Annotated in this window: 55 protein-coding genes (1 of these 55 cut by a window edge); 30 read left to right on the forward strand and 25 right to left on the reverse strand. The window is 67.5% G+C overall.

Going from position 1 to position 55,402, the window contains the following annotated elements; genetic code table 11:
• Positions 1-700 precede the first annotated feature (700 nt).
• The 4 genes from MRBLWH13_RS17645 to MRBLWH13_RS17660 all read right to left on the reverse strand — a co-directional run bounded on the left by MRBLWH13_RS17645 (position 701) and on the right by MRBLWH13_RS17660 (position 5,724).
• Complete coding sequence (locus MRBLWH13_RS17645) at positions 701-2,284, reverse strand: SulP family inorganic anion transporter (RefSeq protein WP_341956208.1); 1,584 nt, start codon at positions 2,282-2,284, stop codon at positions 701-703.
• A 130-nt stretch (positions 2,285-2,414) separates the two neighbouring features.
• On the reverse strand, positions 2,415-2,987 hold the full coding sequence (locus MRBLWH13_RS17650) for a hypothetical protein (RefSeq protein WP_341956209.1): 573 nt from the start codon (positions 2,985-2,987) through the stop codon (positions 2,415-2,417).
• Positions 2,977-4,296 carry a DUF1254 domain-containing protein gene (locus MRBLWH13_RS17655; protein ID WP_341956210.1) on the reverse strand — a complete coding sequence of 440 codons (1,320 nt, stop codon included), beginning with the start codon at positions 4,294-4,296 and terminating at the stop codon, positions 2,977-2,979. Before MRBLWH13_RS17655 ends, MRBLWH13_RS17650 begins: the two co-directional genes overlap by 11 nt.
• Before the next feature lie 102 nt (positions 4,297-4,398).
• On the reverse strand, positions 4,399-5,724 hold the full coding sequence (locus MRBLWH13_RS17660) for a DUF1254 domain-containing protein (RefSeq protein WP_341956211.1): 1,326 nt from the start codon (positions 5,722-5,724) through the stop codon (positions 4,399-4,401).
• Positions 5,725-5,905: 181 nt separating this feature from the next.
• On the opposite strand from MRBLWH13_RS17660, the gene MRBLWH13_RS17665 reads away from it, so the two are divergent.
• The 3 genes from MRBLWH13_RS17665 to MRBLWH13_RS17675 all read left to right on the forward strand — a co-directional run bounded on the left by MRBLWH13_RS17665 (position 5,906) and on the right by MRBLWH13_RS17675 (position 8,268).
• Positions 5,906-6,340 carry a hypothetical protein gene (locus MRBLWH13_RS17665; protein ID WP_341956212.1) on the forward strand — a complete coding sequence of 145 codons (435 nt, stop codon included), beginning with the start codon at positions 5,906-5,908 and terminating at the stop codon, positions 6,338-6,340.
• Between the two features lie 69 nt (positions 6,341-6,409).
• The gene (locus MRBLWH13_RS17670; protein ID WP_341956213.1) at positions 6,410-7,906 is read left to right on the forward strand and encodes a helix-turn-helix transcriptional regulator; all 1,497 of its coding nucleotides are present in this window, start codon (positions 6,410-6,412) and stop codon (positions 7,904-7,906) included.
• The gene (locus MRBLWH13_RS17675) at positions 7,903-8,268 is read left to right on the forward strand and encodes a DUF202 domain-containing protein (protein WP_341956214.1); all 366 of its coding nucleotides are present in this window, start codon (positions 7,903-7,905) and stop codon (positions 8,266-8,268) included. Before MRBLWH13_RS17670 ends, MRBLWH13_RS17675 begins: the two co-directional genes overlap by 4 nt.
• A 4-nt stretch (positions 8,269-8,272) precedes the next feature.
• On the opposite strand, the gene MRBLWH13_RS17680 is transcribed toward MRBLWH13_RS17675, so the two are convergent.
• Entirely contained in the window at positions 8,273-9,358 is a 1,086-nt protein-coding gene (locus MRBLWH13_RS17680; protein WP_341956215.1) for an ATP-binding protein, read from the reverse strand.
• Between the two features lie 170 nt (positions 9,359-9,528).
• On the opposite strand from MRBLWH13_RS17680, the gene MRBLWH13_RS17685 reads away from it, so the two are divergent.
• From MRBLWH13_RS17685 to MRBLWH13_RS17695, 3 genes are all read left to right on the forward strand, one after another.
• A complete protein-coding gene (locus MRBLWH13_RS17685) occupies positions 9,529-9,951 on the forward strand; it encodes an SHOCT domain-containing protein (protein WP_341956216.1) in 423 nt (140 codons plus the stop codon).
• A 434-nt stretch (positions 9,952-10,385) separates the two neighbouring features.
• The gene (locus MRBLWH13_RS17690; RefSeq protein ID WP_341956217.1) at positions 10,386-10,781 is read left to right on the forward strand and encodes a helix-turn-helix domain-containing protein; all 396 of its coding nucleotides are present in this window, start codon (positions 10,386-10,388) and stop codon (positions 10,779-10,781) included.
• 1 nt (position 10,782) lies between these two features.
• Complete coding sequence (locus MRBLWH13_RS17695) at positions 10,783-11,760, forward strand: SRPBCC family protein (RefSeq protein WP_341956218.1); 978 nt, start codon at positions 10,783-10,785, stop codon at positions 11,758-11,760.
• A gap of 99 nt (positions 11,761-11,859) precedes the next feature.
• Here MRBLWH13_RS17695 and MRBLWH13_RS17700 read toward each other — a convergent pair whose 3' ends face one another.
• The 6 genes from MRBLWH13_RS17700 to MRBLWH13_RS17725 all read right to left on the reverse strand — a co-directional run bounded on the left by MRBLWH13_RS17700 (position 11,860) and on the right by MRBLWH13_RS17725 (position 15,170).
• Positions 11,860-12,279 carry a DoxX family membrane protein gene (locus tag MRBLWH13_RS17700; protein WP_341956219.1) on the reverse strand — a complete coding sequence of 140 codons (420 nt, stop codon included), beginning with the start codon at positions 12,277-12,279 and terminating at the stop codon, positions 11,860-11,862.
• 38 nt (positions 12,280-12,317) lie between these two features.
• Entirely contained in the window at positions 12,318-13,055 is a 738-nt protein-coding gene (locus tag MRBLWH13_RS17705) for a ribonuclease H (protein ID WP_341956220.1), read from the reverse strand.
• Between the two features lie 58 nt (positions 13,056-13,113).
• Positions 13,114-13,347 (reverse strand): hypothetical protein, encoded by a 234-nt coding sequence (locus MRBLWH13_RS17710; RefSeq protein ID WP_341956221.1) that lies wholly within the window; start codon positions 13,345-13,347, stop codon positions 13,114-13,116.
• Positions 13,348-13,407: 60 nt separating this feature from the next.
• Entirely contained in the window at positions 13,408-13,746 is a 339-nt protein-coding gene (locus MRBLWH13_RS17715) for a hypothetical protein (RefSeq protein WP_341956222.1), read from the reverse strand.
• A 79-nt stretch (positions 13,747-13,825) separates the two neighbouring features.
• The gene (locus MRBLWH13_RS17720; RefSeq protein WP_341956223.1) at positions 13,826-14,131 is read right to left on the reverse strand and encodes a protealysin inhibitor emfourin; all 306 of its coding nucleotides are present in this window, start codon (positions 14,129-14,131) and stop codon (positions 13,826-13,828) included.
• On the reverse strand, positions 14,106-15,170 hold the full coding sequence (locus MRBLWH13_RS17725; protein ID WP_341956224.1) for a M4 family metallopeptidase: 1,065 nt from the start codon (positions 15,168-15,170) through the stop codon (positions 14,106-14,108). Before MRBLWH13_RS17725 ends, MRBLWH13_RS17720 begins: the two co-directional genes overlap by 26 nt.
• Positions 15,171-15,379: 209 nt before the next feature.
• On the opposite strand from MRBLWH13_RS17725, the gene MRBLWH13_RS17730 reads away from it, so the two are divergent.
• Positions 15,380-16,897, forward strand: coding sequence for an SDR family NAD(P)-dependent oxidoreductase (locus tag MRBLWH13_RS17730; RefSeq protein WP_341956225.1), 1,518 nt, complete (start codon positions 15,380-15,382; stop codon positions 16,895-16,897).
• A gap of 29 nt (positions 16,898-16,926) precedes the next feature.
• Here MRBLWH13_RS17730 and MRBLWH13_RS17735 read toward each other — a convergent pair whose 3' ends face one another.
• Together MRBLWH13_RS17735 and MRBLWH13_RS17740 are read right to left on the reverse strand one after the other, a co-directional pair.
• Entirely contained in the window at positions 16,927-17,424 is a 498-nt protein-coding gene (locus MRBLWH13_RS17735; protein WP_341956226.1) for a hypothetical protein, read from the reverse strand.
• A complete protein-coding gene (locus MRBLWH13_RS17740; protein ID WP_341956227.1) occupies positions 17,421-17,759 on the reverse strand; it encodes a helix-turn-helix domain-containing protein in 339 nt (112 codons plus the stop codon). Before MRBLWH13_RS17740 ends, MRBLWH13_RS17735 begins: the two co-directional genes overlap by 4 nt.
• Before the next feature lie 77 nt (positions 17,760-17,836).
• On the opposite strand from MRBLWH13_RS17740, the gene MRBLWH13_RS17745 reads away from it, so the two are divergent.
• The gene (locus MRBLWH13_RS17745) at positions 17,837-18,493 is read left to right on the forward strand and encodes an NAD(P)H-dependent oxidoreductase (protein WP_341956228.1); all 657 of its coding nucleotides are present in this window, start codon (positions 17,837-17,839) and stop codon (positions 18,491-18,493) included.
• Between the two features lie 7 nt (positions 18,494-18,500).
• On the opposite strand, the gene MRBLWH13_RS17750 is transcribed toward MRBLWH13_RS17745, so the two are convergent.
• Positions 18,501-19,577, reverse strand: coding sequence for a HAMP domain-containing sensor histidine kinase (locus MRBLWH13_RS17750; protein ID WP_341958346.1), 1,077 nt, complete (start codon positions 19,575-19,577; stop codon positions 18,501-18,503).
• Positions 19,578-19,605: 28 nt separating this feature from the next.
• Positions 19,606-20,277 (reverse strand): response regulator transcription factor, encoded by a 672-nt coding sequence (locus MRBLWH13_RS17755; protein ID WP_341956229.1) that lies wholly within the window; start codon positions 20,275-20,277, stop codon positions 19,606-19,608.
• Positions 20,278-20,379: 102 nt separating this feature from the next.
• On the opposite strand from MRBLWH13_RS17755, the gene MRBLWH13_RS17760 reads away from it, so the two are divergent.
• From MRBLWH13_RS17760 to MRBLWH13_RS17775, 4 genes are read left to right on the forward strand one after another with little or no spacing between them, the layout of a single operon-like run.
• Entirely contained in the window at positions 20,380-20,988 is a 609-nt protein-coding gene (locus MRBLWH13_RS17760) for a M15 family metallopeptidase (protein ID WP_341956230.1), read from the forward strand.
• The gene (gene alr / locus MRBLWH13_RS17765) at positions 20,985-22,121 is read left to right on the forward strand and encodes an alanine racemase (RefSeq protein WP_341956231.1); all 1,137 of its coding nucleotides are present in this window, start codon (positions 20,985-20,987) and stop codon (positions 22,119-22,121) included. The genes MRBLWH13_RS17760 and alr overlap by 4 nt, the downstream gene beginning before the upstream one ends.
• Entirely contained in the window at positions 22,118-23,074 is a 957-nt protein-coding gene (locus tag MRBLWH13_RS17770; RefSeq protein ID WP_341956232.1) for a D-alanine--D-alanine ligase, read from the forward strand. Before alr ends, MRBLWH13_RS17770 begins: the two co-directional genes overlap by 4 nt.
• Positions 23,071-24,105 (forward strand): acyltransferase family protein, encoded by a 1,035-nt coding sequence (locus MRBLWH13_RS17775; protein ID WP_341956233.1) that lies wholly within the window; start codon positions 23,071-23,073, stop codon positions 24,103-24,105. The genes MRBLWH13_RS17770 and MRBLWH13_RS17775 overlap by 4 nt, the downstream gene beginning before the upstream one ends.
• A 134-nt stretch (positions 24,106-24,239) precedes the next feature.
• On the opposite strand, the gene MRBLWH13_RS17780 is transcribed toward MRBLWH13_RS17775, so the two are convergent.
• From MRBLWH13_RS17780 to MRBLWH13_RS17790, 3 genes are all read right to left on the reverse strand, one after another.
• The gene (locus MRBLWH13_RS17780) at positions 24,240-26,753 is read right to left on the reverse strand and encodes a DUF3516 domain-containing protein (RefSeq protein WP_341956234.1); all 2,514 of its coding nucleotides are present in this window, start codon (positions 26,751-26,753) and stop codon (positions 24,240-24,242) included.
• Between the two features lie 127 nt (positions 26,754-26,880).
• A complete protein-coding gene (gene deoD, locus MRBLWH13_RS17785; protein WP_341956235.1) occupies positions 26,881-27,594 on the reverse strand; it encodes a purine-nucleoside phosphorylase in 714 nt (237 codons plus the stop codon).
• Positions 27,595-27,628: 34 nt separating this feature from the next.
• Positions 27,629-28,297, reverse strand: coding sequence for a DNA alkylation repair protein (locus MRBLWH13_RS17790; protein ID WP_341956236.1), 669 nt, complete (start codon positions 28,295-28,297; stop codon positions 27,629-27,631).
• Positions 28,298-28,404: 107 nt separating this feature from the next.
• Between MRBLWH13_RS17790 and MRBLWH13_RS17795 the strand changes: the two genes are divergently transcribed.
• Entirely contained in the window at positions 28,405-28,572 is a 168-nt protein-coding gene (locus MRBLWH13_RS17795) for a hypothetical protein (RefSeq protein ID WP_341956237.1), read from the forward strand.
• A gap of 109 nt (positions 28,573-28,681) precedes the next feature.
• Here MRBLWH13_RS17795 and MRBLWH13_RS17800 read toward each other — a convergent pair whose 3' ends face one another.
• A complete protein-coding gene (locus MRBLWH13_RS17800; RefSeq protein WP_341956238.1) occupies positions 28,682-29,716 on the reverse strand; it encodes an FUSC family protein in 1,035 nt (344 codons plus the stop codon).
• A gap of 122 nt (positions 29,717-29,838) precedes the next feature.
• Between MRBLWH13_RS17800 and MRBLWH13_RS17805 the strand changes: the two genes are divergently transcribed.
• The 4 genes from MRBLWH13_RS17805 (at position 29,839) to MRBLWH13_RS17820 (ending at position 33,940) form a co-directional block, all read left to right on the forward strand.
• Entirely contained in the window at positions 29,839-30,294 is a 456-nt protein-coding gene (locus MRBLWH13_RS17805; protein ID WP_056510662.1) for an SRPBCC family protein, read from the forward strand.
• 159 nt (positions 30,295-30,453) lie between these two features.
• The gene (locus MRBLWH13_RS17810) at positions 30,454-30,705 is read left to right on the forward strand and encodes a hypothetical protein (RefSeq protein ID WP_341956239.1); all 252 of its coding nucleotides are present in this window, start codon (positions 30,454-30,456) and stop codon (positions 30,703-30,705) included.
• A 68-nt stretch (positions 30,706-30,773) separates the two neighbouring features.
• Positions 30,774-33,659 (forward strand): AAA family ATPase, encoded by a 2,886-nt coding sequence (locus MRBLWH13_RS17815; RefSeq protein WP_341956240.1) that lies wholly within the window; start codon positions 30,774-30,776, stop codon positions 33,657-33,659.
• A gap of 77 nt (positions 33,660-33,736) precedes the next feature.
• On the forward strand, positions 33,737-33,940 hold the full coding sequence (locus tag MRBLWH13_RS17820; protein ID WP_056310329.1) for a cold-shock protein: 204 nt from the start codon (positions 33,737-33,739) through the stop codon (positions 33,938-33,940).
• Positions 33,941-34,161: 221 nt separating this feature from the next.
• Here the strand turns inward: MRBLWH13_RS17820 and MRBLWH13_RS17825 are convergent, their stop codons facing one another.
• Positions 34,162-34,941 (reverse strand): hypothetical protein, encoded by a 780-nt coding sequence (locus MRBLWH13_RS17825; protein WP_341956241.1) that lies wholly within the window; start codon positions 34,939-34,941, stop codon positions 34,162-34,164.
• Positions 34,942-35,166: 225 nt separating this feature from the next.
• On the opposite strand from MRBLWH13_RS17825, the gene MRBLWH13_RS17830 reads away from it, so the two are divergent.
• From MRBLWH13_RS17830 to MRBLWH13_RS17850, 5 genes are read left to right on the forward strand one after another with little or no spacing between them, the layout of a single operon-like run.
• A complete protein-coding gene (locus tag MRBLWH13_RS17830) occupies positions 35,167-36,195 on the forward strand; it encodes an iron-siderophore ABC transporter substrate-binding protein (protein WP_341956242.1) in 1,029 nt (342 codons plus the stop codon).
• 32 nt (positions 36,196-36,227) lie between these two features.
• Positions 36,228-37,271 (forward strand): iron ABC transporter permease, encoded by a 1,044-nt coding sequence (locus MRBLWH13_RS17835; RefSeq protein WP_341956243.1) that lies wholly within the window; start codon positions 36,228-36,230, stop codon positions 37,269-37,271.
• A 5-nt stretch (positions 37,272-37,276) separates the two neighbouring features.
• Entirely contained in the window at positions 37,277-38,350 is a 1,074-nt protein-coding gene (locus MRBLWH13_RS17840) for an iron chelate uptake ABC transporter family permease subunit (RefSeq protein WP_341958348.1), read from the forward strand.
• A complete protein-coding gene (locus MRBLWH13_RS17845) occupies positions 38,347-39,147 on the forward strand; it encodes an ABC transporter ATP-binding protein (RefSeq protein ID WP_042538187.1) in 801 nt (266 codons plus the stop codon). Before MRBLWH13_RS17840 ends, MRBLWH13_RS17845 begins: the two co-directional genes overlap by 4 nt.
• Positions 39,137-40,093 (forward strand): siderophore-interacting protein, encoded by a 957-nt coding sequence (locus MRBLWH13_RS17850; RefSeq protein WP_341956244.1) that lies wholly within the window; start codon positions 39,137-39,139, stop codon positions 40,091-40,093. Before MRBLWH13_RS17845 ends, MRBLWH13_RS17850 begins: the two co-directional genes overlap by 11 nt.
• Before the next feature lie 11 nt (positions 40,094-40,104).
• On the opposite strand, the gene MRBLWH13_RS17855 is transcribed toward MRBLWH13_RS17850, so the two are convergent.
• From MRBLWH13_RS17855 to MRBLWH13_RS17865, 3 genes are all read right to left on the reverse strand, one after another.
• Positions 40,105-40,506 (reverse strand): hypothetical protein, encoded by a 402-nt coding sequence (locus MRBLWH13_RS17855; RefSeq protein ID WP_341956245.1) that lies wholly within the window; start codon positions 40,504-40,506, stop codon positions 40,105-40,107.
• A 186-nt stretch (positions 40,507-40,692) separates the two neighbouring features.
• Positions 40,693-41,661 carry a hypothetical protein gene (locus tag MRBLWH13_RS17860; protein ID WP_341956246.1) on the reverse strand — a complete coding sequence of 323 codons (969 nt, stop codon included), beginning with the start codon at positions 41,659-41,661 and terminating at the stop codon, positions 40,693-40,695.
• 136 nt (positions 41,662-41,797) lie between these two features.
• A complete protein-coding gene (locus tag MRBLWH13_RS17865; RefSeq protein ID WP_341956247.1) occupies positions 41,798-42,805 on the reverse strand; it encodes a LacI family DNA-binding transcriptional regulator in 1,008 nt (335 codons plus the stop codon).
• A 216-nt stretch (positions 42,806-43,021) separates the two neighbouring features.
• Here MRBLWH13_RS17865 and MRBLWH13_RS17870 point away from each other — a divergent pair, with 216 nt between their 5' ends.
• The 5 genes from MRBLWH13_RS17870 to MRBLWH13_RS17890 all read left to right on the forward strand — a co-directional run bounded on the left by MRBLWH13_RS17870 (position 43,022) and on the right by MRBLWH13_RS17890 (position 51,771).
• A complete protein-coding gene (locus tag MRBLWH13_RS17870) occupies positions 43,022-45,028 on the forward strand; it encodes a beta-galactosidase (RefSeq protein ID WP_341956248.1) in 2,007 nt (668 codons plus the stop codon).
• Between the two features lie 118 nt (positions 45,029-45,146).
• Positions 45,147-46,373: an extracellular solute-binding protein gene (locus MRBLWH13_RS17875; protein ID WP_341956249.1), complete on the forward strand. Its 1,227-nt coding sequence runs from the start codon at positions 45,147-45,149 to the stop codon at positions 46,371-46,373.
• Between the two features lie 64 nt (positions 46,374-46,437).
• Positions 46,438-48,060, forward strand: coding sequence for an ABC transporter permease subunit (locus tag MRBLWH13_RS17880; RefSeq protein ID WP_341956250.1), 1,623 nt, complete (start codon positions 46,438-46,440; stop codon positions 48,058-48,060).
• Positions 48,060-48,971 carry an ABC transporter permease subunit gene (locus MRBLWH13_RS17885; protein ID WP_140035885.1) on the forward strand — a complete coding sequence of 304 codons (912 nt, stop codon included), beginning with the start codon at positions 48,060-48,062 and terminating at the stop codon, positions 48,969-48,971. Before MRBLWH13_RS17880 ends, MRBLWH13_RS17885 begins: the two co-directional genes overlap by 1 nt.
• Before the next feature lie 31 nt (positions 48,972-49,002).
• Entirely contained in the window at positions 49,003-51,771 is a 2,769-nt protein-coding gene (locus MRBLWH13_RS17890) for a glycosyl hydrolase 53 family protein (RefSeq protein ID WP_341956251.1), read from the forward strand.
• A 152-nt stretch (positions 51,772-51,923) separates the two neighbouring features.
• On the opposite strand, the gene MRBLWH13_RS17895 is transcribed toward MRBLWH13_RS17890, so the two are convergent.
• A complete protein-coding gene (locus MRBLWH13_RS17895; RefSeq protein WP_341956252.1) occupies positions 51,924-52,766 on the reverse strand; it encodes an alpha/beta hydrolase in 843 nt (280 codons plus the stop codon).
• Positions 52,767-52,862: 96 nt separating this feature from the next.
• On the opposite strand from MRBLWH13_RS17895, the gene MRBLWH13_RS17900 reads away from it, so the two are divergent.
• The 3 genes from MRBLWH13_RS17900 to MRBLWH13_RS17910 all read left to right on the forward strand — a co-directional run bounded on the left by MRBLWH13_RS17900 (position 52,863) and on the right by MRBLWH13_RS17910 (position 54,626).
• Positions 52,863-53,426: a TetR/AcrR family transcriptional regulator gene (locus tag MRBLWH13_RS17900; RefSeq protein WP_341956253.1), complete on the forward strand. Its 564-nt coding sequence runs from the start codon at positions 52,863-52,865 to the stop codon at positions 53,424-53,426.
• A gap of 101 nt (positions 53,427-53,527) precedes the next feature.
• Entirely contained in the window at positions 53,528-54,322 is a 795-nt protein-coding gene (locus tag MRBLWH13_RS17905) for a TspO/MBR family protein (RefSeq protein WP_341956254.1), read from the forward strand.
• A gap of 31 nt (positions 54,323-54,353) precedes the next feature.
• Entirely contained in the window at positions 54,354-54,626 is a 273-nt protein-coding gene (locus MRBLWH13_RS17910; RefSeq protein WP_042538163.1) for a DUF1905 domain-containing protein, read from the forward strand.
• Positions 54,627-54,742: 116 nt separating this feature from the next.
• Here the strand turns inward: MRBLWH13_RS17910 and MRBLWH13_RS17915 are convergent, their stop codons facing one another.
• On the reverse strand, positions 54,743-55,402 hold the 3' portion of the coding sequence (locus MRBLWH13_RS17915; protein ID WP_341956255.1) for a response regulator. Its footprint extends 12 nt past the window's final position; the window shows 660 of its 672 coding nt (coding positions 13-672); its start codon lies beyond the right edge, outside the window; it ends in the stop codon at positions 54,743-54,745.

A 55,402-nucleotide genomic window follows, 5' to 3' on the forward strand; every position in this document is an offset into this window, starting at 1 on the left:
TTTTCTTGCGGCTTTCGCTAGGTAGATGTTTGCACTCGAGGAGTCCAGGCGAGTGTGCACCAACGGAAGTAGAGGAGGGGCGGCTCCGGTTCCGGGGGAAGTGCTTCCGGTTCGGTGCGAGAGACGTGAAGGCCCATGACAACGAGTCCCTGTGGGAGAGGCGGCGCTCGTCGCCGTCAGCGTGAGCATCCTGCGGCGTTCCATTGTGTTACTCCAGTTGAGATGACGGAGTGATGCGTGTGGCGCGGGGTCAACGAGTACTGGCGTTAGTGCACGTCGATTAGCCTGTGGTTGGTGGGAAGTGGGGTGGGTTGGTGCCGGCTTCGCGTGATACCGCAAGGGCACGCCGGAGTGGGCTCCGGAGGCTGGGCGGTGGACGCTCCGTTGGCGACCATTCTCAGGGCGTCCGCGGACCGTTTGCCCGGTTCCGCGGCGTAGCTCTGCACGGTGACCCCGCTCGGCGGGACGCTCGAGTGCCTCGTAGCTCGGTTCAAGATCGCCGACGACGGGGCGGTGACGTCGCTTGACAATCTTGAGGTGGAAGCGGACCCGGGGTGCCCACAGAAACCGACCGAAAGCGATCGTTTTCGGCGCACGCCAGTCGCGCGCGCTGATGAGGCTGCCAGTAACGTGCTTCGGAACGCAAATACCGCGGGGGCTTTCGGCACGGCCGTCATCGGGGATCATCTGACGAGATCAGCTACTCGGCTGGGCGCGTAAGGGCGCGCAGTGCTGCCCGGTTCGTTGGGTATAGACGATCGGCAGTGACTATGTCGAACTTGTTGAGCCGTCGCACGATTTCCGGCCGGGGGCGACTGTAGGAGAGAACTATGCTTCTGTCTTCGAGCCATCGCACGAGCGCAGTCAGGAACTCGGCGCCGGTGACGTCGATATCCGTCACGGCTTCGAGGTCCAAGACGACGTGTCGTACGTCTGGGGTTGTCGTCACAGCGCGCTTGACGGCCTCGGAGAACACAGCTCCGTTAGCGAAGAACAGCGGAGCCGCGAGGCGGATGACCACGACGCCTGGCGCGGTGTCCTGCCCAGGCGGTGCCGCAGCGAGCAGAGAGGAATCCGGATTGTCGTTTCCGCTGAGCACGTCGATCGCGGGGTAGGACGCTCGTTTGGCGAGGTTGACGAGCGCGAGCACGAAGGCGACCACTATGCCAGCGATAGCGCCCGCTAGGACCGTGACTAGGAAGCAACTGACGCCGATCAGAAACTCGAATCGGTCCTGTTGCCAGAGTGCCCGGAACTCGCGAAGTCCGAGGAGCGGCACGACGGCGACTGCGACGATAGCCCCGATGGCCGGCGAGGGGATCTGCTCGAGCAATGCGGTGCCGAACAGCAGGAGAGCGAGAGTGCCGATAGCCGTGACCATGGTTGGCAGCTGCGTACGGGAACCAGCTTGATCCATCGCGGCAGTCCTCGATGTGGAGGAACCGATCGAGAAGCCGCCGCTGGCGCCGGCAGCGATGTTTCCCAGGCCGAAGGCTAGGAGGTCTCGGTTGGGGCGCGTTTCATAGCCGTTCTTCTCGCCATAGCTGCGGGCGATCAGCAGCCCCTCCGCCATCGCGACCATGGTCAACGCGATCCCGGACGGGATCAACGCCAGCCAGGTCACCCAATCCAGAACGGGCCAGGTCAGCTCGGGAGGACCGGCTTCTACGCGCCCCAGGACCGCGACTCCCAGCTTCTCGAGCCCGCTGGTCGAAACGGCGATTGTTGAGGCGACGAGCACTACCAGCGCCCAGGGGGCGGCCCGAGCGGCACGTCTTCCGATAAGCAGAAGGGCGACGGAGGAGCCGGAGATCAGGAGGGACCATCCGTTCGATGCCGGAAGACCGGTGATGAGGCCGAGAAGCTTGTCGACGAATTCTCCACCGGAGTCGATCTTCACCCCGAGCATCTTGGCAAGTTGGCTGATGAGAATGTCCAACGCCAGTCCGCCGACGAACCCGATGAGGATGGGTTTCGACAGGAAGTTCGCAAGGAAGCCGAGCTTCAGGAACGAAGCGAGTACGAAGAGTACGCCGCAGATGATTGCTTGAGCGAGAGCCATGGAGATGTAACTCGCGGAGCCGGCGACGGCGAGGCCGCCGATCGAGGATGCCACCAGAGCGGCTGCGGCTGCGTCTGGCGAGGCGACGACTTGTCGGGAGGACACCGTCAGCGCATAGATGATCGCTGGAAGGATGAGCGCGTACAGCCCTGCCGTCGGGGGGAGCCCCGCAATCTGGGCGTAACCGATGTTGAGTGGGACGGCGATGGCCAAAAGAGTCACGCCTGCCAGTGCTTCGGAGGGTGCGTTTCGCCAGGTGAGGCCGCGCAGCGGTCGCCACATCGACGGTTCCCTTTCGTTCGAGCCAAACACGTCGGCGAGGAAGTGTGTGGCGGGTGTTGTGAGGAATGCCCTAGTGGAGGAGCGCCTTCAAGATGACGAACACGACGCCGAAGGATGCGGTGCCCAGGGCGCCCAGGATTCTGACGAGCTGGGAGCTCCCGCGGTGAAGGAAGGCGACATAGCCCAGGAACGCCAGGATCGCGACGCCGGACCACAGCGCAGCATCGTTGGCTACGTCGTCGGAGATGGCTCGTGTTGTACCCGCAAGAAGAATAGCCGCGGGGACGGCCGCAGAACTTAACATGCCCATTGAGTGCCTCACGGATGCCGTGAACGCGGCCTTGATACCCACCCGGTGTCCTTGCCGCGGGGCGATGTGATCAGAGAGACGCGCGACGGTTCCGGCGTACACATGTGCTCCCCAGAAGACCAGCACCGTCACCGCTACGGTCGCCAGCACGACGAGTGATGTCTCTCCGTGCGCGGAGGATACGGCCACGAGGCCACTCACCAGGATCGTGCCGTAGACCGCCGCTTCCGTGCCGAACCCGGACCGCAGAGCCTGATGGACGCGAAGGATGTTGCGATCCGCAGGATTTGCGCCTCCGTTCAAGACGGCGCGGGCGTTGGAGTTACCGGGCATGCCCCGCTTTGACGACCGCAGGCGGGAACCACCGGCCATCGAGAGCTTCCGGGGCTGGGGCGTACAGCCGCATATTGATCCCGAGCGGACCCAGCGGCGCGGGGAGCCAGTTGGCTTGCCGGTCAGGGCCGGGATTGGTGTGCTGGATGTACAGATCGAGCGAACCGTCGCTGTTGTAGTTGAGAGTGTCGCGGTCGCCGATCGCGAACCGATTCAGCTCGTTCGCTGTCTGGAAGCCTTCGGCGTCGTACATCGTCACCGACCAGAAGGCGGCAACGGGTGGCAGCTGATCGGCGGCGAAATGGAGGATGTAGTCCGTCTCTCCCACGACCGGATCGCCATCGGCGTCGTGCACCAGGAGCGGGTATATCGCGTCCTCTGGCGGGTTAGCCCCGAGTCCGGCAAGCGTTACCCCGGCACGGTGAAGGTAGTCGTTGCCGTAGACGCCGATGGTGTCGGAGAAGTTCGTCCAGCCGTTGGTCTCGGTGCCCAGGACAGGAACTGAGGCGACTAGTTGGGCCAGTGCTTCGCTCGCGCCGCCTTCGATGTCGGCCAGCTGGTCGCCGCTGAATCGACCGGCGTCGAACTGTTCGCCGGGCACTATGCCCAGCTGAGCGATACGGGCGAGGATCGAGAAGTCCGTTGCATGTGGCGGAACGAACTGCAGAGTTCTGGCGGCGTAGTTGAAGAACTCGATCGCGCTCATTCGATTGACGATGATGAGCGCCTCGGTGTCCGTGTCGACGGCAGGGTCGATGCGCGGCAGCGGGCGCGGTATGAGCGGCGTGATGGACATGCCGTCCTGCACCTCGGCGACTGCGTCGTAGTCGGCGGGGCCGTTGGTCTGAATTCGACCGATGATCCAGACGATGGGAGTCGGTGCGTGAATGACGGGCACTCCTGAGGGGAGGTCTCCTGAATACCCTGGCCCGACGATGACGTGGTCTTGAGCAGCGGTCCCCGTGGTGCGCTTACCGACCGTGGCGAACACGTCGGTCCACATGTCGAGCATCGGAAGCATGTAGTACCGGTCCTGCGTGTCGGGAGCGTGCAGCAGCACAGGGCCGTCGGTGAGGTCGAGCCAGGCGTTGGCATAGAGAGTGTCGAAGTTAGGTCGCACCACTGCGCGGTAATCGGCGGGCGGGAACGTGCGCAGATGGTGGAACGCGTTCGCGGGTCCGAAGCCCGGACGGGCATCGGCTTCAAGATTCGTAGCCTGCTGATGGCTGACCTCCATCGTCACCAGGGGATAGAGGTAGATGTACGCCTCGCGGCTCAGGGTGCGAAGGTCATTCGCCAGTACTGACATGTTCAGATCCGATCCTCGCGGACATGCTCCGCGAAACGTTGACCGTGCTGTCGACTCAGGCTGCCGGTCGCAGACGGGTGCTGCTTCTCTGAGGGGCGCGGATCACGCGATCCGCTTGATGGGCGGTAGAACCACGCCTCGGCGAAGTGCTTCAGGCTTGGGTGAGTAGATCCTGAGCATCGGCTGGAACTCTCCTGCGGGTGCAGGGAGCCAGTTCGACTCCCGTTCACTGCCCGGGGAATCATGCTGAATCAGGATCTCCAGCGAGCCGTCCTCTGCGTAGACGAGCGGGTCACGGTCCCCGATCGCGAACCGATCGATGGGGTTCGGTACCTGGAAACCCTCGGCGTCGTACATGGTCAAAGACCAGAAGGCATCGGCTGCCGGGATCTCATCTGCCGCAAAATGAAGTACGTAGTCACGTCGCCCGGTCAAGAGTTCGCCGGATTCGTCGGTGGCGGTGCCTGGATAGAGGGCATCCTCCGGAAGGTTGCACCCCAGGCCCCCGAGCGCGACCATCGCCCGACGGCGGTAGTCAGTGCCATAGGTGCCGCCTTGGATCGTCATCCACCCGCCTCGCCAGACGCCGAGAGATCCGTCACTGGTGGCCGCGAGAATATCGTGCAGTGCTTCCGTGCCGGCGGCATCGATCGCTTCACGCGAGGCTTCGTCGTCAGGAGAGAAGCTCTGTCCGACGACCAGACCGATGCTGCGCATCCGTTCCAGGATGGGCCCGTCATTGGGGTGCGGAGGGTGTACCTTCAGCAGCTCGGCGCCGTATGCGAGCAGTTCGGAGCCACTCATCGCATTCACCTGATGCAGCGGCGGCGTCGCGTCATCCACCGACGGATCAACGGCAGAATCGTTCGGCCACGAGAACGATGAACCCCACCGACTCAGGGGGATTGTGCTCAATCCGTCCTGGATCGAGTGCACCGTCGGCAGGTCATCGACGCCGTTGCACTGTATGCGGCCCATCACCCAGACGATCGGTGTCGGCGCGATCAACAGGTCTACTCCTGGGGGCAGTGCGCCGGACCAGCCCGGGGCCGCGATAGCAAAGGAACGTTCCGCTCCGTAGGTGGTGCGCGTTCCAGGAACAGCGAACACATCGGTCCACATGTCGAGGATGGGGGTCAAGTAGAAGCGGCCACGGGAGTCGGGGACCGTGAGAACGATTGGCTCGTCTCGAAGATCGAGCCATGCGAAGGAGTAGAGAGTGTCGAAATTGAAGCGGACCACGTCTCGTGCGTCCGCATCCGGATACGCGCGGAAGTGTGCGAACTGGTTCGTCGGCGCCCTCATGGGCTCGACATCCGCGGCAGTCACGTTGGTTGCCTGCCGGAAGGTGGCATCCATCGTCACCAGCGGGTAGAGGTACTGATAGGCGTCGAATGCGATGGCCTGGACATGAGGTCGGGCGGTCATGGTTCGAGAATGCTCTTCTTGCCTCACGACGTCTAGTGCTCTCATCCGCGGCGAATGAGGACGGGGCGTGATGACTGCTCGACTCACAGGCCTCATCCGCCCCGAATGAATGTCGGGCCGTCATCTTCCGGAGCGTCGAACGCGAGGGCATAGTCAGTCACGTCAGTCCGCACTCACCTACGTGAAAGGCACTCTGTTGCGTACACGCTCCATCACCTCGGTCCTCCTTTGCGCTCTCGCCATCGCTTCTTTGACCGGGTGCGCGCCGGACGCCGCACCGGAAGAGAACACCGCCTCCGCCTGCGCTGCCCTCGAGCAGCTCAACTCGGCCGTGGAAGCAGCGAAATCAGAACTCAGCTCCGCCGAGACGATGGGAGATCTGCGCGATATCCGTGAGAGTGTGTCCGAGGCCTACACCGAGGCTGAGAGTGCTCTCGACCGCGTCGCGGCCGATCGCGCTGACCAGCTCGCGGAATCGTGGTCGGCGCTGTCGGAAGACGTCGAAGGTGTCTCCGACGATGCGGCTATTGCGGACGCGCGTGAGTCTCTCATCGAAGAGTTCCGAGAACTCGGTGAGGCGCGACAAGTCGCACAGTCAGACTTGGAATGCGACTGAACAGGTGACAGCAATCGGGGGAAGGGCTCCGTCGAGTTCGAGTTACGTCGGAGCCAATAGCATGTCCTCATGGCAGAGGTCACGACGTCCGGCGACATCCTCGCCGAGGCGCGAACTCACTATGAGAACGGTGAGTCCGCCAAAGCTCAGGAACTCGTCCTGTCAGCCTGGATCGAGCTCCTCATCGACGGGTATGTCTCCCAGACGGACACGCTGCTTGCGCAGCTGCCTGATGCCCTCTCAGACGATGTTGACGTTCTCTCGGTTCGCGCATGCTGCGCGCGTCTTCGTGGAGACCGGGACGGGGCTCTGCTACTCGTAGCGCGAGCGCGAGCTCGCCGATCAGATACGGATGAATCGCCCCTGTTCTCGTTGTTTCTCGAAGACGACGAGAACTTGCTCTACACCGCCGTAACTCGAAGCCTCGAAGTGATCATGGCGGGGACCGTTCGGGGAAGATCGCACGCGTACGCCGTATATCTGGTGGGTTGGACCCTGCTTCGGCTCCGAAAAGACCCGATGAAAGCGCATCAACTGCTCGAAGCCGCGCGTGCAGATGCCGAACTCCGTGGCCTCAAGACGCTGTCGTCCCGTGCGGCCACAAACAGAGCGTTTGCTCTGGCGTTCGCCGGTCGATTCGGAGACGCGCTACAGATCCTTCGATCTACGCCTATCCTGCACGGCGAGTGGCGGATGTACGACGGCGGTATTGAAGGGCTCACCAGCGCATTCGTCCACTACTGGCGCGGCGAGCTCGACGCCGCACAGATCACACTGGACGCTGTCATCGCCGAGAACAGCGAAACACCCTATGGGCATCTCGCTCGGGTGTTCAACGCTTTCGTTACCGCACGAATCGGCGGACCGCATGCTCAAGCCATCGCGCACCTCGAGCTGCGGCGTCTCCCGGAGCACACGTCCCTCGGCGTGCCGTGGCGTGTGTGGAGAGCGACGGCCGAATGCGTCCTGGCGGAGGCTCATGGCCGGACCGATACTGCGGTACGACTGGCCAAGTTCGTACTCGCTGCTGATGACGTCCCTGTTGCGCGTATGATCGCCGCGAACGTCATCAGGTCGTCAGGCGATAGCCACGGCGCGCAGAACGCGCTGGAAGGATTCGACCCCCAGCGCACTCCCGGCTACCTCACCGCGTTCGTCGAGATGACGCGTGCCCTGATGGCGAACGACGCCGGGCTCGATAACGCAGCTCACCTCCGCCTCGAGAGGGCGCTCGACGCGGCCGCGGCCGAGTCTGCTTACCTCCCTTTCCTCATCGACTCGCCCGGTGCCCGAGAGCTTCTGGCCCAGCATGCGTCGTGGGGGTCAAGCCACGAAGCGGTGATCGGCTCCCTCCTCGCCCGACGCTCCGATTCCGTCTCTGCTCGTGACCGAGAACTCTCCCCGCGCGAACAGCAGGTGCTCGAGTACATGCGCACGTCCCTGCCTGCATCGGAGATCGCAGAAGCCCTCTTCGTGTCAGTGAACACAGTGAAGACCCATCAACGTGCCATCTATCGCAAGCTCGGAGTCGCCAACCGACGTGAAGCCGTAAAGTACCGGCTATGACCGGAAACGCGGCTCCCGGGCCAGAACGCGAAGACACCGATCCACGCTTCATCTTGGCGAACGAACGCACACTCCTCGCGTGGGCACGGACCATCATCGGCCTGCTCGCGGGAGGAGTCGCACTGCAAGTGGTCGACTTGCGGATGAACGACGCTCTGACCTTCCTCGCATCCGTCGTGCTCATCATCACCGGGTTTCTCGCGGCGCCCGCCGCCATCCTGCACTCCCGGAGCGTTGATCGCGCCATCCGTGACGGACAACCAGCGCCACGCGATCACGCCGCGCTCGTCCTGACCGTGATACTCGCCTTTGTCGGAGTCGTCGTGCTGGCGGCAGTCCTCGCCGCCCGGTTACCTGCCTGACTCGTCAGTCCCGCATCGGCACATCGACGTCCGATCCGCCCTCGACCGTGATTCTGGCTCCCATCTGCACGCGCTGCGGCTGCGGAGAGAAGCCGCCCGCGAAGATGGCTTGGCCCTGCCCGAAGTCGGTTGCTTGCGCGAGCAGCTCGGAAGGAATGAATCCGAACGCCTCAGCCAGGGCCGCGAGATCGTTCGGGGCATTCATCCGCATGATCGCGACGTTGTCGCATTGCGACAGAGCGTTCGGATGAATTTTGGAAGGGCGCTGCGTGGAGAGGACAAGCCACAAACCAAACTTCCGGCCTTCTGCAGCGATCTGAACGATACGTTCCGTGAGAAGACGGTCCACTGGCGTCGAGGGTTCGGGACTGCACAAGTTATGCGCCTCGTCGATCACGATAAGCCGCGGACGGCGCTTGTCGCGCTGCTCCCACAGATGGTCCAATACCGCGAGAGCGGCAGCCTTGAGTTCGCCCGGCTCGCGGAAGGCACCCAGGTCGAGCACCGTCGCGTCGTGCTCCTCGTCGATGACGTCGCAGGCGTCGCGGTCGCCCCACGCCCACAGGTCCCATTCCGCCGTGCCGAGGTTCTCCAGCCGCATCGCGAACCGACGGCGGTCGGGATCGTCGTCCCGGCGCAACCATTCGTCGAACTGTTCCCGAACGGGGGCATACTCCTGAAGTTGCTTGCTGACACGTAGCGCCGCGTTGAAGGACTCCGGCTCTGAGACGGGGTCGAGCTGCATGATCGCCGCCCGGCTACGCATGGGGAGATCAATGAACCGCACAGTCAACGGCTCGTGTCCTGTCGGACCCAATACCCGCACCGAACGCTGGGCCCATAGGTTCGCAACTTCGGTAGCGGTGTCGGCGCGAGCCTCGTGGAAGCGAACGAAGTCTGAGTTGGGGTCCAGAATCACCACCGGCAAGCGTGTCGCCGCGATCAGCTGCTCCAGCACGACCCCCAATGCGTATGTCTTCCCCGAACCACTCTGCCCGCACCAGAAAGTGTGCCGATTGAACTTCGCCGGGAGGAGTTCTGCTGGCTCGCGCGCATTTACCTGAGCGCCAATGACGAGTCGTGAGTTCACGCTCCGTACGCTAGCGAAACTCACGTCCCCGATCCGAGCGACGCTCCAAGCCTCATCCGTGACGGATGAGAAAGTGTGCCGTCAGCTAGCACCCAACGCGGCACATGCCAGCATCGAAGCGCTGCACTCTCCCCAAGAACACCCAACACTGATCAACGAAGGACACCACCGTGCGTATCGCCGAAGCAACCGCTGCCTACGAGTACCAGGGATTCTGGGGCTCATTCTGGGACATCATCTGGTGGTTCCTGTTGGTCTTCGTCCTCATCTCTTACCTGTTCGCCCTTTTTGCTGTCATCGGCGATCTGTTCCGCGACCGCAAGCTCAACGGATGGTGGAAGGCGCTCTGGATCGTCCTTCTGATGTTCGTCCCGGTTCTCACGATGCTGGTCTATCTGATCGTTCGCGGCGACGGGATGGGCCACCGCCTCGTCGACGAGACGACTCGCTTCCAAGAGGAGCAGGACAACTACATCAGGTCGGTGGCGTCAACGGGTCCCGCCGCTGAGATCGCCCACGCAAAGTCCCTGCTCACCGACGGCGCGATCACTCAGGCGGAGTACGAAACGCTCAAGACGAAGGCGCTCAGCTGACATAAGGCGCGCTCGCCTGCGGACTGCCGATATCGATCGTTTGCGGCCGGGTAACTGTGGTGGTGCTTGGGAAGCGCGACACGCCGAGCGTCGCCCCGCCGTAACCCCCTGTCGAAACCATAGGGCACCGAAACGGGTGGTGTATGGGTTTCGGCGTACGTTCTGCCAACCACCATCCCACCCGTATCCGGGTCCAGAGATTGCCCTTTCGACCGTCGTCGTGCATGAGTCCGCCTGACGATCTGAGTTTCCCCGCGATCCCAGCTGGCGTCATTGCCGATTCGAGCTGAGGCTGCCCCAGCGCTCTGCTTTAGATCGGACTCAGTCCGGTTCAACGTCGTGTAGTCCGATGTAAAGCGTCTAGTCCGATCCAAAGACGCGATTCACACGAAATCTCTTGACATCCATCTCACTCAGGCATAACGTACAACCAAATGGTTGCACAAAGAGAACTGAGCGAAGCGGAGGTCGACCGTGTGTTCCACGCACTGGCGACGTCGACCCGGCGAGACATCCTGCGCCGGACGATCGAGCGGGAGCAGTCGGTCTCGACCCTCGCCTCCGAGTACGAGATGTCGTTCGCCGCGGTGCAGAAGCACGTGGCCGTGCTCGAAGCGGCGGATCTCATCGTCAAGCGCGCCGAGGGACGCGAGCGGCTCGTCCGCGCGAACCCCGAGATGATCGCCCGCGCCAGCGCGCTCCTCGCCCGATACGAAGAGCTGTGGCGGTCGCGCATCGCACGGCTCGATGACCTGCTGGCCGAGAAGCCGGCGGATCGCACCAGCAACACCGACACCACCGAAGATCCACGAACCGAAGAAGGAGACTGACATGCCCGTCACGGATGTCACCACCGATGCCGACAACCTCACCATGACCGTCGTCGCCGATTTCGCGGCGCCGATCGAGCGGGTCTGGGCCGCGTACAGCGACCCGCGCCAGCTCGAGCGCTTCTGGGGTCCTCCCGGATGGCCGGCCACCTTCACGAAGTGGGACCACACGGTGGGCGGCAAGGCCAACTACACGATGAACGGCCCCCGCGGCGAGAAGGCCTCGGGCACGTGGGAGTTCCTGCGCATCGATGCCCCGCGCGGCTTCGAGGTGCTCGACGCGTTCGCCGACGAACAGGGCACGCCCGACCCCGACCTGCCCTCGATGAGGATGGTCTTCTCGTTCGAATCGACCGCCGAGGGCACGCGCATGGTCACCACGAGCCACTTCGCGTCTGCCGATGCGCTGGAGCAGGTCGTGTCGATGGGCGCGGTCGAAGGCACGAAGCTCGCGATGAGCCAGATCGACGCCGTGCTGCAGGACCTTCGCGACTACGCACAGGGCAGGGGCACGCAGGTCGAACTGCTCGACGACACCCACGTGCGCATCACCCGGCTCGTCGAGGGTCCGCGCGAGCTGGTCTGGCGTGCCCACAACGAGCCCGAGCTCATGAAGCAGTGGCTGCTCGGCCCCGACGGGTGGGAGATGACCGAGTGCATCGTCGCCGCCGAGGTCGGCCAGACGTACCGCAACTCGTGGGCGCCGGTGGGCGACACCGAGGGGCAGCCGTTCGGCTTCGAGGGGGAGGCGCTGCTGATCGACGCACCTCGCCGGTCGGTGCAGACCGAGCGGATGATCGGGATGCCGGTCGAGACGTTGAACGACCTCAACCTCTACGAAGAGGACGGCGCGACGCTGATCACCCTGCTGATCGAGTACCCCGACAAGGAGACGCGCGACATGATCCTCGCCACCGGCATGGCCGACGGCATGGAGACGTCGTACGAGCGCCTCGAGCGGGAGCTGCTCGCAGTCTGACGTTCACAATTCAGCAAGAGGAGGCGGTTCTCTCGAGAACCGCCTCCTCTTCTGCCGTTCTGCTCACGTTCATGCTGAATTGTGAACGAGAGGCCGCTGCTACGAGTCGGAAGAACCGGCGGATGTGCGCCGCCGAGTGCGCGTCGACCAGAGCGCGAGGGCGATGAGCACCGGCTGGAAGAACAGTCGCACGAAGCGCTTGGCGTCGGTGTCGAGCCCGAAGGCGTCGCGGTGTTCCAGCCACTGGGCGATGTTGCCGGGGAAGACCGCGACGAAGAACAGCGCCGCGAGCACACCGACCAGCCCCCGACGCTTGCGTGCGACGAGGAGTGCGGCGCCGAGGCCGACCTCGACGACTCCGGATGCGAGCACGGTCACGTCGGGGTCGAGCGGCACCCAGTCGGGCACCTGCGCTTGGAACTCCTCGCGCGCGAACGTCAGATGCGAGACGCCGGCGAAGACGAGGAAGGAACCGAGGAAGATCCGACCGACGGTGCGTGCGACATTCTTCTTCGACATGGTGCGAGTGTACGCGGGCGCACTGAGGTCGAGACTCGTCAGATCAGGCGGCGGAGCGCTTCTTCGAGCGTGACGCCCTGCGCCTCGGCGCGGTCGCGCAGTCGCGCATGCTCGTCGCTCGAGAGCGCGAGTCGCACCTCGATCGGGTCGTCGATCGGAGCGTAGAGGCTGTCGAGCAGATCGGACGGCTCGGCCCACAGCGGCTCGGCGATCGCCGTCGCGACGGTCGGCGACGCAGCGGGTGCATCGTCTGCGCGCGTGGCCGCGGCGGCGATCGGAGCGGATGCTGCCGCGGCTGCGCCGGCATCCGTCGCCAGCGTGAATCCGGGCCCTCGGCGCGGCTCCTGCTTCGCCTGGTAGGCCTTGGCCGCGGCATTCGCACGTTCGTCGGCCGCCTCGTTCAGCGGATGGCCGGCGTGGCCCTTGACCCAGGAGAACTCGACGTCTCGTCCGCGGATCGCCTCGTCGATACCCTCGAGCAGGTCGCGGTTGAGCACCGGTCCGCCGTCGGACTTGCGCCAGCCCTTGCGCTTCCACCCCGGCATCCACTTGGTCACCGAATCGATCACATAGCGGCTGTCGCACTCGATCATGAGCTTCTCGGAGATGCCCGCCGTCGCCTGCAGCAGCTCGAGCACAGCCCGAAGCTCACCCTGGTTGTTGGTGCCGTGCGGGGATCCGCCCGCGGCCCAGTTGTCGTCGTCGATGTACCAGGCCCAGCCGTTGGGGCCGGGATTGCCCAGGGCGGAGCCGTCTGCGGCGGCGGTGATCGTCATCTCTCAACCGTAGCCGCGACGGGCGACATCGCCCGTGCCGCAGCCGGTCGGTTCGGCGTCAGTCGTCGTTCTCGGGTTCGCGGTTCTCGATCGAGAACGCCTCCGGTGCGGGCGGTGCCACGGGGAAGGCGACGGAGCTCACCGAGGCGTCGGGGCCCAGCCCCAGGCCGATCGACAGGGGGTCCACAGAAGGAGCCTCGTCGAGCACCTCGGACTCCGAGCGTTCGAGCGGCTCAGAGGGCAGAGTCCACTGGTTCTCTTCTTCGTCGGATCGCTGCTGGAAAAGTCCCATGGGTCCCATTCTGATCCCGCCCGTCAGCGGGATCGCCGGATTCACACCGGATTGCTCGGTTCAGGCCGACGGCGTGATGCGACGGAACGTGAAGTAGCCCGCGACGTGGCCATGATTGACGACGCCGGTTCCGGTGCTCAGCATGCGCGCCGAGGTCGTCGCGCCCGACTCCACGAAGGTGTATCCGGTCTGCTCGAGGCGCCAGCCGATGCGTTCGACTTCGCTCAGGAAGTACCCGACGTGGTCGTCGCTCACGAAGTCGTTCTCTGACGAGCCCCATGACGATGGCTGTCCGGTGAGGCGACTGACCTCGACCTGCAGATGCAGTACCGAATCGCCCCGGTCGAACGCGTCGCGTGACAGCTGCAGCAGTCGCGTGGCCTCTTCGCTCGTCGGCATGGTGTTCTCCCTCGTGTCGTCGCTCCATCCTGCGCGATGGCGGCGGATTCTCGCGGTCGCCTCGCCTGAGGACGGCTTTCTAGCCGGATGCCGCGCGGACGGCGTCGACGAGCTGCCGCCACGGGCCGTCGAGCGCGGAGTCGGGCAGTTCTCGCTCGCGCTTCTCCGACGGTGTGCGCACCCGGATCAGCCACACGAACCGGTCGGCTCCCGTGGTGGCATCCGCGTCGGCATCCCACGGGCAGCTATCGATCATGGCGATCCAGTCGTGGGATTCGGCAGGATCCGCTTCCACCCGCCATTGACGACGGATGCCGGCGATGCCGCCCGTGCGCACCACCGCGATGACGACCGGTGCGTCAGTCGGTGGAGGGGACTCGCTCATCTTCATAGACTCCCACGGTCGTCCACGCACGTCGAGCGGCTGCGCCTGTGGCCTCGTCGATCGCGGATGCCGCGGCGACCGTCGCGTCGGCGAACTCGGTGAAGTTCGCGGTGCTCGACAACCCTCCGGTGAGCGCCCGGTACCAGACGGTGCCCGCGGTCTCCCAGGCGTTGCCGCCGAGGTCGATCGCGAACAGGGCGAACGCGCGATTCGGGATGCCGGAGTTGATGTGCACTCCGCCGTTGTCCTCGGTCGTGCGCACGAACCCGCTCATGTGGGCGGGCTGCGGATCCTTGCCGAGCTCGTCGTCGTCGTAGGCGGTGCCCGGCTCGATCATCGACCGCAGCGCCTTGCCCTGCACCGCATCGGTGAAGATCTCGGCACCGATGAGCCACGTCGCATCGGCCGCGCTCTGCTCGAGGAGGAACTGCTCGGTGAGTGCGCCGAAGACGTCGGCGATCGACTCGTTCAACGCGCCGGGCTGGCCTTGATACTCGAGGTTCGCGGTGTACTGCACGACGCCGTGCGCGAGCTCGTGACCGATGACCGTGGTCGAGGAGGTGAAGCCGACGAACACCTCGCCGTCGCCGTCGCCGAAGACCATGCGCTCGCCGTCCCAGAAGGCGTTGTCGTAGTCGACGCCGTAGTGCACCGTGGCGTCGAGCGGAGCCCCGGCGTCGTTCAGCGAGTTGCGGCCGAAGGCCGAGAGCAGCATCTCGAACGTGGCCCCGAGCCCGTCGAACGCCTCGTTGACGGAGGCGTCGGCGACGGGCTCATCGTCTTCGCTGCGGACGATCGCACCGGGGAGGGTCTGCGTGTTGCCCGCGTCGCTGATCGTGCGGTTGGGCGCGTCGGAGAGCTCGGCCACCAGGTCGCCGTTCTCGTCGATCGACAGGTCTATGCGCGCACGGAACGGCGGTCTGCCCGCCGTCAGCGTCTGCCTCGCGGCGGCGGCGGCGCGAGGGTAGCGGCCCGACTCCGCCAGGCGCGCGAGCAGGTAGGACGGGACGACTCCAGGGGTTTCGGTGTGGCTGCTCATGTTCAGACCCTACGCCGAGGGTGCGACGTTACAGCCCTTCGTCGTTCACGACTCAGCATGATCCTGAGGCACGGGGTTCGTCGATCCCGCCGTTCCAAGGCGCTGGTGATCGAGCGCACGACCTCCTGCTGAGTCATGAACGGCGACCGGCGGCGCCACCCCCGGGGCTCCCAGGAAATGACCCCGAGAACTCGCGTAAAATCGGCACAATGACCGACGCACCCGACGCCACCTCCGACCTGGGTGCCGGCATCGACCCCGAAGACCTGGCCACCACGCTGCGGGTGCTCTCGGAGCTGCACCAGATCGACAACGAGCACCCCGACTTCGTCGCCGTGCGTCACGCGACCGCCGCGATGTTCAAGGCTGTCAAGCGCGTGCGCCGCAAGGAGATCCGCGATGCGATCGCCGAGGCCGACAAGGCCGTCGTCGCCCGCACCGCCACCGGCGCCCCCGACCGCATCGACGACGAGACCCGCGGCCACGACCTGGCGACCAGCGTCGTCGACGCCCCGATCGCGGGCGAGCTGCTGAAGCCCCGCAACTGCTACATCTGCAAGCAGCCGTACACGGTGGTCGACGCGTTCTACCACCAGCTCTGTCCCGACTGCGCGCGCTTCAGCCACGGCAAGCGCAACGCCCGCACCGACCTCACCGGCAAGCGCGCGCTGCTCACCGGAGGCCGCGCCAAGATCGGCATGCACATCGCTCTGCGGCTGCTGCGCGACGGTGCCCACACGACGATCACGACGCGCTTCCCCCGCGACGCCGTGCGTCGGTTCTCGGCTCTGCCCGATTCGGCAGACTGGCTGCACCGCCTGCGCGTGGTCGGCATCGACCTGCGCGACCCGGCCCAGGTCATCGGGCTCGCCGATTCCGTCGCGGCGCAGGGCCCGCTCGACATCCTGATCAACAACGCCGCACAGACCGTGCGCCGCTCGCCCGGGTCGTACTCGCTGCTGGCGGATGCCGAGCTGCAGCCCCTTCCTGACGGACCGCTGCCCGAGATGGAGACGTTCGGGCACACCGCCGATCCGCATCCGCAGGCGCTGCAGGCATCCGTCGATGCGCACCCGCTGCTGTCGGTCGCGGCCCTCGGCGGCACCGTCGCCGAGCAGGGCGGTCAGGCGCTCACCGCCGAAGACCTCGCGCGGCTCGCAATGGCCCCCGGGTCGTCGTCACTCGAGAAGCACGCCGACGGCACCGCGATCGACGCCGGCGGCCTCGTGCCCGACGTCAACCGCACCAACAGCTGGGTGCAGTCGATCGATCAGGTCGACCCGCTCGAGATGCTCGAGGTGCAGCTCGCCAACACGACCGCGCCGTTCCTGCTCATCAGTCGCCTCCGTGCGTCGATGGCCGCATCCTCGGCTCGTCGCAAGTACGTGGTGAACGTCTCGGCCATGGAGGGTCAGTTCTCGCGCCGGTACAAGGGTCCCGGCCACCCGCACACCAACATGGCGAAGGCTGCCCTGAACATGCTCACGCGCACGAGTGCGGGCGAGATGCTCGAGACCGACGGCATCCTGATGACCGCCGTCGACACCGGATGGATCACCGACGAGCGCCCGCACTACACGAAGGTGCGCCTCGCGGAGGAGGGCTTCCATGCCCCGCTCGACCTCGTGGACGGTGCGGCCCGCGTGTACGACCCGATCGTGCGCGGCGAGGCGGGCGACGACATCCACGGCGTCTTCCTGAAGGACTACGAGCCCAGCCCCTGGTGAGTCCGGGAGCGTGAGTTCGGCGGTCTGATCTACGGACGCCGAGACTGCACGGCTCCGACGACCACGCCGGCGATCACGAGCAGGATGCCGGGGATGGCGAGGAGCACGGCGCCGACGACCGTGAAGAAGGTCATCACCGGGCCGACCGTGAACCGACCGTCGGCGACAGGCCCGTCGCACGTGATCGTGCCGGGGGAGGCGACGCCCAGCGAGAAGCTCCCTTGTGCATCCCACTGCTCGGGGATCACGATCGCCTGCTGCAACATGTCGGGTCGCAGCTTCAGCACGCCGCCGGCGGGGAACGTGCCGGTGCACTCGATCTCGCTCCACTGGTCCGACGGGGTCACATAGATCGCGTGATCCCCTTCGGTGAGATCGATCGTGAGCTCCTCGCCGAAGGCGACGGGCGGTTCGAGGCGGAACCCGGGGCTGAACGCGAGTGCGGCGGCGCCGGCCAAGACGAGCGCGCCGAGCAGCAGCAGGATCCACCAGGCGCGGCGGGGTCGTCGTGCCTGGGGCGTCGTCATCGGGCTCGGATCTCGAGATTCGCAGATGCCCAGGCGCCGAGCTGGTCGAGGATCGGCAGAAGCCCGCGGCCGCTGTCGGTGAGGGCGTAGGAGACGGCGACGGGCGGCCCGGGGTCGACGGCGCGGGAGACGAGGCCGGCGTCGGCGAGTTCGGCGAGGCGGTCGGAGAGCACGGTGTCGCTGATGCCGGCGACCGCGCGGCGCAGCGCGACGAATGTCGACGGGCCTCCACCCAGTGACGAGACGATCATGCCGTTCCAGCGCTTTCCGAGCACGCTGAAAGCCAGTGTGACGGCGGCGTCGCACACGTGACTCTCTTCGTCGATCTCGGCCATGCGCCCATCATACCTGTGCTACGTTAACGCGAGTCGCTAAGAAAAACAGAGTGACACGTAAACGAAAGGCACTTCTCATGTCCCTGTTCCGCCTGGATGCCAGCATCCTTCCCGCGTCGTCCGCCAGCCGCTCGCTCGCCGATCTGGTCGAAGCCGAGTGGACTGCATCCCACCCCGACTCCACGGTCACGCGTCGCGATCTGGCCGCTGACCCCGTGCCCGCCACGGCCTGGGCGGATGCCGTCACCGGAGGCTTCGTCGACGAGGCGCAGCGCACCGACGCCCAGCGCGCCGCGCGCGCCCTCGCCACCAGCTTCGCCGACGAGCTGATCGGCGCCGATGCGCTGCTGTTCGCCGTGCCGCTCTACAACTACGGTGTCTCGCAGCACTTCAAGACCTGGTTCGATCTGGCCTACACCGACCCGCGCATCGACCCGCAGGGCACGGCGCTTCGCGGCAAGCCGGCGACCCTCGTCACCGTGCTCGGCGGCAACTACGCTCCGGGAACCCCCAAGGAGGGCTGGGACCACTCGACCGCATGGCTGCGCCGCGTGCTCGAGGATGTCTGGGGCCTCGACCTGCGCATCGTCGAGCGTCCGTTCACCCTCGTGGGAGTGAACCCGGCACTGGATGCCTTCGCCGACACCGCCCGCGAGCTCAAGGAGAACGCCGAGCAGTCGGCCCGCACGTACGGCCGCGAGCTCGCCGCTCTCCGGGGCGAGCAGGTCGCCTGACCAGCATTCAGGCGAGGGGGCGGGGGAACGGATGCGGCAGCCACACCGTCACGTTCAACCCGCCGCCTCTGCGGGGCGTGAGCACGAGCGATCCGTCGTGCGTCTGGGCGATGCGCTGCACGATGGCGAGCCCGAGGCCCACGCCCGCGTGGTCATCGTCTCGCGTGCGGTCGGTGCCCCTCTGGAACGGTTCGGCCAGGGTCGCGACCCTATCCGCGGGCAGCGCCGCACCGGTGTTCTCGACCACGAGCGCGACCGCCTCGGGGAGCATATGAGTGCGGACGGTCACAGTGCCATCCGCGGGCAGATTGTGCACGATCGCGTTGTGCACGAGGTTGGTGATCAGCTGCTGCAGCAATGCGGGGGATCCGAGGACGTTCGCCGTGTCGCCGCCCACATCGAGGGTCACGCCGCGGCGCTCGGCGAGGGGCAGCAGTGTCTCGGCGGATTCCTCGGCCAGCAGCGAGAGATCGATCGGCTCGCGCGTGAACGTGCGGCGCTCGGCGCGGCTGAGCATCAGCAGCGCCTCGGTCAGCTCGATGGCCCGTGCATTGACCTCGTGCAGTCGGGCGATCAGGGCATCGACGTCGCGGTCGGGGTCGTTGCGGGCGACCTCGAGCATGGTCTGCGAGATCGCGAGCGGGGTGCGCAGCTCGTGCGAGGCGTTGGCGGCGAACCGCTGCTGCTCGGAGATGTGCGCCTCGAGCTGCTCGAGCATCGAGTCGAACACGTCGGCCAGGTCGCGGAACTCGTCGCGAGGTCCTTCGAGGGCGACGCGGTGCGACAGCGACCCTTGGGCTGCGAGCTGGGCCGCGCGCCCGATGCGGTCGAGGGGCGCCAGCATGCGCCCTGCGATGAGCCATCCGCCGCCCAGCCCCAGAGCGAGCAGCACCAGCATCATCACGATCGCGACCGGGACGAATGCGCGGATGAGGTCGGAGCGGTTCGGCACGAAGAAGTCGCTGATGATGTTCACGTCGGGCACATACCGCAGCAGGTAGAAGGCGACCGCGGCGAGCAGCCCGATTCCGGACACGACGACGACGCCCGCATAGCTCAGAGTGAGCTTCCAGCGGGCGCTCATGCCGCGGCGCCTGGTCGGGCGGATCCGGTCAGTCATCGGCATCCGTGCCGATGCGATAGCCGACGCCCGGCACGGTGAGGATCAGCCACGGCTCCCCGAGCCGCTTGCGCAGCGACGAGACGGTGATGCGCACGGCGTTCGTGAACGGGTCGGCGTTCTCGTCCCACGCGCGCTCGAGCAGCTGCTCGGCGCTCACGACACCGCCGCCCGCATCGACGAGCACTTCGAGCACGGCGAACTGCTTGCGGGTGAGGGCGACGTACCGTCCGTCGCGATAGACCTCGCGGCGGAACGGATCGAGCCGCAGCCCGTCGATCTCGAGCACGGGCGGACGCACGCGCTGACGACGGCGGTCGAGGGCACGCAGGCGCAGCACGAGCTCTCGCAGCTCGAACGGCTTGGTCAGGTAGTCGTCGGCCCCGATCTCGAAGCCCGTCTCCTTGTCGTCGAGCCGGTCGGCCGCGGTGAGCATGAGGATCGGGATGCCGCTGCCAGACGCCACGATCGAGCGGGCGACGTCGTCACCGGAGGGGCCGGGGATGTCGCGGTCGAGGACGGCCAGATCGTAGGAGTTGACGCTCAGGAGTTCGAGCGCCGTGTCGCCGTCTCCTGCGATGTCGGCGGCGATCGCCTCGAGGCGCAATCCGTCGCGCACGGCCTCGGCCAGGTACGGCTCGTCCTCGACGATCAGCACACGCACGGCACAGCTCTCATGTGCTCAGAGCTTACGCACCCGGGCATATCGGGAGCGTATGCAAAAGCGCATACGCCGTGGCAACAGGACTCTGAATTGACTGAGGGCATGAACACACGCACTGCCCTCAGTCGGCGCCGCCTCACCGCGATCATCGGTGTCGCGCTGCTCGCCGCCGCCATCGCCGGATCGGCCGTCATTATCGGCCAGCAGTCGCTGGCGTCGGCATCCGTCGCTCCTCAGCTCTCGGCTGCCTCTCTCACCGAGTCCGACGGCGTCATCCGCGAGGAGGGCGCGGTGTCGGTGTTCGACGAGGTGCCTGCCGTCACGAACCTCGACCCCGATCTGCTCGCGGCGGTGCGCTCCGCCGCGACCGCCGCCGAGCTCGATGGGGTGCGGGTGCACGTGAACAGCGGCTGGCGATCGGCGGCGTATCAGCAGGTGCTGCGGCAGGATGCCGTGATCGAATACGGCTCCGCGGAGGAGGCGGCCCGCTGGGTCGCGACCCCCGAGAACTCCGAGCACGTGTCGGGAGACGCGGTCGACCTCGGACCGGTCGCTGCGCAGGACTGGCTGTCGCGCCACGGCGCCGAGTTCGGGCTCTGCCAGATCTACGCGAACGAGCGCTGGCACTTCGAGCTGCGCCCGGCTGCGGTCGCCAACGGCTGCCCCCTCATGTACGACGACCCGACCGCCGACCCGAGGACCCAGCGATGAGCACGACACTGACGACCCCGCCCCTCACTCTCTCGCGCATGCATGCGCCCACTCTGCACACGATCCCCGCAGCCGTCGCGGCGAACATCGAGCGGATGCGGTCTGCGACCGACGCGCGCATCATGGCGGTCGTGAAAGCCGACGGCTACGGCCTCGGAGCCGTCACGGTCGCCCGCGCGGCGATCGACGCGGGCGCAGAGTGGCTGGGCGTGACGGATGCGGAGGATGCGGCCGAGCTGCGCCGGGCGGGCATCGAGGTGCCGATCCTCGCGTGGCTGAATCCCTCCGGCGTCGATGCGGCACGGGCGATCGCCGATCGCGTCGACATCGCCGTCGGATCGGTCGAGGAGCTGCGACAGCTCATCGCCGACGCCGCACCGCTCGCCGCGGGCCGCGTGCGAGTGCACCTGCATATGGACACCGGCATGACGCGGGGCGGAGTGCCCCTGGCGGACTGGGCGGAGCTGCTGCAGGTGGCGCGTACGGGCCGAGGGTGCGTGGAGGTCGTCGGGGTCATGGGACACCTGCCGCGCGCCGACGACGCCGACCCCGCTCTCAACGCCCCCGCGGTGCTGCGGATGCGTCAGGCCCGGGATGCCGTGCTGCGCGCCGGGTTCGGTCCGCTCCTTGTACACCTCGCCGCGACATCCGGCACGCTGACCGACGCGGCGACGCACTTCGACCTCGTGCGGGTCGGCGCGGGTCTCGTGGGCATCGATCCGTCCGAGACCGTGTCGTTGCACGGGGCGGCGCGATTGACGGCGTCCGTCGTGCACAGCAGCGTCGTGCCCGCAGGTACGGCGGTGGGCTACAGCGGCGCGTTCGTGACGGAGCGCACCAGCCGTCTGAGCGTGATCGGGGTCGGGTATGCCGACGGCATTCCGCGCGAGCTTCTGGCGGGGGCGAGCGTGGCGATCGACGGCACCCGCTGCCCGATCGTCGGACGGGTGTCGATGGATCAGATCGTCGTCGACACGGGCGATGCCATCGTGCCGCGGGGCGCCACCGCGGTCGTGTTCGGCCCCGAGGGCGGAGCGGTGCCGAGCGTGCAGGAGTGGGCGCGGTGGGCGGGGAGCATCCCCCACACGATCGTCACGGGTGTCGGCGCTCGGGTCGAGAGGGCGATCGCGTGAGGGTGCTCGTCATCGGAGGAGGGCAGAACGCCGAGCACGACGTCTCACTCGCCTCTGCCGCGGCGGTCGCCGAGGCATTGGGCGTCGGCGGATACGAGGTCGACACGGTGACGATCTCGCGCGACGGGATCTGGGAGGTGGCGGGCGTCTCGGAGGGTGCCACCGCCGCCTTCTCCCTGGCTCTCGCGATGCGGCTGCTCGCGGAGGCCGACGTCGTATTCCCCGCAGTGCATGGAGCACTCGGGGAAGACGGCGTGCTCGCGGCGCTGTGTGCGCTGGCGGGAGTTCGAGTGGTCGGATCGGGGCCTCGGGTCGGGGCTATCGGCATGGACAAGTGGGCGACGAAGCTCGTCGCCGAGGCAGCGGGGCTGCGCACTGCCCGCGGACGCCTGATCGATGCGGCGGACTGCGGGGACGCCGAGTTCGACGGCCCGGTGGTCGTCAAACCGGTGTCGGCGGGCTCGAGCTATGGCGTCTCGCTGGTGCGCGACGCGGATGAGCTCGGAGCTGCGCTGCAGGAGGCGGCGCGGTTCGACCGCCGCATCCTCGTCGAGGAGGTCGTGCAGGGACGCGAGATCGACGTCGCGGTGATCCGGGAGCCCAGCGGGGTGCGGTGGGCGGCTCCGCCGCTGGAGATCCACGCGTCAGGGCTCTTCGACACCGCCATGAAATACGACGGCAGCGCACGGTTCACGGTGCCGGCTCGGCTCTCGGAGGACGATGCGACCGCGCTCCGTCGGGCCGCCCTGACGATGTTCGATGCGCTCGGCTGCGCCGGCGTCGCCAGGATGGACTTCTTCCTCACGGCGGAGGGGCCGGTGCTGAACGAGATCAACACGATGCCGGGGCTGACCGCGGCATCGCAGGTCCCGCGCATGTTCGCGGCGGCCGACGTGTCATACGTCGACCTGGTGTCGCGCCTCGTGCGCGCCGCCGAGGTGCCGGGGCGGTGACCGCGCGCGTCGGCTGGCCTGATGTCGCGAAGGGCGTCTGCATCATCCTGGTGGTGCTGTGGCATGTGGTCACCAAACACGCGATCGAGGTCGAGGGGGCGGGGCCGATCACCGACGCCTGGGCGACGCTCAACGCCCAGCTGCTCCCATTGCGGATGCCGCTGTTCTTCCTGATCTCGGGGATGTTCGCCGGGAGCGCCGTGAATGCGCCGGCCGGGGTCTCGTGGCGTCGCCGCGCAGGGCGTCTCGCCGCGGTCTACGTCATCTGGGTCGTGATCCAGACGTTCGTGCTCGCGTGGACGCCGGACTTTGACACGGCGAGGGCCGAAAACGGATGGCAGCTGCTCGCGCAGCTCACCATCAGCCCGACGAACCTCTGGTACCTGCTGGCGCTCGCGGTGTATCTCCTGATCGCGCGCGTGGTTCGTCACGTGCCGACCGCGGTGGTGCTGCCCGTCGCGTTCGCGATCGCCGCGATCGCCGCCGCGGGACTCATCCCGGATCTGGGCAACCTGTGGCAGCTCGTGCAGAACCTTCTCTTCTTCCTTGCGGGCCTTCGGCTGAGGTCGAGCATCGAGCGCTTCGCCGCGGCATCCGGGCCCCTCCGCACTGTCATGCTCGGAGCGGCATATGTCGGCGCGGTCGGTGCCGTGGGGGTGCTGGGCATGCGGCAGTGGCCGGGCGTCTGGCCGATGCTCGCGATCGTCGCGGTCGCGTTCGGCGTCGCGGCGTGCTCTCTGCTCGACCGTCATGCGGGGGTGATCGCCCGCCCGCTGCGCCGGATCGGCCGGCGGACGCTGCCGATCTATGTGATCCATATGATCCCGCTGGCGCTGATCGACGGTGCCCTCCGAGGCTCGGGCTGGGTCGCGACCCCGGCGGTGGAGGTCGCCTGGCCGATCGTGCTCACGGCCGTCGTGATCGCGATCTGCCTCGCGGTGCACGCGGGGCTCGTGCGTGTGGGGCTCGGGGTGCTGTTCGATCCGCTGCTTCTCGTCGACCGCGTGGCTGCTGCCCGGACGGCTGGCTGATACCCCTGGCGGTTGAGGTCCGGGCGGCTGCGGTCGGGGCGGTTGAGGTCCGGACGGCTGGCTGAGCCCCGCCCGGCTGACTCCGCAGGCGGCAACGGTCAGCCAATCGGGCGAAAGTCAGCCATCCGAGCGAGTCAGAGTCGATCGACGCCCGTCACCGTGACGACAGCGGCGCCCTCCTCGTCGGAGGCGGCGAGGTCGACCGTGGCCGAGATGCCCCAGTCGTGGTCGCCGGCCGGGTCGTCGAGGATCTGACGCACGGTCCACTCGGTGGCGCCTTCTGTGAGGAGCAGCAGCTGCGAGCTGCGGGCGTTCGCGCCGGTGAGGATCTCGTCGTGATCCGCGAAGTATCCGTCGAGCGCGTCAGACCACGCATCCGCGCCGAACGACGGATCGAGCTCGGCGAGGGCGGTGACATCCTCGCGAGCCGCGAGCTGCACCCGGCGGAACAGCTCGTTGCGTACGAGGGTGCGGAACGCCCGCACGTTCGAGGTGAGGCGCTTGGGGGCCGGCGGGACGATCGGCTCCTCGTCGGGATCCTGCAGCACCCCGTTCACGAGCTCCTCCCACTCGTCGAGCAGACTCGAGTCGACCTGGCGCACGAGTTCGCCGAGCCATTCGATGAGGTCGCGCAGATCCTCGTCTTTCGCCTCTTCGGGAATCGTCTGCGAGGCCGCCCGATACGCGTCCGAGAGATAGCGCAGCACCACACCCTCGGAGCGCGCGATCTTGTAGAACGCGACATATTCTCCGAACGACATGGCTCGCTCGTACATGTCGCGCACGACGGACTTCGGATGCAGTTCGAAGTCGCGGATCCACGGCTGGGCCGCACTGAACGTCTCGAACGCGGCGCTCAGCAGCTCGTCGAGCGGCTTCGGATAGGTGATCTCCTCGAGCAGCTCCATACGCTCGTCGTACTCGATGCCCTCGCGCTTCATGACGGCGACGGCTTCGCCGCGCGCCTGGAACTCCTGCTGGCCGAGGATGGCGCGGGGGTCGTCGAGCGTCGATTCGACGATCGAGATCATGTCGAGGGCGTACGAGCCTGTGCCCGTGCCGGCCGAGGGATCGGGGTCGAGCAGGTCGAACGCCGCGAGGGCGAACGGCGACAGCGGCTGGTTCAGGGCGAAGTTCGGCTGCAGATCGACCGTGAGGCGGATCTCGCCGTCATCCGTCTGCTCGACGACGCCCGACTCGAGCAGTGTCCGGTAGATGCCGATGGCGCGCAGCGCGAGCTCACGCTGCCTCTTGCGAGGCTCGTGGTTGTCGTAGACGAGGGCCCGCATATTGCCGAAGACGTCGCCGCCGCGGCCGATCACGTTGAGCATCATGGCGCTCGTGATCTGCATGTGCGAGGTCAGCGTCTCGGGTTCGGCGTCGATCAGCTTGCGGAACGACGGCTCTCCCCACGAGACGAAGCCGTCGGGCGCTTTCTTGCGGACGATCTTGCGCTTCTTCTTCGGATCGTCGCCGGCCTTCTTGATCGCGGCGACGTTCTCGCTCTCGTGCTCGGGCGCCTGCGCGACGACCGTGCCGGCGGTGTCGAACCCCGCGCGTCCTGCACGCCCCGCGATCTGGTGGAACTCGCGGGCGCTGAGCTGCCGCATCCGGGTGCCGTCGAACTTGGTCAGGGCCGTCAGCAGCACCGTGCGGATGGGCACGTTGATGCCGACGCCGAGGGTGTCGGTGCCGCAGATCACGCGCAGCAGGCCGCGCTGGGCCAGCTGCTCGACGAGGCGCCGGTACTTCGGCAGCATCCCGGCATGGTGAACGCCGATGCCGGCCCGGAGGAACCTCGAGAGGGTCTTGCCGAAGGCTGTGGTGAATCGGAATCCGCCGATCAGGGCCGCGATCTCGTCGCGCTGCTCGCGCGTGGCGACCTTGGTGCTCGACAGCGCCTGCGCCCGTTCCATCGCCGCCGCCTGCGAGAAGTGCACGACGTAGATCGGGGCCTGGCCGGTGCCGAGCAGATCGTCGATCGTCTCGTGGATCGGCGTGGTCTCGTAGAAGTAGTGCAGCGGCACGGGACGCTCGACGCCCGTGACGGATGCCGTGTCGCGGCCTGTCCTGCGGGTGAGGTCGCTCGACAGCTGCGAGACATCGCCGAGCGTCGCGGACATCAGGATGAACTGCGCCTGTGGCAGCTCGAGCAGCGGCACCTGCCACGCCCACCCGCGGTCCGGGTCGGCGTAGAAGTGGAACTCGTCCATGACGACCTGGTGCACCGCGGCATCCGTGCCCTGGCGCAGTGCGAGGTTCGCGAGGATCTCCGCCGTGCAGCAGATGATCGGCGCATCGGGGTTGACCGACGAGTCGCCCGTGATCATGCCGACGTTCGAGGCGCCGAAGACGTCGACGAGCGCGAAGAACTTCTCACTCACCAGGGCCTTGATCGGAGCCGTGTAGAACGAGCGGCGGCCCTCGACGAGCGCGGCGAAGTGCGCCCCGACCGCGACGAGCGACTTGCCGGTGCCGGTGGGCGTCGAGAGGATCAGGTTGTTGCCCGAGACGATCTCGATGACAGCCTCGTCCTGCGCGGGGTAGAGACTGATGCCGGTCGACTCCGCCCACTCGACGAATGCCGTGTAGACGGCATCCGCATCGGATCCGTCGGTCAGCGTGGTGTGGTCGAGGATCGCAGGCATGGTCTGTCGATCATCCCACCTCCGGCACGGGCGAACCTCGTGCAGTACTCGGCAGGGAATCGTCCGATGCGGCCGAGACCACCGGATTCGAGCGGTCAGCACGATCTCATGCTGAATTGTGAACGCCTCAGACCGAGGTCGCGGCGCGCAGCGCGATGCGGATCATGTCGCCGAACGTCTGCTCGCGCTCCTGGGCGGTGGTCTGCTCGCCCGTGACGATGTGATCCGACACCGTGCAGATGGCCAGGGCGCGGCGCCCGTGGAACGCCGCGAGGGTGTACAGCCCTGCGGCCTCCATCTCGACGCCGAGTGCGCCGTGCTGCACGAACGGCTCGGTGAGCTCGGGGCGCGTGCTGTAGAACTGGTCGCTCGAGAACAGCAGGCCCACGTGCACGGCGGCGTCGAGGGGCTCGGCCTCGCTCGCCTCGACCGCGGCACGCAGCAGGCCGAAGTCCGCCACGGGCGCGTAGTCGAGACCGTGGAACCGCACCCGGTTGATCCCCGAATCGGTGCAGGCGCCGTTGGCGATGATGATGTCGCGCACCTTCAGCTTCTCGGTCAGAGCGCCGCACGAGCCGACGCGCACGATGGTCTGCACGTCGTACTCCTCGAACAGCTCGTTCGCGTAGATCGCCATCGACGGCTGGCCCATGCCCGAACCCTGTACAGACACGCGGTGGCCCTCCCAGGTGCCGGTGTAGCCCAGCATCCCGCGGGTCTCGGAGTACAGCTCGGCATCGTCGAGGAAGGTCTCGGCGATCCACTTCGCCCGCAGCGGGTCGCCCGGGAACAGGACGATGGGGGCGATCTGACCGGGCTCTGCGGCGATGTGCGTGCTCATGGATTCAGCGTACTGACGCCGCTGATGAGGACGCTCAGCCCTCGCGCCGCCGCACGATCTCGCCGATCCAGATCGGCGCGAACGGCGAGGTGCAGCCCGGTGCCGTCGGGTAGTCGGCGAGCACCTGCAGGCGCTCGCCGATCTCGAGCGCCCTCGCGCGCAGCTCGGGGTGGAAGATGCCGATGTTCGCGAGCGTCTCGTTCATCGACCACTGCAGGCGCTTCGGAGCATCCTGCAGATCGCGCTCGATCAAGTCGAGCAGGTGCTCGAGGTCGAGGCCGTCGGCGTCCTTCGCGACGCGCACGGTCGTGAGCGACCACGCCGCGGCGGCGACCGTCGGGTCGGAGTCGCCGAACCAGCGCAGGCGCAGCTCTTCGGCGAGCGGCGTCTTCTTGGCGACGTAGTTGACGAACCAGTCGTTGACCTTGGGCGCGTGCGTCTGCCGCAGCATCGCGTCGAGCTCGTCGGCGGTGAACTCGCGGGGCTTGCAGACGAGCAGGGCGAGCAGACGTGCACCGGTGTCGCCCGTCGCCCACAGCTCCTTCGCGAGGGGCTGATCGGTCTTGATGCGCTTGGCCACCCCGCGGAGCCGGCTGAGGTTCATGCCGTGGTCGTCGCCCCGCTTCTCGTTCGCGGCGCGCATCTTCGGATCCTCGATCGCGGCCAGCTCGGCCAGTGCTTCGGCGACGGTCATGTCGGACATGCCTCCAGGGTAGGCCTCGAGCCGCCGTGTCAAGGCCCGGGTCTGAGCGAGAGATCTCGACGTAGCCTCGCCCCCACGCAGCCCGAACGCCGACGAGAGGAACGCGCATGAGCAACGACAGCAACGACATCAGCACCGAGCAGTCGCCCGGACCCGAGGAGAACGACAATCTCGGAGCCGAGGACAACAAGGGCGAGCCGCCCACGGTGGTCCCGTCAGCGCCGGCTTCCGACGACGACGGCGACGTTCTTGCCGACGACCCCGACGACGACTGACACCGCGGTCGCGTTCACAACTCAGCATGAGTTCCGCGAAGGGCTCGAAATAGGGCCGAAACGGCACACCGACGTCAGTCTGTGCTGAGTTGTGAACGCGCGCTCGCGCTCACTCCTCCTCGACGAGCTCCCCGCGGATGCGCCGGAGGTCTTCCATCAGCGACCCGATCAGGATCCAGTGGGTCGACGACGGCGGCCGGATGACGAGCGGCGCCGTGAGCGCGGGGATCGCCGAGGTCAGGGTCTCGGGTTCGGGTGACACGTCCGCGATCTGCACGGCCAGCCGCACGTCGTGCCCCGCACGCCGCAGCTGCTCGGCGATCGCCGTGACGGCGGGCTCCTGGCCGATCGAGTCGTCGTAGTGGTCGAAGTACGCGCGGGTCATCCCGATGGTCTGCGTCACGATCGGCGACAGTCGTTCGAGCAGCGCCCGCATCTCGCGGAGCTCATCGCGGTGCGTCGAGCGACGCGGATTCAGGGTGAGCGACTCCTCGCCCGCCGCGATGGAGGCCTCAGCGGCATCCTTCATCGGGCGCAGCAGTCGGGCCTCGAGCATGAGCTCCTGCAGCTTCGCGGGCGTCTGCGGTTCGGGCAGCGAGTCGGCCAGGCGGTCGAGGCTCGCGGCGAGCTCTGCGCCGAGCAGTCCGAGGTCGCGGCGGGCGGGGGCGACCAGCACCGGCGGCACGATCAGCGCGTTCACGACGATGCCGATGACCACGCCGATCAGGGTCTCGAAGATGCGCGCGATCGCATAGTCGGGTGTCGAACCGAGGGCGAGCACGAGCATCGCCGAGATCGCGACCTGGTTGCCGGTGCCAGGGGTGGCACGGAACGCCCATGCGACGAGCATGGCCACGACGATCGCGAGCAGCACGATCCAGCTGGGCGAACCGAGCAGAAGGCCGAGCGCGACGGCGATCACGACGCCGACGATCACGCCGATGCTGCGCTCCAGCGCCTTCGACAGCGACTGGTTGACGCTGGGCTGCACGACCAGCAGTGCGGCGATCGCGGCGAACACGGGCAGCTGCCCCGGAACGACCCAGCCCGCGAGCAGCCACGCGGCGATCGTCGCTGCGGCGGACTTCACCACCTGCAGCAGGGGCGAGCGCTTCGAGGCGCGGATCGCGGCATGGATGCGCATGTACTCAAAGCTACTCGCGCGCATGCTCGGTCGCGGCGCCCTCGATGTCAACCCCATCGCGCATCCCAGGCGCATGCAGCGGAATGGGATCACAACGAACGACGAGCAGTGAGGAGCATCACATGGTGCAGATCATCGAGACCATCGACGTCCACGTTCCGATCGACGTCGCCTACAACCAGTGGACCCAGTTCGAGAGCTTCCCCGAGTTCCTCGACGAGGTCGAGTCCATCGTCCAGATCGACGACACCCACAACCGCTGGACCGTGAAGGTGGGCGGCGCGACGCGTGAGTTCGACGCCGAGATCACCGAGCAGCATCCTGATGAGCGGGTGGCGTGGAAGAGCGTCGGCGGCGACACGGAGCATGCCGGTGTCGTGACGTTCCACAAGATCGAGGACCTCACGACCCGCGTGACCGTGCAGATCGACTGGGAGCCCGAAGGCTTCCTCGAGAAGGTCGGCTCCCTCGTGGGCGCAGGCTCGCACGCGGTGAAGAAGGACCTGAAGAACTTCAAGGAGTTCATGGAGAAGCGCGGTGCCGAGACCGGTGCGTGGCGCGGTGACGTAGACGCCTGACACACCCAGGTGAGAGGCCCGAACGGCGGTAGTCCCCGCTGTCGTTCGGGCCTCGTGCTGTGCGCCGGGGCGGTCGGGGGCGCAAAGATAGGGCATCCTCCCGATGTCGGCGGGGCACCTCAGAGCGGAGCGTAGGGACATCCCAACCGAGGAGATGTCATGTACGAGCACCCCTATCTCGCCTACACGGTGACCGAGTACGAGCAGGAGCGGATCCAGCAGGCGGCCGAGCGCCGTCGCTTCATCGCCGAGCACGCCGACCAGATCGTCCCCCGCGCCGCAGGCCCGGTCCGACGAGCAGGACAGCGGATGCTGCGCGCCATCACCGGTGCCCGCACCGCCACGACGGATGCCTCCGCACCCGCCGACCGCCGGGCCGCCGCAGGGTGCGAACCGGTCGCAGCCCGGTGAGCGCTGCTCTGCCGACGGCAGACGCGTGGAGCGCCCTGAATGTCGGACGGGGGTGGGACGATGAATCCATGCCCCCGTCCGCTCCCAGCGCCGCGATGGTCGGCCGCGACGCCGAGCTCGCGATCGTGCGCGGGTTCTTCGACCAGGTGGTCGAGGGAGTCCCGGTCGCCGTTCTGGTCGAGGGCGAGGCGGGCATCGGCAAGTCGCGCCTGCTGCGCGAGTTCGGAGCCGAGGTGGCGAACCGCGCCGACGTCCACGTCGGCTGGTGCCTCGACCTCGGGGCATCGCGCACGCCGTTCGGACCGCTGACCGGCATCCTTCGCTCGATCGTCGCGCTCATGGGCGCCGATCGCGTGCGCGACCAGCTCGGCGTCGGTGTCGAGGCGCTGGGCATGCTGCTGCCCGAGCTCAATCCGACCGACCGGTCGCAGACCAGCCCCGATCGCCTGCGCGACGCGATCGCGTCGCTCATCGAGGCCGCCGCAGAGCTCGCTCCGCAGGTGCTGGTCGTCGAAGACCTGCACTGGGCCGACGAGTCGACCCTCGCGCTCCTCTCCTTCCTGCTCCGCACGCTGGCACGGGGCCGCATCCTGCTCGTCCTCACCTGCCGCACCGACGACGTGCGCCGGGGCGATGCCGTGAGCCGGTTCATCGGCGAGTCCACCCGTGCGCGCCTTCTCGAGCGGGTCACGGTCGAGAGGCTCGACACGGAATCCGTGCGACAGCTCGCCGAGTCGATCACCGGAGAGCCGCTCAGCGACACCGCGCTCGAGCGCATCCAGGAGCGGGCAGAGGGCGTGCCGTTCTTCGTCGAGGAGATCGCCGGCTGCTCGACAGGTCCTCTCCCCGGCAGCCTCCGAGACCTCCTGCTCGCCCGATTCGACCGGCTCGGCGACGATGCGAGGCGCGTCGTGCACGTCGTGTCGGGCGCCGAGCGTCCGCTCACGCATCCGCTCGTCACTCGGCTCGCCGGCCTTCCGGAGGCGCGACTCGACGAGGGGATCCGCGAGGCGACGCTCAGCGGCATCCTCGTCGTGGTCGACGACGACTACCGATTCCGGCATGCGCTGCTGCGCGAAGCCGTGCACGACGACCTGCTTCCCGGTGAGCGCGCTCGCCTGCACAGGGCGTACGCCGAGACGCTCGAAGAGAACGGCACCGGCACCGACAGCGGAGATCCCGCCGCGCTCGCCTACCACTGGCAGCTCGCGCAAGACGACCGTCGTGCGCTCGCCGCAGCCGTCACCGCGATGCTCGACGCCAAGTCGCGATTCGCCTTCGCGAGCGCCGCCCGATTCGGCGAGCTCGCCCTCGATCTGTGGATCCAGGTTCCCGACGCCGAGAGCGTCGTCGACATCGAGCGCTTCGAGCTGCTGCGCACCCTCGGCTCGGTGCTGCGCAACGCCGGAGACGGCGAGAGGGCGCTGGCCGTGGTCAACGTCGCCCTCGACGAGGTCGATCCCGCGACGGTCGATCCGCGCACGTACGCGAGGCTCCTGCGCGACAAGGCGTACTACCTGATGAATCTCGGGCGCGAAGGCTCGATCGCGCTGCTTCATGAGTCGCTCGAGGTGCTCGACGGCAGGGTCGACGACGATCGGCTCCGCGCATCGATCCTCAATCAGCTGGCGAGCAGATACATGATCGCGGGGCATCTCGATCAGGCGATCATGCTGGCGACCGAGGCCGGAGAGTGTGCGGTTCGCGCCGGGTCAGATGACGAGGCGTCGATCGCCGCGAACGTCCGGGGCGGCGCCCGCGCTCACCTCGGCGATCTCGAGGCCGGGCACCGCGAGTACGCACTCGCCCTGCGGCTGGCGAAGGGCACGAACGCCGAGATGCGGTATCGGGTGAACTACTCCGATCTGCTGGGGCTGCTCGGGCGCTACCGCGACGCGGTGCAGGTCGCTGAAGACGGCCTCGCCCCGGCGCGGGCGTTCGGCGTCGAGCGCACGACCGGTGCGCTGATGACGCAGAACATGGCGGTGCCCCTTCTCGAGATGGGTGAGATCGACCGCGTCGAGGGGATGCTGGCGCGCGAGCTCGCGCAGCGGACGCTGCGCATCTCACACATGTACTCCACGATGACGCGGGTCCGCGTGCTGTCGTGGCGAGGTCGGCATGAGCAGGCGGCCGAGATACTGCGCGAATGGCATCCGTCGTTCGAAGAGACCGGACGCGTCGAACGGCAGATCTGGTACGACGAGGTCATGATGCGCGTCGCCGTCGCCGAAGGGCGGGGCGATCACGCGCGAGCGCTCGCCGAAGTGAGAGCGATGCTGGCGGACGCCGGCCCCGTGTTCCTCCACCAGCGCCGTCTTCTCCTTGAAGCCTCGTGGTTGATCGCCGAGCTCCGGGCATCGGGCGTCGATGTCGCAGAGGCCATCGGCGACGTGCGGGGAGCGTGGCTCGCGCAGCCCGCCCCGTTGCAGGGCGACCGGTGGGGGATGATCCTCGAAGCGCTGCTCTCGACGTCGACCCCGTCGATGCGGGCTGCCGTCGACCTCGCCGACGACGACGACGTGCCCGTGACGTTCCGGGTGACGACACGACTCGAGCTCGCTCGGCTGCTCGTCGACGCGGGCGAGCGCGCCGAGGCCGCCGCCGTGCTCGCCCACGCCCTCGGTGAAGCCGAACGGCTCGGGCATGTTCCGCTCATGCAGACCGTCGGGGCGTTCGCCTCCGCGTCTGGCCTCGCTGCAGCATCCGATTCGTCCCGTGCTGTCGCGGAATCCGATCCGCTCACCGCTCGGGAGAGACAGGTTCTCGAACTGATCGTCGAGGGTCTCAGCAACCGACAGATCGGTGAGCGGCTCTTCATCAGCGTGAAGACCGTGAGCGTCCACGTATCGGCCGTACTGCGAAAGCTCGGTGTCAGCACGCGCACAGAAGCGGCCGTCCTGCAGCAGAAGTCGGGGTTCGGAGCCAGCGGTCAGCCTGCCGTGGTACGTTGAGGACGCGCGTATGTCGGACGTTCCGTCACGGCGCGGGCCGCGCAAGCGGCCGTTTGAAAACAGAAAGTAGAAAACACATGGCCACTGGCACTGTGAAATGGTTCAACGCGGAAAAGGGCTTCGGCTTCATCGCTCCCGATGACGGCACGGACGACCTTTTCGCCCACTACTCGGCAATCGCCGGCTCCGGTTTCAAGGAGCTCCGCGAGAACCAGAAGGTCGAATTCGACGCTGAGCGTGGCCCCAAGGGCATGCAGGCGGCGAACATCCGCGCTCTCTGAGCGCGCGCTGACTTCCTGAAGCCGGTCGGATCCTCACGGATCCGGCCGGCTTTCTGCATTCCCGGGGGCCTCGCGCGGATGCCGGTTCGAGGGCCGGTGCGGGGTCAGTTCCGCATCCGGATGCTGTGCGGGGTCGATTCCGCATCCGATTCGCCCGTCCGCGATGCGTAATTGACCCCGCTCGCCCGTCCATGTCCGGAGGCGGAGGCGGCGGCGAGGGCTCACCGCTCAGCGGGCGCGGTTCCATTCGGTTCACTGGGCTCCGTGCCGTCGGGCGCCGCATCGAGCAGGAGGTCGCCCAGGATCGTGTCGCCGATGCGCTCGCGAGCCGCGGGAAAAGCGCTGCACCGATCGATCAGGGCACGCAGCACTCGAGGATCTGTGGCCTGGCTCCTGAACGGGAACGACGGCTCGGTGCCGTCGGAGAGCACGAGTACGAGGTGCGATTCGGTGCCGGTCGTCAGCATGATGTCGTCCCACTCGATCAGGCGTGCCCTGCGCACCGGCGAGGAGATGTGCACGCCCTCGGCGTCGAGTCGGAGGTCGCTCGAGGTCACGGCGCCGATCAGACGCCACGCGGCGTAGACGAAGCAGCCGATGGCGATGAGGAGGAATCCGGCGGAGCGACTGCCCGGAACCCCTCCCGGGAAGTCGAGGGCGAGAAAGTACGCGGCGCCGGTCGCCGCGGTGACGAGCAGTAGGGCGAGGCACCAGATCATGACGCGTCGCCGGGAGCGGGCGATGATCGTGCCGGTCGAGGTGAGCACATCCACGCCGCCGGGGCGGTGCGAGGGGCGCGCGATGCCGACGACCAGCGCCGCTGTCGCGATCAACCCGATCACGAGTGCTGCGCCGAACGGGTTGTCGCCGGCCGCGATGATCAGGGCGGCCCCGGCGAAGAGGAGTACCAGGATCGACAGCTTCACGACGTCGATCGCCCGGCGGCGGGCAACGCCTGCGTACTGACTCAGCGTGGTCCGACGCCGTCGACGGTCAGCCACTGTGGCTCTGACGCGCAGAGGCCGCGTATTCCATGAGTTCCCCCTCAGGCTCGGATCGAGGGTAGCGCCACATTCGTCGGCGTCGCGACCTCGGGGCGATATGCCGCCCTCAGGGGCTCCTCGAGATGAGGCTCACCTAACTTTCTGTTAGATTAGGCCAGGCTTACCAAAGCCTGGCGCCTCTCTGCGCCGCACCCCCCTCATCCCAACCCGAAGGGAACGCCTGTGCGCACCTCTCGTCTCATCGCCGCCGGTGTCGCCGCGGCCCTCGCCGTCGGCCTCACGGCCTGCGCGACTCCGTCGACCGGCTCCGACTCCGCCGGCGGCAACCCCGCCGATGACAGCGCCTTCCCCGTCACGATCGAGCACGCGTACGGCGAGACCACCATCGAGTCCAAGCCCGAGCGCGTCGCGACGATCGCCTGGGCGAACCACGAGGTTCCCCTCGCGCTCGGCATCGTTCCCGTCGGCATGAGCAAGGCCACGTGGGGAGACGACGACGACAACGGCATCCTGCCCTGGGTCGAGGAGAAGCTCGACGAACTCGGCGGCGAAGAGCCCGTGCTGTTCGACGAGTCCGACGGCATCGACTACGAGGCCGTCGCCGACACGGAGCCCGACGTGATCCTCGCGTCCTACTCCGGCCTGACGCAGGAGGAGTACGACACCCTCTCGAAGATCGCTCCGGTCGTCGCGTACCCCGAGGTCAAGTGGGGAACGCCGGTCGACGAGATGATCGAGATGAATTCGAAGGCGCTCGGTCTCGAGGCCGAGGGCGAGGCATTGATCGAGGACCTGCACGCAGACGCCGAGGCCGCTCTCGAAGCGAACAGCGCGCTCAAGGACAAGAAGGTCCTCTTCGCCTACATCGACCCGAGCGACCTGAGCCAGGTCGGCTACTACACCGCGATCGACACGCGCCCCGGTTACCTGCACGACGACCTGGGGCTTCCGCTCCCGTCCGTCGTCGAGGAGAACGCCGACAGCGACCAGTTCTATCTGACCGTGAGCTCCGAAGAGGCCGACAAGTTCAATGACGTCGACGTCTTCGTGACCTACGGCGACGAGTCGCTCATCGCGACGCTGCAGGCCGACCCGCTGCTGTCGAAGATCCCGGCCATCGCCGAGGGCCGCATCGCGATCCTTCCGGATGCCACTCCGATCGCCGCCTCCGCGAACCCCTCGCCGCTGTCGATCCCGTGGGGTCTCTCCGACTACCTCGCACTGCTGGCGGCACCGCTCGCCGCGAAGTGACCTTCAGCGTCATTCTCGCGCACTGAATTCCCGTGACCGCCGTCACCATTCCCACGCCGGGCACCGCAGACCTGCGGCGCCCGGCGTGGGCGCGCTCGCTCTGGCTGCTCGTCGGCCTCGGAGTGCTGCTCGTGCTCTGCATCCTGTCGATCTGCTTCGGAGTGCGCGCCGTCAGCATCGACGACATCTTCGCCGCCCTTGCGGGGCAGGATGACACTCTGGCCCAGGCCGCGATCATCAAGCGCCTCCCGCGCACGGTGCTCGCTCTCCTCGTCGGGGCCGCTCTCGCGCTCTCGGGCGCCACGATGCAGGCGGTCACCCGCAACCCGATCGCCGATCCCGGCATCCTCGGCGTCTCGAACGGCGCCTCGCTCGCCGTCGTCTTCGGCCTCGCCTTCCTCGGCCTCACCGACGCCTACAGCCAGATGGCGTTCGCGATCATCGGGGCCGCCCTCGCGGCGGCTTTCGTCTACACCGTCGGCTCGCTCGGACGCGGTGGCGCGACACCCCTCAAGCTCGCTCTCGCGGGAGCCGCCACGTCGGCGGCCTTCGCCTCGCTCATCAGCGCCGTCATGCTGCCGCGCGTCGATCTGCTGCAGGCGTTCCAGTCCTGGCAGATCGGCGGGGTCGGCGGCGCCGAGTGGCCGCGCATCGCGATCACCGCTCCCGTGCTCGCCCTCGGCGCGCTGATCTGCTTCGCGAGCGCCCGCGGCATGAACTCCCTCGCGCTCGGCGACGACATGGCCAAGGGTCTCGGCGAGCACGTCTTCCGCACACGTCTCATGTCGGCGCTCGGCGCTGTGATCCTCGCCGGCGCGGCCACCGCGATAGCCGGCCCCATCGGCTTCGTCGGTCTCGTCATTCCGCACGTCTGCCGGATGCTGGTCGGCACCGACCACCGCTGGCTGCTGCCGTTCTCGGCCACGGCCGGTGCCGCACTGCTGCTCGCGAGCGACATCGTCGGCCGCGTGATCGCTCCCTCGTCGGAGGAGATCCAGGTCGGCATCATCACCGCGATCATCGGCGCCCCGTTCTTCATCTGGATCGTCCGCCGTCAGAAGGTGCGTGAACTGTGAGCACCATCGACCGGGCTGCGGCCCAGACTCCTGCGGCATCCGAGCGCACTCACGACGCCGTCGCCGCGATCATCGCTGGGCGCCGTTCGCGCCACCGTCGCCACGCTGTCGCAACCATCGTGCTCGGCGTGATGCTCGTGGTGCTGTTCGCCGTCGCCCTGATGATCGGCAACACGTTCTATCCGCTCGACGAGGTGATCCGCGTCATCCTCGGCGAGACCGTGCCGGGCGCCTCGTTCACGGTGGGCGAGCTGCGGCTTCCTCGGGCGGTACTCGCGATCCTCGCCGGCTTCGCGTTCGGCATCGCGGGCGTCTCGTTCCAGACGCTGCTCCGCAACCCGCTCGCGTCTCCCGACATCATCGGCATCTCGAACGGCGCCGGCGCCGCTGCGGTGTTCGGCATCGTGGTGCTGTCGCTGAACGGCCCGGTGGTCTCGCTCCTGGCTCTCGTCGGCGCGATCGCGACCGCGGGCATCATCTACCTGCTGTCGATCAAGAACGGCTTCGCGGGCACGAGACTGATCCTGATCGGCATCGGCGTCGCGGCGATGCTGCAGAGCGTCATCTCGTACATGCTGTCGCGCGCAGCGAGCTGGGACATCCAGACCGCGATGCAGTGGCTCACCGGAAGCCTGAACAATGCCTCGTGGGAGCGCGTCATGCCCCTTGCGATCGCCGCGGCCGTCATCATGCCGCTGCTGCTCTCGCAGGGGCGCGCGCTCGGTGCGATGCAGCTCGGCGACGATTCGGCGTCCGGTCTCGGCGTGCGGGTCAACACCACCCGCCTGCTGTTCATCCTGGGTGCCGTCGCCCTGCTCGCCTTCGCGACCGCCGCGTGCGGCCCCATCGCGTTCGTCGCGTTCATGGCCGGTCCCATCGCGGCCCGCATCACCGGCCCGGGTGCGAACCTGCTGCTTCCGAGCGCGTTCGTCGGTGCCGTGCTGGTGCTCGGCGGCGATCTGCTCGGTCAGTTCGCGTTCGGGGATCGCTACCCGGTCGGCGTGATCACCGGTGTGCTCGGCGCTCCCTATCTCATCTTCCTGCTCATCCGCACCAACCGCTCGGGAGGCTCACTGTGACCGAGGCGCACACTCTGACGGCCGAGTCCGTCACGCTCGCCTACGGCGACCGCACGATCATCGACGGCCTCGATCTCGCGATCGCCCCCGGCAAGATCACGACGATCGTCGGAGCCAACGGATGCGGCAAGTCGACGCTGCTGCGCTCGCTCGCGCGTCTGCTCTCGCCGACCGCAGGCCAGATCGTGCTCGACGGGAAGTCGGTGCATGCGCGCCCCACCAAGGAGGTCGCGCGCATCCTCGGCCTGCTGCCGCAGTCGCCGGTCGCGCCCGAGGGCATCGCCGTCGCCGACCTCGTGGGTCGTGGCCGGCATCCGCACCAGAAGATGCTCGCCCGCTGGAGCGCCCACGACTACGAGATCGTGGCGGACGCCCTCGAGGCGACCGGAACCACCGACCTCGCCGACCGCAGCGTCGACGAGCTCTCGGGTGGCCAGCGTCAGCGCGTGTGGATCGCGATGGCACTCGCGCAGGAGACCGACATCCTGCTGCTCGACGAGCCGACCACGTTCCTCGACGTCGCGCACCAGGTCGAGGTGCTCGACCTGCTCACCGACCTGAGCGTCTCGCGCGGCACCACGATCGTCATGGTGCTGCACGACCTCAACCTCGCCGCGCGGTATTCCGACGAGCTCGTCGCGATGAAGGAGGGCAGGGTGCACGCCACCGGCGCTCCGCAGGATGTCGTGACCGCCCAGCTCGTCGAAGAGGTCTTCGACCTCGCGAACCAGATCACCATCGACCCGGTATCGGGAAAGCCGATGGTCACCCCGATCGGAAGGCATCATGTCCGCTGAGACGACGACCGAACGCCCCACCTACGTGCTGGCCCGCGCCGAGGTGCGCGCGGTCGAACGGGTGTCGCCGAACTTCGTGCGCGTCACGTTCGGCGGTGACGACCTCTTCGAGTTCGGCACGCCAGGTGACGTCTTCGACTCTCGGATCAAGATCGTGTTCCCGCCAGCATCCGGCATCCTTCCCGAACTCGACCGCGAGACCGACGACTGGTGGGGGTCGTTCCTCGCCGTGCCCGAGGACGAGCGCGGATCCATGCGCACCTACTCGGTGCGCGAGCTTCGCGTGACGGATGCCGGCACCGAGCTCGACGTCGATTTCGTGCTGCACCTGGCGCCGGGACTCACGGGCCCCGCGTCGAGGTGGGCCGATGCAGCCGCCGCCGGCCAGGAGCTGTTCATCGTCGGACCGCGTCGCGGGGTCGCCGCAGCGGCTCACGGCGGTGCCGAGTACGAACCCGGCACCGCGACGTCGGTCGTTCTCGCCGGTGACGAGACGGCGGCTCCTGCGATCGCCCGCATCCTCGAAGACGCCCCGAGCGACCTCCGAGGCTGCGCGTTCATCGAGGTGCCGACTCCTGCCGACATCCTGCGCATCGACGCTCCCGCCGGCGTCGAGGTGCACTGGCTGCCCCGAGACGCGGGCGAGCCCCACGGTGTGCGCCTCATCCCCGCCGTGCTCGAGTATCTCGGCGATGCGGACGCCGCCGACGAGATCGACGTGAAGGACATCGAGTCCGAGGACCTGCTCTGGGAGACGCCCGACTACTCGGGACTCGGCGAGGAGATCGCCGCGGCGGATGCTCCGGCCGAGCGCTATTTCTGGATCGCCGGCGAGAGCGGCGTCGTCACCACGCTGCGCCGTCACCTGGTCAAGGACCTCGGCATCGACCGCTCGCAGGTCGCGTTCATGGGCTACTGGCGTCGCGGCGTCGCCATGCGCGGCTGAGCGTCGGTGAGCTACTCGGCGTAGACGTTGTCCGAGACGCGGGTCATGCCTTCGGGGGCGGGCCAATCGTCAGCCCGGAACTCGAATGTGAGACCGGAGCCGCTGATCCTCGTCGGCAGGCCGCCGCATCCGACCATCCAGTCGTCGTCCGGGTCGGTGATGGCCACGATGCAGACCGGTGAATCCGAGCCCTTCGTGACCCAGAGCGACACACCCTCATACTCTCCGACGTAGTGGCTCGACTCGACATCGACCGACCCATAGGAATCATCCTCGAGCGGGGGCAGCTCGTCTTCAGCCTCTCGCTCGGTCTCGAAGACGGACAGGGTCGTCGCCGATAGGCCGCACCCCGACAGCAGGGTGACAGCGGTCAGCCCGAGCGCGAGAACGGCGAGTCGTGAGCGATGGCGCATCGCCCCATACTGTCGGACTGCGGCATTGGATGGCGAGTTCGGCTACGCCGGCCAGCCCGAGGCCTTCGCCGTTCCGCGTCGCCGAGCATGCGCGGTGTGCAGGATCTCCATCTCACGCGACAGTCTGATCCCGATCGACCTCGCCCTGACGTTCGGGAGAGCGAGGTCGATCCCAGTCGGGCAGGGTCATCGCCCCCAGCCGCTGTATACGTTCGTCCAGTCGGTACCGATCTGGTTGTAGCCGACGATGTCGCTGCCCACGGGGGTGTCGATGTTCTTGTCGATGTACAGCCGTGCCTCTCCACTCGCCAGAGTGCCGATCCATGGCGAGACCTGCGATGACCTCTGCTGAGTGAGATCCCAGCAGGAGCCCACCGTGAGCGACGACAGGATCTCCCATGTGGAGGGGCGGATGTCGATGCGTGTACCGGTGTTCGTCGGGTTCCCGTTCGGGATCGTGTACTCGACGAGCTGTCCGGTGGCGAGCGTGGCAAGCAGCACATGGGCAGGTTGGCCATTCGGCAGAACCGTGAGGTGGAGGAATGTCAGGTTCTTCACTCCTGCCCACCCGGAGCTCACGAAAGTGGTGTTCTGCATGTTCTCGGCTCCCGCTGGCACCGTGTAGCGGTACAGCGAGCCGTTGTCATGAATCGCGTATACATATGCGCCCGGTGTCCCTGACACCGCTGGCACGGCTGCGAGCAATCGCACCGGCGCCCATGTCGAGTTGACGAGCTTCTTCTCGATCGTGCCGTCGATGTTCTGCCCGATGACGTACAGATCTCCCTTGACCGATGTGGCGTAGTAGTCGCGGCCGGAGTCTCCCAGCGCGTTCTCGTCGCTCGCGGATTCCTTCTTGGCGACGGCCCGCGGAGTGAAGCCCAAGGACTGCGATGAGTAGATCTCCGTGTCAACGGATGCCCGGCCCGCGTCGCTCTTGTATCGACGAGTAACGATCTGCTGGTTCGCGTTCACCGAGGTCACCGCCACCGTGCAGGACAGGTTGGACGGCAGTGCCGTCACTGGCACCGAGGCCGTGCTCGTCTCCGTCGGGCTGCTGGTCGCGGCGAGCGAGGGAATGGCACCCCCGGTCAGCACCAGGACGGCGGCAAGCGTAACCGCCGCATGTGCGAGGCGTGGTCGTCTGTCGTTCATGTTCTCCCCCTGTATCCTCGCGTCCAGCGACGCGCAGCTCGTATGAGCATGGAGAGTCTACTGATGCGCCGGCACCGTCGCCGCGAGCATCGGCCGGCGATCGTAGATGTGTGAGAGAAGGTAAGAGAGACCCGCCTCACGCGCTCTCGCGCACCACGAGCTCGGTGTCGAGGATGACCGAGCGGGGCGATGCTCCGGCGATGACCTCGAGCAGCACGGCGACCATCTGCGCGCTGATCTGATCCCACGGCTGACGCATGGTCGTGATCGGCGGTTCGTGGGTGGCCGCGAGGCCCGAGTCGTCGAACCCGGCGATCGCGATGTCCTCCGGCACGCGACGTCCGGCGCGGCGGGCGGCGGCGATGGCTCCGGCGGCCATCCGGTCGGAGGCCGCGAACACGGCGTCGACGTCGTGCTCGAGCATCCTCGTCATGGCGGCCTGCCCTGATTCATACGAGTAGTCGCCCACCTCGACCAGCGCCTCGTCGTACAAGGCGCCGAGCTCTTCGCGGAAGCCGACGAGTCGGTAGCGCCCGCCGGGGGTGTCGTCGGGGCCGGTGATCATGCCGATGCGGCGGTGTCCCTGTGCCATGAGGTGCGCGGCCATCGTGCGGGCCGAGGCGACCTCGTCGACGGAGATCGTCGAGAGCTCGCGTTCGTGCCCGAGGGGCAGACCGCAGCAGACGGTGGGGATGCCGACCTCGATCAGCTGGTCGAGCAGCGGGTCGGACTCATGCGATGAGATCAGCATGACGCCGTCGACGTGCCCGGCGCTGAGGAACTGGGCGACGCTCTCGCGCTCGGCGGGGGTTCCGGCCACCAGAAGCACCAGGGTCATGGCCCGTTGGGCGAGAGCTTCGGCGGCGCCGCGCAGCAGCAGCGCGAAGGTCGGGTCGTCGAACAGGAGCTGCTGCGGCTCGGTCAGCAGGAAGGCGAGAGACCCGGCGCGGCCGGTGGCGAGACTGCGCGCGTGATGGTTCGCCGTGTAGCCGGTGGCGAGGATCGCCTCTTCGACGGCCTGCCTGGCATCGGGGGACACCCAGTGCCCGCCGTTGATCACGCGCGAGACAGTGCTGCGGGACACCCCCGCCTGCGCCGCGATCTGGCGGATCGTCGGCTTGCGCTTCGCGCTGACATCACTCATCGCCTGTGACTCTACCCACAGCATCTCGTCCAGCGGTAGTCAAAGCTGGGACCGGTCTCAGTTCGGTAACGGCGGTTGTGATCCCGAACGGATCTGGGGTAGAACTGAGACCGGTCCCAGTCCAGTTCTGAGGAACAACCTGAGACCGGTCCCAGTCGAATGAGTGACAGCACCCCGGGACACGCACCACGACCGCACCGACCCGATGGAGTGCCGATGACCTCCCCTCACGCCTGGCCCGCACTGAGCGGAATCGCCTATGGCGGCGACTACAACCCCGAGCAGTGGTCGCCCGAGACGTGGCGCGAAGACGTCATCCTGATGCGCGATGCCGGGGTCAACCTGGTCAGCGTCGGCATCTTCTCGTGGGCGCTCATCGAGGTCGCCGAGGGCGAGTTCGACTTCGCCTGGCTCGACGAGCTGCTCGACCTGCTGCACGCGAACGACATCAAGGTCGACCTGGGCACGCCCACGGCATCGCCGCCCGCCTGGTTCTTCGCGAACCACCCGGACGCCCACGTGATCGACCGCGAGGGTCGCACCATGGGCTTCGGCTCGCGCGGCATGGCCTCGCACTCGTCGCCGGCCTACCGCGAGGCGATCGTGCGGATCGCGGATGCTCTCGCGGCGCGCTATGCGCAGCATCCGGCCGTCGTGCTGTGGCACGTGCACAACGAGTACGGCGTTCCCGTCGGTGAGGACTACTCGCCGAACGCGGTCGCCGCCTTCAGGCTCTGGCTCCAGGAGAAGTACGGCTCGCTTGATGCGCTGAACAGCGCGTGGGGCACCGCCTTCTGGGGTCAGCACTACTCGGCGTGGGAGCACGTCGGAGCGCCCGCCATCGCCCCGAGCGTCGTGAACCCGGCTCAGCGCCTCGACTTCGCGCGCTTCACCGATCACCAGCTGCGCGCGTGCTTCATCGCCGAGCGCGATGCGATCCGCGCGCACGCCACGCAGCCCGTCACGACGAACTTCATGGCCAACCAGAGCTGGACCACAGACCTGTGGGCCTGGGGCCGCGAGGTCGACATCGTCTCAGACGACCACTACCTGTGGGCCGCCGACGAAGACGCGCACATCGGTCTGGCGATCGCGGCCGACCTCAGCCGCTCGGTCGGCGGGGGCAAGCCGTGGATCCTCATGGAGCACTCGACCTCGGCCGTCAACTGGCAGCCGCGCAACATCGCCAAGCGTCGCGGCGAGATGAAGCGCAACTCCTTCACGCACCTCGGCCGCGGGGCCGACGGCATCCTGTTCTTCCAGTGGCGAGCGGGTCGCTCGGGTGCTGAGAAGTTCCACTCCGCGATGCTGCCGCACGCGGGCACCGAGTCGCGGGTCTTCCGTGAGGTCGTCGATCTCGGTGCCGCGCTCGGCCGCCTGGGCGAGGTGCAGGGCGCCGCGGTCAAGGCCGACGTCGCGATCCTCTGGGACTTCGAGTCGTTCTGGGCGCAGGACCTCGAGTGGCGCCCCTCCGAAGACGTCACGCACGCGGCCCAGGTGCGCCGCTTCTACGAGCAGCTCTGGCGAGACGGCATCACGGTCGACTTCGCCCTGCCGGGTCAGGACCTCTCGGGCTACCGCCTGGTCGTCGCCCCGGCGCAGTACCTGCTCAGCACTGCGGACGCCGCGAACCTCACCTCCTACGTCAAGGAGGGCGGCACGCTGCTCGTGTCGTTCTTCTCGGCCATCGTCGACGAGAACGACGCCGTGCACGCCGGCGGATTCGTCGCCCCGCTGCGTGACGCGCTCGGCCTCACGGTCGAGGAGTTCCTGCCCCTTCGCGAGGGAGAGAGCCACGGCCTCGACTGGGTCGACCACGAGGGCATCGTCGCCGATGTCTGGCAGGAGGACATCGCGCTCGAAGGGGCCGAAGTCATCGCGAACTTCTCGGGTGGACCCGGTGAGGGCGAGCCCGCGATCACGCGTCACCGTCACGGAGCGGGCACCGGCTGGTACGTCGGCACCCGGCTGGATGGGGCGGGAATGCGCGCGCTCCTCCACGAGGTCTACGCGGATGCCGACATCGCACCGTCCGGCATCGCGGAAGGCCTCGAGGTCATCACGCGTCACGGCGACGACGCGGTCTACCGCATCGCCGTGAACCACCGCGAGGACGACGTCGAACTCGAAGCCGCAGGCGTCGAGCTCCTCACCGGCGCCGAGATCTCGGGCGTCCTGACCATCGCGGCGGGCGGCGTCGCCGTCATCCGCACCTCCCACTGACAGCACGCCCCGCACGACCCTGCACCACCTCGAACCACACAGCAACACCCTGCACCACCCACTCACCCGGTCGCGATGACGCGCAGCGCATCGTCGGCCACGACAGATAGGAAAACGCATGCGCAAGCACATCGGAGTCGGCGCACTCGCTCTGGCCGCGGCCGTGGTCCTCGCGGGCTGCTCCGCCGGCGCACCCGAAGGCGGCGACGACGCCGCATCCGGCGACGGCGCTGAACTCGTCATCTGGACGGATGCCGAGCGCGAAGCCGCGATCACCGCAGCCGCCGAGGCATTCGAAGAGGAGACCGGAGCCAAGGTCACCCTCGTGCAGAAGAACTTCGAAGACCTCCGCAACGACTTCATCGCGCAGGTCCCGACCGGCGAGGGCCCCGACATCACCGTCGGCGCGCACGACTGGCTCGGCGCACTCGTCGCGGCCGGTGTCGTCGACACGATCGACCTCGGTGACAAGGCGTCGGAGTTCGAGCAGGTCGCCCTCGATGCCATGACCTACGACGGCCAGCTGTATGCCATGCCGTACTCGCTCGAGACCATCGCCCTCGTGCAGAACGTCGACCTCGTCGGCGCCGAGGCCCCGGCCACCTGGGACGACATGATCGCGAAGGGTGTCGCCGCCGGCACCGAGCGTCCGTTCGTCATCAACACCGGCGGCGAGACCGGCGACGGCTACACGATGTACGGACTGCAGACATCGTTCGGCGCCCCCGTCTTCGTGCAGGACGACACCGGCTCGTACACCAGCGAGGTCGGCATGGGCGGAGCGCCCGGCGAGGCGTTCGCCACCTGGCTCGGCGCCAACGGCTCGAGTGGCACCGGATACATCTCGACCACGATCGACTACGACATCAACAACGAGCTGTTCGCGTCGGGCAAGGCCCCGTACACGATTCAGGGCCCGTGGGCGATCAGCGCCTTCGAGGGCGTCAACGTCGCGGTGAACCCGATCCCCTCTGCGGGTGGCGAGGCCGCCGCACCGTTCGTCGGCGTGCAGGGCTTCTATCTCTCGAGCAAGAGCAAGAACGCTCTGCTCGCCCAGGAGTTCCTCACGAACTACCTCGGCACCGAAGACGCGCAGCGTGCGCTCTACGAGGCCGACCCGCGCATCCCCGCCTGGTCGACCCTCGCCGAAGAGGTCTCGTCCGACCCGATCACGGCCGGCTTCGTGGCCTCTGCGCAGTCCGGCGTGCCGATGCCGTCGATCCCCGAGATGGGTTCGGTCTGGGACCTCTGGAACGCCGCGCAGGCGCAGATCATCAACGGCGCCGACCCCGTGTCGACGTGGAACACCATGGTCGCCGACCTCGAGACGACCCTCGCCGGTTGATCCTGCCGGATGGGGAGGGGCCCGAACCCCTCCCCATCCTGCGATCCGCAGACAGGACGCACACATGACGATCCAGGCACCTCCGACCGAGGCCCCCACCCCCGTGGTGAAGCCCTCGCGCGAGTCCCACGCCCGCCGCTTCCGCGGCCTCGGCTGGGGTTTCCTCATCAAGCTCGCCCTGATGGCGTTGGTCAACGCCTTCGGCATCATGACCGCGATCTCGGCCTGGAGCGCCGAGTCGTGGATCGTCCTCGGCGTCGTCGTGCTGCTGGTGATCATCGCCGACTGGGTGTACTTCACCCGCAAGGCGCTGCCGCTGAAATACCTGCTGCCCGGGCTGATCTTCCTGCTCGTCTTCCAGGTCTTCATCTTCGGCTACACGGCCTACATCGCCTTCACGAACTACGGCACCGGCCACGTCGGCACACAGGAGCAGGCGGTCGAGGCAGCCCTGATCCAGGGCGAGCGTCGCATCGAGGGCTCGTCGGACTACCCGCTCTCGATCGTGCAGCGCGGCGGTGAGCTCGGCTTCGCGATCGTCGATGACGAGGGCGACGTGCAGGTCGGATCCGCGACCGAGCCGCTGACCACCGCATCCGATGCCGAGATCGGCACCACCGGCGCCCCGAGCGAGGTGCCCGGGTGGGAGGTCGTCGCGAGGGCGACCGTGCTGACCGACCCGACGCTCGGCGCGGCGATCAAGGATCTCAGGGTTCCGGTCTCGGACGACCCGAACGACGGCTCGATCCGCACCCGAGAGGGCTCGACCGGTTCGGTCTACGAACCGACGCTGGTGTGGGATGCCGAGGCGCAGACGATCACCGACACGCAGTCGGGCACGGTCTACACGGCCACGGATCTCGGTGCGTTCGTGGCTGCAGACGGCACGGCGCTGCCGACGGGGTGGTCGGTGAACGTCGGATTCGCCAACTTCCTCAAGCTCTTCACGGACGCGAACCTCGCCGGCACCCTGCTGAGCGTCACGGTCTGGACCTTCGCGTTCGCGATCCTGTCGGTCGTGCTGAGCTTCGCCGTCGGACTCGGCCTCGCGATCGTCTACAACGACCCGCGCGTCAAGGGTCGCCGGTTCCTGCGGGCGCTGTTCATCCTTCCGTACGCGTTCCCCGCGTTCATGGCCGCGCTGCTGTTCCGCGGCATGTTCAACGCCGAGTTCGGCGTGATCAACGACCTGTTGTTCTTCGGCTCGCAGATCAACTGGCTCGGCGACCCGTGGCTCACCCGAGCCGCGGTGATCTTCGTGAATGTGTGGCTGAGCTACCCGTACTGGTTCCTCGTCTGCACCGGTGCCCTGCAGTCTCTGCCAGGCGAGACGCTGGAGGCCGCCGAGATCGACGGTGCGAACAAGATCCAGCGGTTCCGAGCGATCGTGCTGCCGCTGCTGCTCGTCTCCACCGCGCCTCTGCTGATCGCGTCGTTCGCCGTCGCGTTCAACAACTTCACCGTGATCTACACCTTCAACAACGGCGGGCCGGCCATCGCCGGCGCCCCGTATGCACTGGGCTCGACCGACATCCTTGTCTCGGCCATCTACGACGTCTCGGGCGTCTCGGGTGGTGCGGCCGATTACGGCCTCGCGAGCGCACTGTCGATCATCGCCTTCATCGTGGTCGGTCTCATCTCAGCGCTGAGCTTCCGACAGACCCGCAAGCTCGAGGAGTACCAGTGATGAGTGAGACCAGAGTCATCGTGACCGGTTCATCGAAAGAAGCGGATGCCGCGCGAGCAGGCGCACGTCGCCGCCGCTGGTGGAGCGAGGTCGGCTGGAAGTACATCCTTGCCGCCGGCGTGCTGTTCTTCGCCGCATTCCCGCTCGTCTACGTACTGTCGGCATCGCTCAACCCGAACGGCAGCCTCGCGGCATCCAGCGCTCTGTTCAGTGCGTTCGACCCGGCGAACTACATCGCCCTCGGCGAATCCCGCTACTGGGTGTGGTTCGGCAACACCCTGCTGATCGGCGGCGTGACCGCGGTCGGCTCGGTGCTCATGGGAGCCTGCGGCGCCTATGCGTTCTCGCGGTTCCGCTTCAGCGGGCGACGCGCGAGCCTCACGACGCTCCTCGTGCTGCAGATGTTCCCCCAGGCGCTCGCGTTCATCGCGATCTTCCTGATGCTGCAGACGATCGGTGACGTCGTGCCCGCACTCGGCATCAACTCGAAGATCGCGCTGATCTGCGTCTACCTCGGTGGCGCTCTCGGTGCGAACACCTTCCTGATGTACGGGTTCTTCAACACGATCCCCGTCGAGATCGACGAGTCGGCGAAGATCGACGGCGCCAGCCATGCGCAGATCTTCTGGCGGCTCATCATGCCGCTGGTCGTGCCGATCCTCGCGGTCGTCGCCCTGCTCGCGTTCCTCGCGGCGTTCGGCGACTTCATCCTGTCGAAGATCATCCTCACCTCCGAGGACAACTGGACCCTCGCGGTCGGCATGTACCAGTGGGTCTCGAACCAGCTGACATCGCGCTGGGGGCTGTTCGCCGCCGGGGTCGTCGTCGCCGCCGTGCCCGTGCTCGCGCTGTTCTTCTCACTGCAGAAGTACATCGTCGGCGGGCTCACCCAGGGATCCGTCAAGGGCTGATCCCCTCTTCCGCACTGCTCGAAAGGCCGTCATGCACCGTCGCACGCGTTCCCTTCTCTCCACCGCCCTGGCAACGGTCGCCGCCGTCGCCCTGATCGGCGTCGCCCTGCCGGCGTCGGCCGCCTCGCCCTCGGCACTCGTGCCTGCAGTCGTCGCGCCGGACGACCCGGTGGATGCCACCATCACCGTCCCCCGGGTCGAGAACCTGCCCGCCGACTTCATCGGGGGCGTCGACGTGTCGTCGGTGCTGTCGCTCGAGGCCTCGGGAGTCGTCTTCCGCGACGCCGCGGGCACGCCGGGCGATCTGTTCGAGATCCTCGCCGACGCCGGGGTCACCGACGTACGGGTGCGCGTGTGGAACGACCCGTTCGACGCGAACGGCAACGGGTACGGCGGCGGCGACGTCGACGTTGCCCGCGCGATCGAGATCTCACAGCGTGCGACGCATGCCGGACTCGGCGTGCTCGTCGACTTCCACTACTCGGACTTCTGGGCAGACCCCGCCAAGCAGCAGGTGCCCAAGGCGTGGGAAGGGATGACGGCTGACCAGGTCGCCGCGGAGGTCGGCACCTTCACCCGTGATGCCGTGCGACGACTGGTCGATGCGGGAGTGGACCTGCGCATGGTGCAGGTCGGCAACGAGACCAACGGCGGCGTCGCCGGAGTGCGCGGTTGGGACGACATGGCGAAGGTGTTCTCCGCAGGCTCGGCTGCCGTGCGTGCCGAGGCGCCCGACACGCTCGTCGCCCTGCACTTCACGAACCCCGAGCGGGCCGGCTTCTATGCCGACGTCGCAGCCCAGCTCGACCGTCGCGACGTCGACTACGACGTGTTCGCGTCGTCGTATTACCCGTTCTGGCACGGGACCCCGGAGAACCTCACGGCGGTGCTCTCGCACGTCGCCGAGACCTACGGCAAGAAGGTCATGGTCGCCGAGACCTCGTGGGCGTTCACGCTCGACGACGGAGACGGTCACGGCAATGTGGTCGACCTGCCGTCCGAGGCGACGCAGTATCCGGTGAGCGTGCAGGGTCAGGCAGACGCGGTGCGCGCGGTCGTGCAGGCGGTCGCCGACGTCGGCGAGGCCGGCATCGGCGTCTACTACTGGGAGCCCGCGTGGCTGCCGGTCGGCCCTCCCGCTCAGCTCGAGCAGAACAGGGCGCTGTGGGAGCGCGACGGCTCGGGGTGGGCGTCGAGCTTCGCCGGCGAGTACGAACCGCATGATGCCGGCCAGTGGTTCGGCGGATCGGCGTGGGACAACCAGGCGCTGTTCGGGTTCGACGGCACGGCATCCGATGCGCTGAACATCTTCTCGTACGTGCGCACCGGCGCTCACGCTCCTCGTGCCGTCGAGTCGGTGCAGCTCGTGGCGCTGCCGCTGGTGGAGGGCGATGCTGTCGCGCTGCCCGGCGAGGTCACCGTGCTCTACAACGACGGATCGTCGGAGCAGCAGGCGGTCACATGGTCTGACGCCGCGCAGTACATCGAGGGCATCGGCGAGTACGCGATCTCGGGAGTGACGGATGCGGGCCTCGCGGCTTCCGCCACCGTCACCGTCTCAGCGCGCAACTATCTGCGCAATCCCGGTTTCGAGGCTGCGGACACGAGCATGTGGAGCGTGACCGGGTCGGGCCTGACCCTGCGGGCATGGGATGACCCCCGCAGCGGCACGCATTCGGCGCACTTCTATGCGGCATCCGCGTATTCGTTCGATCTGTCGCAGACCGTGAGCGGGCTGGCCGCCGGGTCGTACGTCGCGCGTGCGTCGCTGCAGGGCGACGGGGAGGGTGCAGACGGACGGGCTTCGCTGTCGCTCTCGTCGCCGTCTGCAGCGGGCGCCGCTGCGGCCTTCGGGTTCGACGGCTGGCGGGTGTGGTCGACGCCGACGACCGAGGCGCTGCAGGTGGGTGCCGAGGGCACGGCGACCGTGCGGATCTCCGCGGCGCTGCCGGCGGGGGCGTGGGGCACGATCGACGATCTCGAGCTCGTGCGCGAACCGATGCCCGGTGCCGACACCACGCAGCTGCGGGATCGGCGCGACGCGGCTGCGGCTCTCGACCTGACGACGTATGTCGAGTCGTCGACGGCCGCCATGCCCGGTGCGATCGCGCGTGCCGACATCGTGCTCGCAGCGACCAGCTCGAGTGAGGATGCCGTGGCAGGAGCCGTGGCGACGCTCGATGACGCCGTCGACGCACTCGTGCGGAAGGACTCGGCGACGGCCGCCCCGGCTCGTGGAGTGCTGTCGCACGACAACGGCCATGACACCGGGCTGCTCGACGGCGACTTCACGCTCACCATGAATCTGTGGTGGGGGCAGAACGCCACCAAGCTGCGAGTGTTCGAGAACGGCGTGCTGATCAAGGCGGTGCCGCTGACATTCGGAGGCGCCGGTGCGCAGACGGCGCGGGTCGCCGTGACAGGCAAGGCGAACGGCAGCTACGTGTACACCGGCGAACTGGTCAACTCGCAAGGCGTGACGGCGGTGAAGCCCGTGACGGTGAAGGTGAAGGATGCAGCACCCGGCACGCCCGTGCTGTCAGCTGACAACTGGGACGGCGACGGGTCATACACGCTCACCGCCGACATGTGGTGGGGCACCAACGCGACCTCGTACCGCCTGTACGAAGACGGTGTGCTGATCTCCGAAGGCGACATGGTCGCGAACAGCCCTGCCGCGCAGCGCGTGGCGGTGCCGGTCGCCGACCGTGCGGTGGGAAAGCACACCTACCGCGTCGAGTTCGTGAACGCCGCAGGCACCACCCAGAGCAAGACGCTCACGGTGGCAGTCAAGCGCTGACAGCACGAGAGTCCGGCATCCGCTGACCTGCGGAGAACAGGACGACCGCCCCGGATCAGGAGAATCTGCGTGATTCTGTCCTGATCGGGGGCGGTCGTCCTGTTCTCGAACGGCGCTGAGCGGCGCGCTTGTCGCTCTCGACCGGGGCCGGACTACTTGCCGAGGAAGTCCTTCAGCGCGGCGTTGACCTCGTCGGCGTGGGTCCAGAGCAGACCGTGCGGGGCTCCCTCGACCTCGACGTAGGTCGCGGCGGGCACGGCCTGGTGGAAGCGGCGGGCGGTCGCATCGATCGGCAGGATGTTGTCCTTGGTGCCGTGGAGGATCAGCGTGGGCTTGCCGGCATCGCGCACGGCGTCGACGTCTCCGCGGAAGTCCTCGATCCACGACGACACGACGGCGTAGGCGGCGACGGGTGCGCTGCCGATCGCGACATTCCAGCTGCCGGTGACGGCCTGCTCGCTGATGCGCGATCCGAGGTTCTCGTCGAGGTTGTAGAAGTTCTTGTAGAAGTCGGTGAACCAGGCGAAGCGGTCGCCCTTGGCTGCGGCCTCGATGCCGTCGAAGACGTCCTGCGGCACGCCCTCGGGGTTGTCGTCGCGCTGCACGAGGAAGGGCTCGAGGGATGCGAGGAAGGCGAGCTTCGCGACGCGCTCGTGTCCGTACTTCGCGACGTAGCGGGCGAGCTCGCCGGTGCCCATCGAGAATCCGACGAGCACGACGTCGCGCAGGTCGAGGGTTTCGAGCACGGTGTTGAGGTCGGCGGCGAACGTGTCGTAGTCGTAGCCGGCGTTCACCTTCGACGACTGGCCGAAGCCGCGGCGGTCGTAGGTGATGACGCGGTAGCCCTGAGCGAGAAGCTCGCGGGTCTGGCGCTCCCAGCTGTGTCCGTCGAGCGGGTAGCCGTGGATCAGGACGACGGGCTGGCCCGATCCCTGGTCTTCGTAGTAGAGCTCGATCGGGGCGCTGTTCTCGTTTCCGACGGTGATGTAACCCATGATCCTGATCCTTTTCGATCCTATGAGAACGGTCGTTCTCGGCTGATGTTGTCCACTGTAGAGAACGCTCGTTCTCATGTCAAGTACACTGAGAACATGACGGAGCAAACGGTGCGTGAACAGATCCTTGCGGCGGCCGACGAGCTCTACTACCGCAAGGGATACGCGGCTGTCGGCATGGACGAGTTGCGGGCGGCGGCCGGCGTGTCGCTGCGCCGGCTCTATGCGCTGTTCCCCTCGAAGACCGACATCGTCACGGCCGTCCTCGCGCGCAAGCACGCGGAGTGGGAATCGGGGCTGACCGGGGCGGTGGCGGATGCCGGTGCTGACCCTCGCGACCGACTGCTCGCCGTGTACGGGTACCTCGAGGGCTGGTTCTGCACCGACGACTTCCGCGGCTGCGCCTTCATCAACGCGTTCGGCGAGCTCGGCGGCACGAACCCGGAGGTCGCGCAGATCGTGCGTGATCACAAGTCGTCGTTCCAGGCGTACATGTCCGGTCTCGTGGTGGATGCCGGGGCGCCCGCGTCGCTTGCCGCGCAGCTCTCGATCCTCGCGGAGGGTGCGCAGAGCACCGCGGCCATCGCCGCGGATCCGCAGGTCGCCGTGCAGGCGCGCAATGCGGCCGAGGTGCTGATCGACGCCGCCGTCGCCGCCTGAGCTCTCAGCGGGGGAATCTGATTTAGCTAGCCTGGCTAGCGTTTTGGGTGGCCGGTGTCAAGGCTCCTGTGCACCCGCCCGCTCGCGCGTATGTTGCGAGTATGGAATCCCGGACGCAGGACATCGCCCGCCAGTCGTTCATCATCGCCGCGGCGACCTTCATGCTGATAGCCGCGGCCGTCGGATCCGGTGCCTTCGGCGGCACCTCGGTCAGTGAGCTGCAGGACGGAGCTCTGTCGGCGCAGGGGTCGTACCTGGCCCCGGCCGGCCCTGCCTTCTCGATCTGGTCGCTCATCTACATCGGCCTCATCGCGTACACCGTGTGGCAGGCGCTGCCGGCGCAGCGGGCCGACGAACGCCAGCGCGCGGTCGGCGGATGGATCGCCGCATCGATGATCCTCAACGGACTGTGGCTCGTGACCGCTCAGTTCCTGTCGCTGCCGCTGACGGTCATCGTCATCGCCCTGCTGCTCGCGACCCTCGCCCGGGTGATCGTGATCCTCGGCCGCAGCCGTGCACGTACCTGGCCAGAGCGCATCGTCGTCGACGGAGCGAACGGCCTGCACTTCGGCTGGGTCACCATCGCGACCGTCGCCAACACCACGGCCTGGTTCACACAGATCGCCCCCGAGAGCTGGGCCGACCAGGCCGAGATCTGGGCGGTCGCCGTGCTCGCCGTCGTGCTCGTGATCGGCGTCGCAAGTGCCCTCGTGACCAAGCGCATCGCTCCCGCCCTGGCGACGGCGTGGGGTCTCGGCTGGCTCGCAGTCGGCCGCTTCACCGGCGAGCCCGAGAGCACCGTCACCGGAATCGCCGCCATCATCGTCGCGGTCGCCCTCGTCGCGGCAGGCGTCTGGGGAGTGCTGCGCCGCCCGCGCGCCGACATCGCGCTCTGATTCAGCGCTCGGTCGCGAATAGCCTGTTCTCATGAGTACGGATCAGCTGAGCTTTCACACCACGATCGGTGTCGAGGTCAAGGGCGAGACGTGGAGTTGCGTCGAGATACCCGGCTCCGCCGAGTTCTTCGGAACCGGGAAGACGGTCAGGGTCGACGCCCTGATAGACGATGTGAAGCTCGAGAACGTCGGCGCGATGGTGACCGGTACGGGTGGACACATGGTGTCGCTGAACGCGAAGGCGCGGAAGTCGCTGGGCAAGGACATCGGTGACACCGTCGAGGTCACCATCATGAAGCGTTGATCACGCACACCGTTCACAATTCAGCAGGAACCGCGTGCACGACGCCGCGAACCCGCCGGCCGCCGCAAGTTCATGCTGAGTTGTGAACCGGGAATGACGAGAACGGCAGACCTGCCTCAGAGGACGAGCCGGTAACCCATCCCCGACTCGGTCAGCAGGTGTGCCGGTGCGCTCGGTTCGGCCTCGAGCTTCTTGCGCAGCTGCGACATGTAGAGCCGCAGATAGCCCGAGTCCGACACCTGCTCGCTGCCCCAGATCTCCTTCAGCAGATCCTGCCGGGTGACCAGGGCTCCGGGGTGCCGGGCGAGGTGCTCGAGCATGCGCCATTCGGTCGGCGTCAGGTGCACGCGCGCACCGGCGCGGGTGACGGTCTTGGTCGCAAGGTCGACCACGACGTCGCCGAATCCGACGGTCGATTCGCCACCGGCCGGAACCGATCGACGAGACAGGGCCCGTAACCGCGCGAGCAGCTCGTCGACCTGGAACGGCTTGGTGACGAAGTCGTCGGCTCCGGCATCCAGCGCCTCGACCTTGTCGGCCGACCCGGTGCGGCCAGACACGACGATGATCGGCACGTTCGTCCATCCGCGCAGCGCCTGGATCACCTCGATGCCGTCGAGCCGAGGCATCCCGAGGTCGAGCATGATGAGGTCGGGGTGCGTCTGCGCGGCGGCCGCCACGGCGGCGGCACCGTCGGGGGCGACGACGACCTCGTAACCGTGGGCGGCGAGCGTGATTCGCAATGCCCGCACCATCTGGGGGTCGTCGTCGGCGAT

It is taken from the genome of Microbacterium sp. LWH13-1.2 (genome assembly GCF_038397735.1).
Lineage (GTDB): Bacteria > Actinomycetota > Actinomycetes > Actinomycetales > Microbacteriaceae > Microbacterium.

What these genes read in the sequence shown, in the direction of transcription:
- MRBLWH13_RS17650 (WP_341956209.1), bottom strand. Translation starts at nt 2,987, where the DNA reads ATGCCCGGTAACTCCAACGCCCGCGCCGTCTTGAACGGAGGCGCAAAT.
- MRBLWH13_RS17655 (WP_341956210.1), bottom strand. Translation starts at nt 4,296, where the DNA reads ATGTCAGTACTGGCGAATGACCTTCGCACCCTGAGCCGCGAGGCGTAC.
- MRBLWH13_RS17660 (WP_341956211.1), bottom strand. Translation starts at nt 5,724, where the DNA reads ATGACCGCCCGACCTCATGTCCAGGCCATCGCATTCGACGCCTATCAG.
- MRBLWH13_RS17670 (WP_341956213.1), top strand. Translation starts at nt 6,410, where the DNA reads ATGGCAGAGGTCACGACGTCCGGCGACATCCTCGCCGAGGCGCGAACT.
- MRBLWH13_RS17675 (WP_341956214.1), top strand. Translation starts at nt 7,903, where the DNA reads ATGACCGGAAACGCGGCTCCCGGGCCAGAACGCGAAGACACCGATCCA.
- MRBLWH13_RS17690 (WP_341956217.1), top strand. Translation starts at nt 10,386, where the DNA reads ATGGTTGCACAAAGAGAACTGAGCGAAGCGGAGGTCGACCGTGTGTTC.
- MRBLWH13_RS17695 (WP_341956218.1), top strand. Translation starts at nt 10,783, where the DNA reads ATGCCCGTCACGGATGTCACCACCGATGCCGACAACCTCACCATGACC.
- MRBLWH13_RS17700 (WP_341956219.1), bottom strand. Translation starts at nt 12,279, where the DNA reads ATGTCGAAGAAGAATGTCGCACGCACCGTCGGTCGGATCTTCCTCGGT.
- MRBLWH13_RS17705 (WP_341956220.1), bottom strand. Translation starts at nt 13,055, where the DNA reads ATGACGATCACCGCCGCCGCAGACGGCTCCGCCCTGGGCAATCCCGGC.
- MRBLWH13_RS17710 (WP_341956221.1), bottom strand. Translation starts at nt 13,347, where the DNA reads ATGGGACTTTTCCAGCAGCGATCCGACGAAGAAGAGAACCAGTGGACT.
- MRBLWH13_RS17715 (WP_341956222.1), bottom strand. Translation starts at nt 13,746, where the DNA reads ATGCCGACGAGCGAAGAGGCCACGCGACTGCTGCAGCTGTCACGCGAC.
- MRBLWH13_RS17720 (WP_341956223.1), bottom strand. Translation starts at nt 14,131, where the DNA reads ATGAGCGAGTCCCCTCCACCGACTGACGCACCGGTCGTCATCGCGGTG.
- MRBLWH13_RS17725 (WP_341956224.1), bottom strand. Translation starts at nt 15,170, where the DNA reads ATGAGCAGCCACACCGAAACCCCTGGAGTCGTCCCGTCCTACCTGCTC.
- MRBLWH13_RS17730 (WP_341956225.1), top strand. Translation starts at nt 15,380, where the DNA reads ATGACCGACGCACCCGACGCCACCTCCGACCTGGGTGCCGGCATCGAC.
- MRBLWH13_RS17735 (WP_341956226.1), bottom strand. Translation starts at nt 17,424, where the DNA reads ATGACGACGCCCCAGGCACGACGACCCCGCCGCGCCTGGTGGATCCTG.
- MRBLWH13_RS17740 (WP_341956227.1), bottom strand. Translation starts at nt 17,759, where the DNA reads ATGGCCGAGATCGACGAAGAGAGTCACGTGTGCGACGCCGCCGTCACA.
- MRBLWH13_RS17745 (WP_341956228.1), top strand. Translation starts at nt 17,837, where the DNA reads ATGTCCCTGTTCCGCCTGGATGCCAGCATCCTTCCCGCGTCGTCCGCC.
- MRBLWH13_RS17750 (WP_341958346.1), bottom strand. Translation starts at nt 19,577, where the DNA reads ATGAGCGCCCGCTGGAAGCTCACTCTGAGCTATGCGGGCGTCGTCGTC.
- MRBLWH13_RS17760 (WP_341956230.1), top strand. Translation starts at nt 20,380, where the DNA reads ATGAACACACGCACTGCCCTCAGTCGGCGCCGCCTCACCGCGATCATC.
- alr (WP_341956231.1), top strand. Translation starts at nt 20,985, where the DNA reads ATGAGCACGACACTGACGACCCCGCCCCTCACTCTCTCGCGCATGCAT.
- MRBLWH13_RS17780 (WP_341956234.1), bottom strand. Translation starts at nt 26,753, where the DNA reads ATGCCTGCGATCCTCGACCACACCACGCTGACCGACGGATCCGATGCG.
- deoD (WP_341956235.1), bottom strand. Translation starts at nt 27,594, where the DNA reads ATGAGCACGCACATCGCCGCAGAGCCCGGTCAGATCGCCCCCATCGTC.
- MRBLWH13_RS17790 (WP_341956236.1), bottom strand. Translation starts at nt 28,297, where the DNA reads ATGTCCGACATGACCGTCGCCGAAGCACTGGCCGAGCTGGCCGCGATC.
- MRBLWH13_RS17795 (WP_341956237.1), top strand. Translation starts at nt 28,405, where the DNA reads ATGAGCAACGACAGCAACGACATCAGCACCGAGCAGTCGCCCGGACCC.
- MRBLWH13_RS17800 (WP_341956238.1), bottom strand. Translation starts at nt 29,716, where the DNA reads ATGCGCATCCATGCCGCGATCCGCGCCTCGAAGCGCTCGCCCCTGCTG.
- MRBLWH13_RS17805 (WP_056510662.1), top strand. Translation starts at nt 29,839, where the DNA reads ATGGTGCAGATCATCGAGACCATCGACGTCCACGTTCCGATCGACGTC.
- MRBLWH13_RS17810 (WP_341956239.1), top strand. Translation starts at nt 30,454, where the DNA reads ATGTACGAGCACCCCTATCTCGCCTACACGGTGACCGAGTACGAGCAG.
- MRBLWH13_RS17815 (WP_341956240.1), top strand. Translation starts at nt 30,774, where the DNA reads ATGCCCCCGTCCGCTCCCAGCGCCGCGATGGTCGGCCGCGACGCCGAG.
- MRBLWH13_RS17820 (WP_056310329.1), top strand. Translation starts at nt 33,737, where the DNA reads ATGGCCACTGGCACTGTGAAATGGTTCAACGCGGAAAAGGGCTTCGGC.
- MRBLWH13_RS17850 (WP_341956244.1), top strand. Translation starts at nt 39,137, where the DNA reads ATGTCCGCTGAGACGACGACCGAACGCCCCACCTACGTGCTGGCCCGC.
- MRBLWH13_RS17855 (WP_341956245.1), bottom strand. Translation starts at nt 40,506, where the DNA reads ATGCGCCATCGCTCACGACTCGCCGTTCTCGCGCTCGGGCTGACCGCT.
- MRBLWH13_RS17860 (WP_341956246.1), bottom strand. Translation starts at nt 41,661, where the DNA reads ATGAACGACAGACGACCACGCCTCGCACATGCGGCGGTTACGCTTGCC.
- MRBLWH13_RS17865 (WP_341956247.1), bottom strand. Translation starts at nt 42,805, where the DNA reads ATGAGTGATGTCAGCGCGAAGCGCAAGCCGACGATCCGCCAGATCGCG.
- MRBLWH13_RS17870 (WP_341956248.1), top strand. Translation starts at nt 43,022, where the DNA reads ATGACCTCCCCTCACGCCTGGCCCGCACTGAGCGGAATCGCCTATGGC.
- MRBLWH13_RS17875 (WP_341956249.1), top strand. Translation starts at nt 45,147, where the DNA reads ATGCGCAAGCACATCGGAGTCGGCGCACTCGCTCTGGCCGCGGCCGTG.
- MRBLWH13_RS17880 (WP_341956250.1), top strand. Translation starts at nt 46,438, where the DNA reads ATGACGATCCAGGCACCTCCGACCGAGGCCCCCACCCCCGTGGTGAAG.
- MRBLWH13_RS17885 (WP_140035885.1), top strand. Translation starts at nt 48,060, where the DNA reads ATGAGTGAGACCAGAGTCATCGTGACCGGTTCATCGAAAGAAGCGGAT.
- MRBLWH13_RS17890 (WP_341956251.1), top strand. Translation starts at nt 49,003, where the DNA reads ATGCACCGTCGCACGCGTTCCCTTCTCTCCACCGCCCTGGCAACGGTC.
- MRBLWH13_RS17895 (WP_341956252.1), bottom strand. Translation starts at nt 52,766, where the DNA reads ATGGGTTACATCACCGTCGGAAACGAGAACAGCGCCCCGATCGAGCTC.
- MRBLWH13_RS17900 (WP_341956253.1), top strand. Translation starts at nt 52,863, where the DNA reads ATGACGGAGCAAACGGTGCGTGAACAGATCCTTGCGGCGGCCGACGAG.
- MRBLWH13_RS17905 (WP_341956254.1), top strand. Translation starts at nt 53,528, where the DNA reads ATGGAATCCCGGACGCAGGACATCGCCCGCCAGTCGTTCATCATCGCC.
- MRBLWH13_RS17910 (WP_042538163.1), top strand. Translation starts at nt 54,354, where the DNA reads ATGAGTACGGATCAGCTGAGCTTTCACACCACGATCGGTGTCGAGGTC.